The organism is Thiohalobacter sp. (genome assembly GCF_027000115.1).
Classification (GTDB): Bacteria; Pseudomonadota; Gammaproteobacteria; order Thiohalobacterales; family Thiohalobacteraceae; genus JALTON01.
In genome coordinates this window covers 1-56,606 of the sequence record NZ_JALTON010000017.1, presented here as the reverse complement: position 1 = coordinate 56,606, position 56,606 = coordinate 1, and the positions used below count along the sequence as shown (strand labels likewise).

At 64.2% G+C, this 56,606-nt stretch carries 55 protein-coding genes and 2 pseudogenes (1 of these 57 running past the window's edge); 17 read left to right on the top strand and 40 right to left on the bottom strand.

What is annotated here, in order from left to right; all coding sequences use genetic code 11:
• The 30 genes and pseudogenes from MVF76_RS02665 to mtnA form a co-directional block, all read right to left on the bottom strand.
• On the bottom strand, positions 1-759 hold the 5' portion of the coding sequence (locus tag MVF76_RS02665; RefSeq protein ID WP_297527239.1) for a hypothetical protein. Its footprint begins 468 nt before the window's first position; the window shows 759 of its 1,227 coding nt (coding positions 1-759); the start codon lies at positions 757-759; its stop codon lies off the left edge, out of view.
• Between the two features lie 58 nt (positions 760-817).
• Complete coding sequence (locus MVF76_RS02660; RefSeq protein ID WP_297527238.1) at positions 818-4,045, bottom strand: hypothetical protein; 3,228 nt, start codon at positions 4,043-4,045, stop codon at positions 818-820.
• Entirely contained in the window at positions 4,026-4,826 is an 801-nt protein-coding gene (locus MVF76_RS02655) for a glycosyltransferase family 2 protein (RefSeq protein ID WP_297527237.1), read from the bottom strand. Before MVF76_RS02655 ends, MVF76_RS02660 begins: the two co-directional genes overlap by 20 nt.
• A 20-nt stretch (positions 4,827-4,846) precedes the next feature.
• The gene (locus MVF76_RS02650) at positions 4,847-5,203 is read right to left on the bottom strand and encodes a hypothetical protein (protein WP_297527236.1); all 357 of its coding nucleotides are present in this window, start codon (positions 5,201-5,203) and stop codon (positions 4,847-4,849) included.
• 8 nt (positions 5,204-5,211) lie between these two features.
• Complete coding sequence (locus MVF76_RS02645) at positions 5,212-6,051, bottom strand: sugar phosphate isomerase/epimerase family protein (protein ID WP_297527235.1); 840 nt, start codon at positions 6,049-6,051, stop codon at positions 5,212-5,214.
• Between the two features lie 16 nt (positions 6,052-6,067).
• Entirely contained in the window at positions 6,068-6,835 is a 768-nt protein-coding gene (locus MVF76_RS02640; protein WP_297527234.1) for a hypothetical protein, read from the bottom strand.
• Between the two features lie 23 nt (positions 6,836-6,858).
• Positions 6,859-8,034: an FAD-dependent oxidoreductase gene (locus MVF76_RS02635; RefSeq protein ID WP_297527233.1), complete on the bottom strand. Its 1,176-nt coding sequence runs from the start codon at positions 8,032-8,034 to the stop codon at positions 6,859-6,861.
• Between the two features lie 53 nt (positions 8,035-8,087).
• Complete coding sequence (locus tag MVF76_RS02630; RefSeq protein WP_297527232.1) at positions 8,088-9,092, bottom strand: glycosyltransferase; 1,005 nt, start codon at positions 9,090-9,092, stop codon at positions 8,088-8,090.
• A 73-nt stretch (positions 9,093-9,165) separates the two neighbouring features.
• The gene (locus MVF76_RS02625; protein WP_297527231.1) at positions 9,166-9,543 is read right to left on the bottom strand and encodes a hypothetical protein; all 378 of its coding nucleotides are present in this window, start codon (positions 9,541-9,543) and stop codon (positions 9,166-9,168) included.
• Positions 9,544-9,558: 15 nt separating this feature from the next.
• Positions 9,559-9,783 (bottom strand): annotated as a pseudogene (gene cpsB, locus MVF76_RS02620) (mannose-1-phosphate guanylyltransferase/mannose-6-phosphate isomerase); the annotation flags it as partial.
• Positions 9,784-9,842: 59 nt separating this feature from the next.
• Positions 9,843-10,256: a type VII toxin-antitoxin system HepT family RNase toxin gene (gene hepT / locus MVF76_RS02615; RefSeq protein ID WP_297527230.1), complete on the bottom strand. Its 414-nt coding sequence runs from the start codon at positions 10,254-10,256 to the stop codon at positions 9,843-9,845.
• Positions 10,243-10,671: a type VII toxin-antitoxin system MntA family adenylyltransferase antitoxin gene (gene mntA, locus MVF76_RS02610; protein WP_297527229.1), complete on the bottom strand. Its 429-nt coding sequence runs from the start codon at positions 10,669-10,671 to the stop codon at positions 10,243-10,245. Before mntA ends, hepT begins: the two co-directional genes overlap by 14 nt.
• Positions 10,672-10,686: 15 nt before the next feature.
• Positions 10,687-12,108, bottom strand: a complete 1,422-nt coding sequence (locus MVF76_RS02605) for a mannose-1-phosphate guanylyltransferase/mannose-6-phosphate isomerase (RefSeq protein ID WP_297527228.1) — start codon at positions 12,106-12,108, stop codon at positions 10,687-10,689.
• A 370-nt stretch (positions 12,109-12,478) separates the two neighbouring features.
• A complete protein-coding gene (locus tag MVF76_RS02600) occupies positions 12,479-12,865 on the bottom strand; it encodes a nucleotidyltransferase domain-containing protein (RefSeq protein ID WP_297527227.1) in 387 nt (128 codons plus the stop codon).
• Entirely contained in the window at positions 12,822-13,205 is a 384-nt protein-coding gene (locus MVF76_RS02595; RefSeq protein WP_297527226.1) for a HEPN domain-containing protein, read from the bottom strand. Before MVF76_RS02595 ends, MVF76_RS02600 begins: the two co-directional genes overlap by 44 nt.
• 564 nt (positions 13,206-13,769) lie before the next feature.
• Entirely contained in the window at positions 13,770-14,048 is a 279-nt protein-coding gene (locus MVF76_RS02590; RefSeq protein WP_297527225.1) for a ComEA family DNA-binding protein, read from the bottom strand.
• Positions 14,049-14,127: 79 nt separating this feature from the next.
• Positions 14,128-14,856 (bottom strand): orotidine-5'-phosphate decarboxylase, encoded by a 729-nt coding sequence (pyrF, locus tag MVF76_RS02585; protein ID WP_317622920.1) that lies wholly within the window; start codon positions 14,854-14,856, stop codon positions 14,128-14,130.
• Positions 14,853-16,019, bottom strand: coding sequence for a lipopolysaccharide assembly protein LapB (gene lapB / locus MVF76_RS02580; RefSeq protein WP_297527223.1), 1,167 nt, complete (start codon positions 16,017-16,019; stop codon positions 14,853-14,855). Before lapB ends, pyrF begins: the two co-directional genes overlap by 4 nt.
• A 2-nt stretch (positions 16,020-16,021) precedes the next feature.
• Positions 16,022-16,315, bottom strand: coding sequence for a lipopolysaccharide assembly protein LapA domain-containing protein (locus MVF76_RS02575; RefSeq protein ID WP_297527222.1), 294 nt, complete (start codon positions 16,313-16,315; stop codon positions 16,022-16,024).
• Between the two features lie 186 nt (positions 16,316-16,501).
• Entirely contained in the window at positions 16,502-16,825 is a 324-nt protein-coding gene (locus tag MVF76_RS02570; protein WP_297527221.1) for an integration host factor subunit beta, read from the bottom strand.
• Positions 16,826-16,943: 118 nt separating this feature from the next.
• Positions 16,944-18,617, bottom strand: coding sequence for a 30S ribosomal protein S1 (gene rpsA, locus MVF76_RS02565; RefSeq protein WP_297527220.1), 1,674 nt, complete (start codon positions 18,615-18,617; stop codon positions 16,944-16,946).
• A 171-nt stretch (positions 18,618-18,788) separates the two neighbouring features.
• The gene (gene cmk, locus MVF76_RS02560) at positions 18,789-19,463 is read right to left on the bottom strand and encodes a (d)CMP kinase (protein ID WP_297527219.1); all 675 of its coding nucleotides are present in this window, start codon (positions 19,461-19,463) and stop codon (positions 18,789-18,791) included.
• A gap of 130 nt (positions 19,464-19,593) precedes the next feature.
• Positions 19,594-21,022, bottom strand: a pseudogene (gene aroA / locus MVF76_RS02555) (3-phosphoshikimate 1-carboxyvinyltransferase); the annotation flags it as partial.
• A 96-nt stretch (positions 21,023-21,118) separates the two neighbouring features.
• Complete coding sequence (locus MVF76_RS02550; protein ID WP_297527217.1) at positions 21,119-21,988, bottom strand: prephenate dehydrogenase/arogenate dehydrogenase family protein; 870 nt, start codon at positions 21,986-21,988, stop codon at positions 21,119-21,121.
• Complete coding sequence (hisC, locus tag MVF76_RS02545; protein WP_411293540.1) at positions 21,985-23,109, bottom strand: histidinol-phosphate transaminase; 1,125 nt, start codon at positions 23,107-23,109, stop codon at positions 21,985-21,987. Before hisC ends, MVF76_RS02550 begins: the two co-directional genes overlap by 4 nt.
• Before the next feature lie 11 nt (positions 23,110-23,120).
• A complete protein-coding gene (gene pheA, locus MVF76_RS02540) occupies positions 23,121-24,206 on the bottom strand; it encodes a prephenate dehydratase (RefSeq protein ID WP_297527215.1) in 1,086 nt (361 codons plus the stop codon).
• 88 nt (positions 24,207-24,294) lie between these two features.
• Entirely contained in the window at positions 24,295-25,458 is a 1,164-nt protein-coding gene (locus tag MVF76_RS02535) for a phosphoglycerate dehydrogenase (RefSeq protein WP_297527214.1), read from the bottom strand.
• Positions 25,459-25,579: 121 nt separating this feature from the next.
• Positions 25,580-26,662 (bottom strand): 3-phosphoserine/phosphohydroxythreonine transaminase, encoded by a 1,083-nt coding sequence (serC, locus tag MVF76_RS02530; RefSeq protein WP_297527213.1) that lies wholly within the window; start codon positions 26,660-26,662, stop codon positions 25,580-25,582.
• 141 nt (positions 26,663-26,803) lie between these two features.
• Positions 26,804-29,341 carry a DNA gyrase subunit A gene (gene gyrA, locus MVF76_RS02525; protein ID WP_297527212.1) on the bottom strand — a complete coding sequence of 846 codons (2,538 nt, stop codon included), beginning with the start codon at positions 29,339-29,341 and terminating at the stop codon, positions 26,804-26,806.
• A 176-nt stretch (positions 29,342-29,517) separates the two neighbouring features.
• Positions 29,518-30,567, bottom strand: a complete 1,050-nt coding sequence (mtnA, locus tag MVF76_RS02520; protein ID WP_297527211.1) for an S-methyl-5-thioribose-1-phosphate isomerase — start codon at positions 30,565-30,567, stop codon at positions 29,518-29,520.
• Between the two features lie 248 nt (positions 30,568-30,815).
• Here mtnA and MVF76_RS02515 point away from each other — a divergent pair, with 248 nt between their 5' ends.
• The 12 genes from MVF76_RS02515 to MVF76_RS02460 all read left to right on the top strand — a co-directional run bounded on the left by MVF76_RS02515 (position 30,816) and on the right by MVF76_RS02460 (position 43,266).
• Positions 30,816-31,469 (top strand): OmpA family protein, encoded by a 654-nt coding sequence (locus MVF76_RS02515; protein WP_297527210.1) that lies wholly within the window; start codon positions 30,816-30,818, stop codon positions 31,467-31,469.
• Between the two features lie 90 nt (positions 31,470-31,559).
• On the top strand, positions 31,560-32,384 hold the full coding sequence (locus MVF76_RS02510) for a mechanosensitive ion channel family protein (RefSeq protein WP_297527209.1): 825 nt from the start codon (positions 31,560-31,562) through the stop codon (positions 32,382-32,384).
• 74 nt (positions 32,385-32,458) lie between these two features.
• Positions 32,459-33,778 carry a TRZ/ATZ family hydrolase gene (locus MVF76_RS02505; RefSeq protein ID WP_297527208.1) on the top strand — a complete coding sequence of 440 codons (1,320 nt, stop codon included), beginning with the start codon at positions 32,459-32,461 and terminating at the stop codon, positions 33,776-33,778.
• 82 nt (positions 33,779-33,860) lie between these two features.
• On the top strand, positions 33,861-34,568 hold the full coding sequence (gene ubiG, locus MVF76_RS02500) for a bifunctional 2-polyprenyl-6-hydroxyphenol methylase/3-demethylubiquinol 3-O-methyltransferase UbiG (RefSeq protein ID WP_297527207.1): 708 nt from the start codon (positions 33,861-33,863) through the stop codon (positions 34,566-34,568).
• Positions 34,569-34,572: 4 nt separating this feature from the next.
• The gene (gene gph / locus MVF76_RS02495; protein ID WP_297527206.1) at positions 34,573-35,238 is read left to right on the top strand and encodes a phosphoglycolate phosphatase; all 666 of its coding nucleotides are present in this window, start codon (positions 34,573-34,575) and stop codon (positions 35,236-35,238) included.
• A 23-nt stretch (positions 35,239-35,261) separates the two neighbouring features.
• The gene (gene rmuC, locus MVF76_RS02490) at positions 35,262-36,566 is read left to right on the top strand and encodes a DNA recombination protein RmuC (RefSeq protein ID WP_297527205.1); all 1,305 of its coding nucleotides are present in this window, start codon (positions 35,262-35,264) and stop codon (positions 36,564-36,566) included.
• A complete protein-coding gene (hpnC, locus tag MVF76_RS02485; RefSeq protein WP_297527204.1) occupies positions 36,563-37,420 on the top strand; it encodes a squalene synthase HpnC in 858 nt (285 codons plus the stop codon). Before rmuC ends, hpnC begins: the two co-directional genes overlap by 4 nt.
• Before the next feature lie 49 nt (positions 37,421-37,469).
• A complete protein-coding gene (gene hpnD, locus MVF76_RS02480; protein WP_297527203.1) occupies positions 37,470-38,351 on the top strand; it encodes a presqualene diphosphate synthase HpnD in 882 nt (293 codons plus the stop codon).
• A gap of 22 nt (positions 38,352-38,373) precedes the next feature.
• A complete protein-coding gene (hpnE, locus tag MVF76_RS02475; RefSeq protein ID WP_297527202.1) occupies positions 38,374-39,687 on the top strand; it encodes a hydroxysqualene dehydroxylase HpnE in 1,314 nt (437 codons plus the stop codon).
• Positions 39,688-39,851: 164 nt separating this feature from the next.
• Positions 39,852-41,120, top strand: a complete 1,269-nt coding sequence (locus MVF76_RS02470) for an HD-GYP domain-containing protein (protein WP_297527201.1) — start codon at positions 39,852-39,854, stop codon at positions 41,118-41,120.
• Positions 41,117-42,427, top strand: a complete 1,311-nt coding sequence (locus tag MVF76_RS02465; RefSeq protein ID WP_297527200.1) for a putative bifunctional diguanylate cyclase/phosphodiesterase — start codon at positions 41,117-41,119, stop codon at positions 42,425-42,427. Before MVF76_RS02470 ends, MVF76_RS02465 begins: the two co-directional genes overlap by 4 nt.
• Positions 42,428-42,504: 77 nt before the next feature.
• A complete protein-coding gene (locus tag MVF76_RS02460) occupies positions 42,505-43,266 on the top strand; it encodes a YciK family oxidoreductase (RefSeq protein ID WP_297527199.1) in 762 nt (253 codons plus the stop codon).
• A gap of 209 nt (positions 43,267-43,475) precedes the next feature.
• Here the strand turns inward: MVF76_RS02460 and MVF76_RS02455 are convergent, their stop codons facing one another.
• Entirely contained in the window at positions 43,476-44,519 is a 1,044-nt protein-coding gene (locus MVF76_RS02455; protein ID WP_297527198.1) for a thioredoxin family protein, read from the bottom strand.
• Positions 44,520-44,825: 306 nt separating this feature from the next.
• Here MVF76_RS02455 and MVF76_RS02450 point away from each other — a divergent pair, with 306 nt between their 5' ends.
• Positions 44,826-45,731, top strand: coding sequence for a GGDEF domain-containing protein (locus MVF76_RS02450; protein ID WP_297527197.1), 906 nt, complete (start codon positions 44,826-44,828; stop codon positions 45,729-45,731).
• A gap of 30 nt (positions 45,732-45,761) precedes the next feature.
• Here the strand turns inward: MVF76_RS02450 and MVF76_RS02445 are convergent, their stop codons facing one another.
• The 8 genes from MVF76_RS02445 to MVF76_RS02410 form a co-directional block, all read right to left on the bottom strand.
• Positions 45,762-46,439, bottom strand: coding sequence for an endonuclease III domain-containing protein (locus MVF76_RS02445; RefSeq protein ID WP_411293539.1), 678 nt, complete (start codon positions 46,437-46,439; stop codon positions 45,762-45,764).
• Entirely contained in the window at positions 46,432-47,247 is an 816-nt protein-coding gene (gene rluB, locus MVF76_RS02440; RefSeq protein WP_297527196.1) for a 23S rRNA pseudouridine(2605) synthase RluB, read from the bottom strand. Before rluB ends, MVF76_RS02445 begins: the two co-directional genes overlap by 8 nt.
• A gap of 6 nt (positions 47,248-47,253) precedes the next feature.
• Positions 47,254-47,970 carry an SMC-Scp complex subunit ScpB gene (gene scpB, locus MVF76_RS02435; RefSeq protein WP_297527195.1) on the bottom strand — a complete coding sequence of 239 codons (717 nt, stop codon included), beginning with the start codon at positions 47,968-47,970 and terminating at the stop codon, positions 47,254-47,256.
• Between the two features lie 14 nt (positions 47,971-47,984).
• The gene (locus MVF76_RS02430; RefSeq protein WP_317622919.1) at positions 47,985-48,863 is read right to left on the bottom strand and encodes a segregation and condensation protein A; all 879 of its coding nucleotides are present in this window, start codon (positions 48,861-48,863) and stop codon (positions 47,985-47,987) included.
• 109 nt (positions 48,864-48,972) lie between these two features.
• Positions 48,973-50,190 carry a tryptophan--tRNA ligase gene (locus MVF76_RS02425; protein ID WP_297527194.1) on the bottom strand — a complete coding sequence of 406 codons (1,218 nt, stop codon included), beginning with the start codon at positions 50,188-50,190 and terminating at the stop codon, positions 48,973-48,975.
• A gap of 47 nt (positions 50,191-50,237) precedes the next feature.
• Positions 50,238-50,891 carry a site-2 protease family protein gene (locus MVF76_RS02420; protein WP_297527193.1) on the bottom strand — a complete coding sequence of 218 codons (654 nt, stop codon included), beginning with the start codon at positions 50,889-50,891 and terminating at the stop codon, positions 50,238-50,240.
• Between the two features lie 39 nt (positions 50,892-50,930).
• Positions 50,931-51,551 (bottom strand): L-threonylcarbamoyladenylate synthase, encoded by a 621-nt coding sequence (locus MVF76_RS02415; protein WP_297527192.1) that lies wholly within the window; start codon positions 51,549-51,551, stop codon positions 50,931-50,933.
• A gap of 13 nt (positions 51,552-51,564) precedes the next feature.
• A complete protein-coding gene (locus tag MVF76_RS02410) occupies positions 51,565-52,404 on the bottom strand; it encodes a PHP domain-containing protein (RefSeq protein WP_297527191.1) in 840 nt (279 codons plus the stop codon).
• Positions 52,405-52,517: 113 nt separating this feature from the next.
• Between MVF76_RS02410 and MVF76_RS02405 the strand changes: the two genes are divergently transcribed.
• Genes MVF76_RS02405 through MVF76_RS02390 form a run of 4 tightly spaced genes read left to right on the top strand, consistent with a single transcriptional unit; the run spans position 52,518 to position 54,504 of the window.
• Positions 52,518-53,075 carry a septation protein A gene (locus MVF76_RS02405; protein WP_297527190.1) on the top strand — a complete coding sequence of 186 codons (558 nt, stop codon included), beginning with the start codon at positions 52,518-52,520 and terminating at the stop codon, positions 53,073-53,075.
• Positions 53,076-53,077: 2 nt separating this feature from the next.
• Positions 53,078-53,380 (top strand): YciI family protein, encoded by a 303-nt coding sequence (locus MVF76_RS02400; protein WP_297527189.1) that lies wholly within the window; start codon positions 53,078-53,080, stop codon positions 53,378-53,380.
• Positions 53,381-53,397: 17 nt separating this feature from the next.
• Entirely contained in the window at positions 53,398-53,649 is a 252-nt protein-coding gene (locus tag MVF76_RS02395; protein ID WP_317622921.1) for a BolA family protein, read from the top strand.
• A 45-nt stretch (positions 53,650-53,694) separates the two neighbouring features.
• On the top strand, positions 53,695-54,504 hold the full coding sequence (locus MVF76_RS02390) for a peptidylprolyl isomerase (protein WP_297527187.1): 810 nt from the start codon (positions 53,695-53,697) through the stop codon (positions 54,502-54,504).
• Positions 54,505-54,540: 36 nt separating this feature from the next.
• Here the strand turns inward: MVF76_RS02390 and MVF76_RS02385 are convergent, their stop codons facing one another.
• The gene (locus tag MVF76_RS02385) at positions 54,541-56,349 is read right to left on the bottom strand and encodes a P-loop NTPase (protein WP_297527186.1); all 1,809 of its coding nucleotides are present in this window, start codon (positions 56,347-56,349) and stop codon (positions 54,541-54,543) included.
• Positions 56,350-56,606: the final 257 nt, after the last annotated feature.

The following is a 56,606-nucleotide window of genomic DNA, read 5'->3' as shown; positions in this document are numbered from 1 at the left end:
AAGCCCACTGAACACGGTATAAGCCAGCCCATACTGCCCAGCAGTCGCCTCCCCATGCCAATGCTCAAGTATTATCAAATCAATCCTGGAATATACCCACGTCCCTACTTCGATTAGCAACAGATACCCTACCGGGAAGCGACGCATCACCAAGGGGGCGTTGGAGACAAGGCCGCCCTTTGTAAGTGACCGCCAGATCAACGCCAAAACCAACGCCGCTGTTATAGCCATCGCAATGAAGTACGCACTCACCTCGCCAAGCGCAACAACTAGCGTTGATGCGAGCAGCGCCGCACCGATTCGCTGGACTGACGCAAAGGCGGCCTCTATATGGTGCAGCACAAGACCCCGAAGGCAGACCAAGAAAAACGAACAAAGGGATACGAGTAACGCTGCAATAAGAACAAGAAAGCGCAATCCCAAAGAAGCGTCGCCGTAGGCGATCGAGAAGACAATAAACATTGCTACTGTCGCGAATAGTGACCAGTATATTTTCACTGAAATCAGCACCCGAGGGATATGCTGCCTCGGGGTGACCAAATTGATAATTTGCGGCGCGAACCCAGCATCGTTCACTGTGAGCGCGAGCGAAAAGAAGACGATCGCGACCTGCAGACTGCCGAATTCCTCTGGTCCCACCTGGGATGCTATAAACAACAAAGCCCCCAGAAGCACAATACGGCCGACTAGTTGATGCCACCCCTGAAATGCCAGGAATATGGCATAACGCACGTAGGCCGGTTTGTAATTCGTGGACAAGGCGCGCCTTTTGCAAGAAAGTAGAAGGCGAGTCAGCCGCTAGCGCTAGCGCAACGGATCAACTGGATTTTGGAAGCAGGACATCCGAGAGAGCTTTTCCCCAGCTTGCAACTCGTGGGCGCCGCGAACGCTCGTCGCGCATAAAGAGCACATTCAGCTGAGCATAATGGCTAGTAATCGGCCTGACGGAGACTTTTCGTATATTGAACGAGGCGAACCCTTTCCCTAGCCCCATTACTTTGCCGACGAAATGTCCTTGGCCTTGCTCGCAGTTGAACGGGACAGGAAAGCTGAAAGATGTCTCATATGGCGGAACAGAGACAGGTACACCAAACACAGCACCTTCCATTGTCACAAGATAGCGCGGCAGTCGCCCAAGAACCGGAATATTCCTCAAGCGGTTTTCCGTGGTGTAGTCGACTGTAACATTAAGATAGCGGGTATCACCTCTCGCTCTACAACCCGCTATTTCCCGAGTGACAATCCCGCTGTCGAGTTCTCTTTCCAACCCAAAGGATACCGAACGAGGTTCGTCGCGGCGCTTCCAGTATACAGCATACTGAGTCGCGGCCGAGACATCATAGCTCGCTAACGCGTCGAGGATTAACGACCAGTTCATGTTGAGCAGCCAGCGATTATAAATAGGTGATGGCATCGATCGAAGAGTCACAAACCACTCAGGTCTTACCGCTCGAAATTCCTCGGGATATTTCCCACGGGCGGTTCCAAGCGCGTGGATTACATAATCAACTCCACTTGGATTTAGGCTCCCGACGATCGCATCTGGAATTCCCGAGTACAGTGACCAGACCGCCGGAACATCAAGGGACATCCCTGCTCCTTCCTTTTTGTCATAACGCCAGTCATTACTCGCGCCAACCCACTCGACCCAATAATTTAGCGGATAAAGCCAAGCATTCGTGGTAGCAGGATAATAGCCATCCAGCGCCACAATCCCTAGTGATGATTTGTTTTTGACCTTAGCCCACCGATTGGCAAACCGCGCCTTTATTGTTTCGCCCACGCCAATTCGGCGTGCATCCCCGGGACTCATCAACAGCAGCGTATTTACTGAGCGGACTGTAGCTTCAAAAAACGAGGCAGCCGGGTCCCTGGATGTATACTTCGGGCTCTTGCCGTTAATAGCAATAGGTTGAGGATAGCCATCCAAATAGGGGTCGAGATTTCCCGAATCCAACTCAACATAACCAGTCGAGTATACCGCCTTTACCTGCCGCTCACCGGAATAGGGAAAACGGAGGCTTTCGCCAGGCTGCGGCAAGTAACCCCGGGTCACCAATTGGCGCTTGCCTTCAACTTTCAATATAACGGCCGCCCGATCTCCATAGATGCCATTGAACTTGTGGGAGCCGGTTTCATTGAAGTCTGTGGTTACGACAAGGGCCTCTCGGCGCCTGAGCGCCGAATCCGAGACGAGGTGCGCAGTCAGTATCCGGTTCTGCTCCCGCGCGCGGATCAGGATGTTCGTTGCACCGCCATCTGCGAGTTCGACGCATATCTGTTTGGTGATATAGTCATATAGAAGAATGGAGAAATCATGGCGATATTCACCACTAAAAACTCGGAGAACATTTCCTGGGGCGATAGCGACTGCGGGCAGTTGGTTGGCAGTCAGGCAGGCAACATGCAACAGCCCATTCCGAAACGGCCCTTCAACGCCTGCAGCAGTTGGAGCAGAGAATGATCTCTGTGGCAGAACAACGCCCTTCCCCCGCAGTATGGCCCGCCCAACTACTGCATCGAGCCGTTCCGACCACCGCGAGTTCAAGGGGGCGCGATCGTCGGGAAGCTTTACCCCAAGAACGGGATCGACCGGAAGCCTTTGCGCATCCCGAAGCAGTTCTGCAAGCGCCCACGGTTTGGCAGTCCACATAACCGCTACGACCGACAAACCAGAAACAGACAGAAGAAGCGGTCTGGAATGGGACACCCAAAACCGAAGCACGGCGCTAAATGGCCTCACCACGCTTATTGTGCTACCAGCATCCAAACTGCGATATGTGAGAATGCAGACGGCGGTCGCAAGGATTAGGGCGCGCAGTAATGGATCGAAATAGTGAAGGCCGAAATACCCAGTAAGCGAGCCGAGCGCAAATATTCCGTACGATATGGCACCAATCAGCGCGCCGCCGCGTGCCGTTAGCCTGATAGATCCTGACAAGGCAATTGGCAACCATAGTATGATAATGGCAAACATCAAACGGGCAATAGCGCGCGGGAGCTTATATATACCTTCAGCCTCCGCCAAATCATCCAGCCCAGTCAGGAAAATGTTCGGAAATGTACCAAAGTACCAGACTTGGTCGCGCGCAACCTGTTTAAGCTGATAGAGTGGCCCCTGCCCGTCAGCCATCCACTCAGCAGCAGCCAAGCACAGACCAAAACTACCAATAATCGCCGCAAATATTACGAACGCCTCAGTCGCTCGCGCCGCACGGAGGACGCGAATTCCAACAACTACGAGCAGCGAAGCAAAAAGATAAATTCCTTGTTCATTAGTCACCAGGACCGCGAGGGCAGTGATTCCACCAAAAGCGAACGCGAGAAGCGCCTGACGAAACATCGACGCCCCGGAGAAGACCTCGGAGAACACGACATAGCCGGCGACCATAGCGAGAAATTGTGGTGCAGCGCGAGTAATCTGCGCATGAATGCTGAATAGCGGATTCTGTAAGTCCGTAAGGACAGTGTTGCTAATGATGATAAGGAGGTATCCGACGAAAAAGAGATGCCGCTCTTCCCTCACCGAAAACAGTAGTCGACCGCAAACCCACACCCCCGCACAGAAAACACCCAAATCGAGAATTTGTCGCGACATCTCTGATGCGTACAGGTTCGCACCGAGGAATTCAAAAATTGGCCACATAAGGACCGGAAGAAACGTCCCATGGAAATAATGAAAATCTATGTACGGAAGCTCACCCTGATGGAGCCTCCGTAATGGATTGAACGATTGGAACGGCCCATCATAGGGAAATCCATCAAAGACGAAGGAAAGCACATGTGCTTTGAATATTACTATCGCGATAAAGAGAGCATACAGGAACGCGATCGTGGCCAAGTCTCGCTGAGTATGCTGGTCCTCTTGGTCAGTGTCCCACCACCCCCTTCGATAACCTATTACGGCAAACAGGGATCCAAACAGCAGAAATGCGATCGCACTGACATATTTCCCAAGGGCGAAAGCCGCCATAGAAAATACAAGACCCCCTGCTGACACTGTTGCCGCAACAAAATAGGTCCGGTCATTCGCCGTCTTTAACATGATATTTGCCCGTGCATGCGTTCCATAGTGTGCGCAACAGCTTCAGGTTGGCTGATAGGCCATGGATCTTGGTCGGCACCTTTCCGGGCGGGTAACGCCTTGTTGTGGGAACTTCACAACATCTAAATCCTAGTCGGGGCGCAATGTATGAAAGGTGGAACAATAGCTCGTATTCTTGAAATACATCCCTGAATATCGCAACACTCTCGGACTCCAAAAGTTTCCTACTGTATGCCCGAAAGCCTTGTGTCGTGTCTGTCCATGGGAAGCCCGAAGCGATGCGCAATGCCGGCGCGTGAATACACCGTATTGCAACAGTCCTCGTCAGGGGCGTATTTATCGCCCGCCCCCCCGTGACGAAGCGAGATCCCTGCACGAAATCGACGCCTTGCTCTAGTGCAGACAGAAACAGGGGAACCGCAGACGGATCGTCCTTGTTGTTCCCGTCGATCGTGACCACCCCTGAATAACCGTTACGCAAGGTATAGGCATAGCCGCAACGCAGCTGAGCACCAAGCTTCCCGACGCCACGTTTTACGATCAGCGCATGGACGCCGGCACCGCGAAGTACGGATTCACTTGTGGAACCGTCAGTGCTTCCCCCATCAACAATGACAACATCGAGTTGATCCTGCAACCCCAGCTTGCCGATCTCAGATAGCAGCGCTACCAGCCTCTCCCCTTCGTTTATAACAGGGATTAACAGCATGTAGGCGGATCTGCAGGCCCTATACTGATAAATCGTGTGATCTGGAAGATCCCATTCGGGTGCTTTCGGCATCTCGCGCATACCTATCCGTGTTACTGCTTTGTGCCTATCGTAATCAGTATGACTCCGAGGGACACCAGCATGATTCCGATCAGAACTGGAAGGCTCACGAATTCGTTGAAAACGAAAACCGATGACGCGGCAACCACTGCAATAGCGCCGGCAGTCAAAACGGGATGAACCACGTGAAGCGGCAGATGAGCTAACGCCAAAGCATACGCTGCGAAAGTGATGCCGTAGAGAATCAGCCCCACCACCAAAGAGGGCGATAAGGCGATATCCAGCCATGAGATTCCAGGGGTCTCAATGCGACTCACGGCGATCTTTATCAAAATACTAGCGCCAGCGTTGGCGCCGATTCCGACCACCAAAACAACCCATTTGAGCATTGTGCCGGTTATACCTCTTGCGCAAGATATGCCTTAGCCGCGAGCAAGGCATTCGATACATCCGACAATTCCGTCGCGCTCTCCGATGAAAGCATCTCTATCGTAACGAAATCACCCCACCCTAAATATTCGAGGACTGAGAAGACTGCTTGGTGAAAGCTTGACCGTGAGCTTAGAACGCGCAGGTGTGGCTCACTAATGTGTATGTGCCCCACCAAATCAATGACTTCCTCAATCAACGAGGGACTCTCATTATTCATGCACATCGCCCCTATGTCGAGCTGCAACCGGAGGGCAGGATGATCTAGCAGACGCACAAACTCCGCAACCTCCCTTGTGTTTGTTAAAAAATTACATCCATACAACACCGGATTGGGCTCTAGACACAACGTTACTCCGTACGAGCGGGCGTCCTCAGCCATACCTAGGAAAGCCTCAGCGGCAATATCTAAAGCGGCGTCATCTGAAAGCCCACTCCGATCCCGGTTTTTCGGGGAGCCAAACGTGAGCCGCAGTGCGCCAAGTTCTGACGAGATCCGAAATACTCCCTTCATATGCTGGCGGAGGCGGCGCCGTGTCTGCATATCACCAAAAACATTGAGCCCACTGACCCCGAAAAGCAACGATTGCATTCCCACGATCTCAATGCCACGCGCATTCCACCAAGTCTTGACCCGACTGACCTCCTCTAGGTTGACATTGGGAAAATCAGTGAAATATTTGCCTGGCGCAATATCAATAGCATGGACATCCTCTCTGTTGAGGAGAAGAGCCACTTCACTGTCATTGGCCGGCGACCAAGCAATATTGGAAATAGACAACTTCATCTGTCTAGTAGCTTCTGTCAACAGAGCGACCTCCTGCTCATGCCTCACCACACTGAGCATAAGATCGAATCGCAAGAAGTTCTTCTTTCAAAGAATATTGATAGTTTCCCTGACCCCCAAAGAGCTTCGCGTGCATAGTCCGAAAGTCGTAGCGCGGCCCTGGCTGCGCCGGTGCCGGAAGGTTGATTGAGAATACGTCTTGCGCAAGGGCCCCGGTATGAACCGGCTCTGAAGTCAGATGAACCAGAGAAAGATTATGCCTTAATGCCACTCCAATGTCCGCCCAAAGGTTCACCATTGGGTAGTACTGAAATATACTGTCGGCATTTATTTTCGAGACCTGATTATTATTCTTGAGATCGTACAAAACATTCTTCCGTAGACCAGGCCCCACCAGCCCTGGCAACCGCACAACAAGGTGCTTTTCGAACTTATCGCGCACAAAGCGCTCAAGCTGCAGTCGATGGCGGCCATATGGATGAAGCGCGGCCGCATCCGGCTCATCATCTTCAGACACCGAGACAGGGTTTGCAAATACGTCGACCGTACTTATCAGTATAAAACAATCCGCTTCGATACCATCTATTGCCGAGATAAGGCGACGAATCGAACGCGAATCTTCCTCTGGTTCTCGATTCGCGATCCATTTTTGCGCCGGAGCCCCCGCACAAACCACCATCGAGAAGCGCCCACCTCTAATGCTCTCAATATTTGTGGAACGGTAGAGAGAATCAAAGCTGGTTTGGCGGCGTAAGGTTGTACCAACAAAACCGGAATACCCGATCAAGGCCGTCGCATCATGCATGTGGAAAGTTCTCCAGACAACATTCAATTACCGCAAAAAGCTCCGATATTAGAGACAGATCTGCCCGACTTCGGAATCGATAAACATTCCATGAAACATTTATCGATACGATCGAGAACATCATAGATGTTATCAATCTTGCCCCCCATTATCTCAAAGTAACCCGGGGCCTGCACATGCTGCTGAAAGAGGATCGGTCGGCCATCGTTGTTCTCGTTACTCATGAGAACGGTCTTGATTTCGAACAATGATTCTATATGGCGAGCATCTCTTAGTGCCGGAACAAAACGCGCCGCATCGCGAATCATCTTCCCGAAATTAGAACGATTACGATACTCCTCCAACAACGAATACGGATCCACGTCTTCGCGATCGACCCATGCAAAATGCGGCGTGTAGCGGACGTGCGAAAGGGAATGTAACCCGCTACTGGGAAAAGGCATAACAGAGAAGAAGGGGCCATCCATAACGGTTACGGATAGCCCTTCTAAGCTTCCAGGAAGCGCTATGAGGGCCATTTCGGTAATTTCATGTTTACGCGCAACTCTGCGGGAACTCGGCATGCTTCTGACTTGACTGATACCACTATATGCACAGTTAAAGACCCGCTTGCTGGAGTACTGCGATGTTGGCGATGCATCTTCGCTCGAAATGGTCACAACAAAAGTACCATCCCCGTCAATGGATACCCCCTCAACAGGCGCCTGACACTGTAAGGCCACACCAACTCGATGCATCTTTTCCCGAATTATCTCTCTGATTATAGCCGCGTCGAATGCGTATTCTGTAACCTGGAAAACATCATCTATCAATCGATCGTTGAATAAACTTTTAATATGGCTTGGCGGCGCAGCCAACTCCGCGCCAATCTTTTCGCAAAAAGCCGCAAACTGCTTCGATGATATGTACGAGCCAGAACGAGCTATCGCGTAGAGCTTCCTAAAATCCTTTTTTATTGCATCCTGCCAGTCGGCAACAAACTTGGGCATATTGGCCCGACTCCGAAAGGCCGTAGTAAAATCTCTGGGATAATGGTAGCCAGTATGAACCCGTGCCTGATTGACAAAAGACGCGCGCTTTAAAATATCGCTCTCTTTCTCGACAACGAGAACCCGATCGAACTTGTAGACATCAGCAAGATATAGCGCGATAGTGCACCCGTAGAACCCTCCACCAATAATCAACGCGTCCCATTCCATCGACACACCTCCTCCAACTACTCATTCCATTGCCCCAACAATTGAGGGCCTGATCAATCTGCCTTGATGTCCTTTATATTAAGTCGATCGAAGCGAGGGACGTTGGCGCTTGTAAACTGCTGATTCACTAGCGCGCTTGGTTTATCTTCTACTAAGGACACGATATAAAGCACATATTCGCTTAGAACCAAGAGGGCGACAGACAGGAGAAAGAACATGCCTGACTGCTGAAGAGATAAGGTAATCCAACCTGGCTCGACCTCTTCTTTTAGAATAGCGATCAAGAGCACGTACAGCACGTAAGCGAGATTGATGGTGGCGCCTATGCTCGTCAATCCAACGACAACTCGGAGAGGGGTTTTACTCGAAGCAGTTATCAGCTTCAGGGCGCGGTCTATAGCAGATCCGATTTTGTCTTCAAAAACTCCTTTGGCTGCCGAGTGGTATGACAAGTTCTTACGGACAAAACCGGCAGTTGCCGGGAGGTAGCGATACGCCGCTACTGGCTGCCGATGCTGCATGAGATACTGTGCAACACGGCGACTGATGAGGCGATATCGGGGCGCTTCTTTTTCAAGGTCGACCTTCGCGATCGCTCTAAATAATCGCCTGAACAAACCAGACGCGAGTCGGTACAGAAATGGGCGAGCCGGATGATTTCTGTTGTAGGCAAACACGACATCGGCGCCTTGCGTGGCCTCTTTCAGTAAAGCCGGAATAAAGCTGACTTCGTCCGCGCGAGAGTCAAGGACGGCAACATAGTCTCCGATCGACTGTTCAACACCTAACCAAGCAGCGGCATCAAAATCGATACGCTTTGCGATCCCCAATACTTGGATATTGGGCAGACTATCTAAATTGGCACGAATTGTATTTACGGTATGATCCTCTGAGGCGTTGTCTACTACCAGAATTTCATAGTCAGCCACCAAGCTGTCTAGCAATTGCACCGCCTCATGAAGAACCGTGGAAATGCCACACTCATGATTTCTCGTAACAAGAACCAGTGACAAGAAAAGCTCATCAGGGTTGGTCGATTGTGGTTTCGTATTCATCATGGGATTCACTCACTAAAGGCCACCAAGCAACCTAATGCTAACGCGGTCGAAGGTGGCACCACCCAAGACTGTCCTACCTGCGCTTGGGGTAAAAGGGTTTTCCAGGCTTATTATCACATCCCGCGATCATCGGCACCGCCGACCCACAAAACACCATCATTTTAGAAGCATAGTGGTCGTCACCATAAACTGGCCCGCTTCCGCCTCTTTTCGGAAAAACAGAATATCCTGATTTGAGCGCTTCGTGCTGACCACCCAGATAGGGCGCAGAATCGAAACACCTCTGCAACACAAGGATATCGTAGCCACCATGATCGAAGTCGGGACGCACGCGAATCGTGGTATGGGAGCCGAATAAAAACACCGCCTCGATGACAGGACGATCCTCAAACACCGGGCGGAGACACTGAGCAAGTGCCTCGACGTCGTTCAGTTGCGCATCAGACGACATGACCACCCTACCCAGCTATCCCGTCACCCGATCATAAACATCCTCAAACCACACAATATCATCCTCCCCCAGATAACTCCCCAACTGCACCTCGATGATCTCCAGCGGGATGGTGCCGGGGTTTTCCACCCGGTGTCTGGTGCCCAGCAGGATGTAGGCGGACTGGCTTTCGGAGAGGATGAACACCTCGTCGCCGCAGCTCAGTTGCGCGGCAACAGAGCCTACGATCCAGTGTTCGAACTGGTTGCCGAGTGCCTCGTGGGAGATGATGCGCCCCGCAGTTCCACCATCAAGAAAATTCACAGAAACCTCGCGAAGGCCCGTTGAACTGCCCGAAAGTCATCCAGGTGATTCTGGATGATCTCATGCACATGCCTCCGGTCCAGTTCCAGATAGGCGTGTACCAGAATGTTGCGGAAACTGATCATGCGGATCCAGCTTTCCTCGGTCTCGGGTTCGATCAAGCCGCGTTCCCTGAAGATGCGCGGAATGTCGCGGCTCTGGTTGACCGTGCCCAGTCCCTCTTCGGCAATGACGTGATTGCCCATGTCCAGCAGGGTCTCGATGGCCAGCTGAAGAAAGCGCTCGGCACTCCCGTAATGCTCGGGATCGGCGAGAAACTCCTCCAGCGAGTAGCGGCGCATACCTTCGAGAATTTTGAGATATCCATCGAGATTCTCCAGCCGCCGACGGATCACTTCAGGCCTGACCACCAGCCAACCTCCGCTTGAGGGCCTCGCGCTGGACTCGCAGATAGGGCTCGAAATCGAAATATTCCCGCAGCGCGAGCGAATAGTAGCTGCCGCGATCGAAGTCGGGGCGCGCATGGACCAGGCAGTTGGGTCGTACCGCCTCGAAGCGCAGGGCGGGATCGGCACCGTCGAGCAGGACCAGGTCAACGCGGTCGAAGCCGGCGCGCGCCAGGTCGGCGAGCAGGTCGAGCTTCTGTTTCTCCAGCCTGTCCCGGGGGCCAACCAGCGCCAGGTCCAGGTCGCTGTCGGGGCGGGCGCGGCCCTCGGCATGGGAACCGAACAGAAAGACCGCCTCGATGTCGGGACGATCCTCGAATACCGGCCGGAGACGCCGGGCGAGTGCTTCGACATGGCTCAGTTGCGCTTCGGATGACATGGCCTGCCCTTGCCGCTATTCGGGTACGCGATCATACACATCCTCAAACCGCACAATATCATCCTCCCCAAGATAGCTCCCCGACTGCACCTCGATGATCTCCAGCGGAATGGTGCCGGGGTTTTCCAGCCGGTGTTTGGTGCCCAGCGGGATGTAGGTGGACTGGTTTTCGGAGAGGATGAATACCTCGTCGCCACAGGTGACGCGGGCGGTGCCGGAGACGACGATCCAGTGCTCGGCGCGGTGGTGGTGCATCTGCAGCGACAGCGAGGCGCCGGGCTTCACGGTCAGGCGCTTGACCTGGTAGCGCTCGCCCATGTCGATGCCCTCGTAGTCGCCCCAGGGCCGGAACACGCGACGGTGGAACCGGTACTCGTCGCGGTCAGCCTCCTTGAGCTGGCCGACGATGGCCTTGACGTCCTGGGCGCGGTCGCGGGTGGTGACCAGGATGGCGTCCGGGGTCTCGACCACGATCATGTTGTCGATACCGATGGCGGCAACGCAGCGGTTCTGGGCCATGATCAGCGAGTTCTCGACCTCGTGGGTAAGCACGTCGCCGCTGGTGACGTTGCCGCGCTCGTCGCGGGGCAGGATGTCCCAGATGGCCGACCAGGCACCGACGTCGGACCACTCGGCGCTCATGGGCACGACCGCGGCGCGGTCGGTGCGTTCCATCACGGCGTAGTCGATGGAGTTGGCGGGCGAGTTCAGGAAGGCATCCTTCCCGACGCGGCAGAAGTCGGTATCGCGCTTGCCCGTGGCCACGGCCTCGCGGCAGGCGGCGAGCATGTCCGCTTCGAAGCGGCCGATCTCCTCCAGCCAGCGGTCGGCACGCATGACGAAGATGCCGGCGTTCCACAGGTATTCGCCGGACTCGACATAGGCGGCGGCGGTATCCAGATCGGGCTTCTCGACGAAGCGATCGACGGCGAAGCCGCCGCTGCCGTCGATGGCCTGGCCGCGGCGAATATAGCCGTAGCCGGTCTCGGCGCGGGTGGGTACCACGCCGAAGGTGACCAGGTGGCCGGCCTCGGCCAGCCGCGCACCCTCCTCCACCATGCCGCGGAAGCCGGCGGCGTCGGGGATGACGTGATCGGCGGGCATGACCACCATGACGGCATCGGGATCGCGCTCGGCGAGATAGAGGGCGGCAACGGTCAGTGCGGGGGCGGTGTTGCGGCCCTCGGGTTCGAGCAGGATACCGGTGGGCGTCTTGCCCAGTTCCTGCACCTGCTCGGCGACCAGGAAGCGGTGTTCCTCGTTGCACACGAACAGAGGTTCGGCAACATTGTCCAGGCCATCCAGGCGGCTGGCCGTCGCCTGCAGCAGCGTCTGGTCGCCGACCAGCGGCAGCAGCGGCTTGGGGAAGTGTTCACGGGATACGGGCCAGAGCCGGCTGCCGGCCCCGCCGGTGAGGATCACGGGATAGATTGTCATTGTAATGTCCCCTGCGAGCGGTACTGCATGCTCCCTGCTACCCGGCACGAGCGGGTCGTCATGTGGCGTTGGCCTCCAGCCCGGCTCCCAGGCTCTTTGATGGGCACGCTTCGCTTTGCCCATCCTACGCGACTACCCGGGGCGAGCGGGTCGTCATGTGGCGTCGCAGCGTTGGCCTGCGGCCCGGCTGTCCCGGGCTTTTGATGGGCACGCTTTGCTTTGCCCATCCTACGCAACGGCGAGGCCGAGGGCACCGCCAATGGGGTGCATTATACGCAATCCACCCGCGTTGCACACACGGGCAATTGGCTGATTTGTGAACCTTTCCCGCTTGTGCCGACCTCACGCCCGCAGCACATGGAGACGACCCTCAACGAGCGCGGCCAGCACCTTCGCGCTCGAACAGCCAGACCCCTTCGCTGGCCATGGTATCGGCGAAGCGGCCGCCCTGTGCCATCAGTCGCTGCCACTCGTCCTCGGTGTACACCAGCAGCTCGGCCGGCACGGGAAGCGAGGTCAGATCCCAGTCCCGGGCGCGCTCGGCAAAGGGCCGATCGGATTCGGCGACCACCGCAACCAGATCGAGGTCGCTGCCGACGCCCCAGTCCGTCCGGCGAGCGAAGGAGCCGAATACCCCTAGGCGCAGGAGTTCGGGACGCTGCGCCGCCTGCCGGCTGATCCACTCGTTCAGCGCCCGCTCGACCGCCCCGGCATCAGGCCATCTGAGTACGGACGAATGCAATGATCTCACGGGCATGATCGACAGCCTCTCCGCTTTGCAGCGGGCCATAGTGTTCGAAAGGGGCGCCTTCCGGATGGCCATCGGGGTAGCGGGTCGCCACGTAGAAGTTGTCCAGCACCCGGCCCTTCTCGACCAGCATCTCCGGCACGGGGAGCGGCAGTTCGGCCAGGAGCTTCGCCACCATGTGCCCCCAGGCCTCCTGGCCGCGCGCGAGATGCAGCGCCTTGACCGCCTTTTCCGCCGCCTGCTGCGCGGCGAAGCAGGCCCATTCATGCAGGCCATTGGCAGCCGACATCTCGGCCTGAGCCAGATCGCGCTCGGCCTGCGCCAGCCAGTCCGTCGCTCGGGAAGGCATGTGGGTCCGCTCCATCGCGTTGACCGGAAAACGTTATTGTGGCCGGGACTCGCTGTGGCAGCAAGCGATACGGGGCGTGGGGTAATCCGGATTACCGAGCCTTGCAAGAATACGTCACGACGATCCCGGAGCCTGGATGGAGGGCCGGAATCCGGACTCCCCCGGCGATCCGAGTCCTCGGATTACTGGCTCTGCTCGCCCTTCGGGCCGCCCTGCGGACGTTCAACGCGCCCAGTGCTTTTGTGCGCTACGCGCCATCCGGGCCACGCGAGCCGAATGCTCCCTGTTACCCGGCGCGAGCGGGTCGTCATACGGCGTTGCGGCGTTTGCCTGCGGGCCGGCTGTCCCGGGCTTTTGATGGGCACGCTTTGCTTTGCCCATCCTACCCGACTGCCTCAGGTTCTTTGATGGGCGCGCTTTGCTTTGCCCATCCTACGCAACGGCGAGGCCGAGGGCCCGCCAATGGGGGTGCATTATACGCGTTGCATACACTGGCAATTGGCTGATTTGTGAATCTTTCCCGCATAATTCGGGGCGGCGTCGAAACACCGCCCCGTGTGCTCGCTACTGCCCGCTGCCGGCGATCACGCGGTCGCGGTTGCGCTCGACCAGCGCCGGGCCGATGCCCTTGACCTCGGCGAGCTGGTCGATGCTGGTGAAGGGGCCGTGCTCGGCGCGCCAGGCGACGATGGCCTGGGCCTTGGTCAGCCCGACGCCGTAGAGGGCGTCGGCCAGTTGCTCGGCGCTGGCCTTGTTGAGATCCAGGGGCCCGGATTCGGCCTGGGCCGGGCCGGCGCCGAGGCCGAGCAGCCCGGCGAGCATGAGGGTGCGCAGAAGTTTCATGGAAGACCTCCTTGTCGGTCCAGTGATGGGTTGCAACGGGCGGCCTCCTGCCGCTCCGCGGGAGGGAGTCTAGCCGGCTTCAGCCCCGTCCGATGTCAGCCAGGATCGACGTCAGGGCAGCGATGGGGTCGTCCGCCTGTGTAATCGGACGACCAATCACCAGGTAGTCCGAACCCGCGGCCATGGCGTCTGCGGGGGTCATGATGCGGGTCTGGTCGCCCTGGGCGGCGCCGGCCGGGCGCACCCCGGGGGTGACCAGCCTGAAGTCGCGGCCGAGTGCCTGGCGCAGCGGGGCGGCCTCCAGCGGGGAACAAACCACGCCATCCAGGCCGCTGTCCCGGCCCAGCCGTGCCAGCCGCAGTACCTGTTCCTCCGGGGGCGTCGGAACACCGACCTCGGCCAGGTCCTCCGGGCCCATGCTGGTGAGCACGGTGACGCCGATCAGCAGCGGCCGGGCGCCCTGGGCGGCATCCAGTGCCTCGCGCGCCGCAGCCATCATCCGCCGGCCACCGCTGGCATGCACATTGACCATCCACACGCCGAGGTCGGCCGCGGCCCGGCAGGCGGCGGCGACCGTGTTGGGAATGTCGTGGTACTTGAGATCGAGAAAGACCTCGAAGCCCTGCGCCTGCAGCCGCTCGACCACGGCGGGGCCGCTGCGGGTGAACAGCTCCTTGCCGACCTTGACGCGACAGCGGGCCGGATCGAGGCGCGCGGCCAGGTCCAGGGCGGCCTCGGCGGTGGGGAAGTCGAGGGCGACGATGACGGGGGAATCGGGCATGGTCGTACGGTCCTCCAGCGGGTTCATTCGCCGATCACGCCCTGGATCGGCTTGACGGTGTTCCACTCCTTGCAGCCGGGGCACTGCCAGTGCAGGGACTTGCCCTCGAAGCCGCAGCGCCGGCACTGGTACACCGGGCGCCCTTCCAGCAGGCGGTCGACCAACTGGCCGAGCATCTCCAGGTCATCGCGGACCTTGCCGTCGGCGGTCCCCGCCTGCAGATCGATCAGCCGCGCCAGGCCCTGCACCGAGGGCTTCTGGCGCAGCTGCTCGGCAAGAAAGCGCACGGCCGCATCGTCACCTTCCTGTTCGCGCAGCAGATCCGCCTCCGCCAGTACCGGCGAGATGCCGGGATAGCGCTCGGCCAGGCCGTCAAGGTAGTCCCGCAGCGCGGTCAGGGTGCCCAGCGCCTCGTGGCACTGGCGCAGGGGCTCGAGGATCTCGGGAATGAAGTCGGGGTCCTGCTCCTCGACCCGGCGCAGGGTCTTGATCGCGGCCTTGTACTGGCGGCCACGCATCAGGATGCCGGCCTGCAACAGGGTGGCGCGCACACAGCGGCGGTCGTGGCCGAGCGCGCGCTTGATGAGGCCGGTGGCCGTGGCCAGGTCCCCGCGCCCCAGCGCCTCCTCGGCCTGCTCGCAGTGGAACTGGGCGATCACCGGCTTCATGCCGCGGCCGGTCTCGCTCTCCAGCCGCCGGGCGATGTCGATGGCCCGGTCCCATTCCTTTTCCTGCTGGTAGATGTCGAGCAGATGGCGCAGCGCGGGCCGGGTATGAAGGTTGTTGTCCAGCAGTTCCAGCAACAGGCTCTCGGCGCGGTCGAACAGGCCGGCGCGCATGTAGTCCTGGCTCAGTTCCAGCAGCGCCTGGGCGCGCTGCTCCCGGCTCAGGGTGGGGCGCGCGATCAGGTTCTGGTGGATGCGGATGGCCCGGTCGACCTCGCCGCGGCGGCGGAACAGGTTGCCCAGCGCGAGGTGGGTCTCGACGGTGTCGGAGTCCACCTCCAGCATCTGCACGAACACCTCGATGGCCTTGTCCGGCTGTTCGTTGAGCAGGAAGTTGAGGCCGCGGAAGTAGTCGCGGCTGAACTCGTTGCGGCCGGCCTGCTGATTGCGGCGCGCGCTGCGCCGGGCCGCGAACCAGCCGGAGGCTGCGGCAACGGGCAACAGCAGCCACAGCAGCTCGTACATGGTCAGGGGGTGTCTTTGATCGGCAGCTTGCGCAGGTTGGCCACTTCCTGCTCGGCCATCCGGGCCTTGCGACGCTCGCGGATGGCCTCGCGCTTGAGGCGCAGCACCACCCCGGCACTGAACAGCAGGCCCAGCAGGGCGCCGGCCGCCAGGGTCAGCACCAGGGTCAGCGCCAGCGGCACCTCGCGCTGGCCGAAGAAATAGTTGAACTCCACCGGCCGTGCATTGAGGACCGCAAACACCAGTCCCAGCGCCACCAGCAGGATCAGGGCCAGCAGGGAAAGCAGGCGTGACATGAAGGCTCCGTCTCAAGGTTGCGGGAGGGCCTAGTGTAGCCGGAAAACGGGATGGGTGTGAGGGGGATCAGGGATCCGATACAGGATGCAAGGTACGGGATACAAGTTCCGGACTTGCCAATGCCGGCGCCCGACGCCGGCCTGCGGCCTTCATCCAGCTCAGGGTGTCGAGGATCGGCGGGCGGATCACTCGCCGTTGTCGTTGTTGGCGGCCTTGATCTCGTTGTCGCGACCGGCATTGACGCGCTCGCGGAGTTCCTTGCCGGGCTTGAAGTGGGGGACGTACTTGGCGGCCAAGGCAACGGCCTCGCCGGTCTTGGGATTGCGGCCGATTCGGGGCGGCCGGTAATGCAGCGAGAAGCTGCCGAAACCACGGATCTCGATGCGCTGGCCCTGGGCCAGGGACTGGCTCATCTGTTCCAGCAGGCTCTTGACGGCGAGTTCCACGTCCTTGTAATTGAGGTGGCTGTTCTTGCTGGCAAGAATCTCAATCAGTTCAGACTTCGTCATTATTTTCCATCCTGTTGGGAGGCAGACGGCCGCCGGCAGAGCCCGCCCGGCGGCCGTCCCGAGCCTGTTTTCCAGTCCACTCGCCTGATTTATAACTCCAAATCAGGCATTTGGCAAATCAGTCCCGATTCTCCATCTGCTCCTTGAGGATGTCCCCGAGGGTGGTCTTGGCGGAATCGGACTGACGGCTGTAGTCCTGGATAGCTTCGGCCTCTTCATCGCTTTCCTTAGCCTTGATGGAGAGCATCAGGCTGCGGTTCTTGCGATCGACCCCCAGGAACTTGGCCTCGACCTCGTCGCCTTCCTTGAGCACGCTGCGGGCGTCCTCGACCCGGTCGCGGGCCAGCTCGGAGGCACGCAGCACGCCCTCGACGCCGTCGCCGAGGTCGATGATGGCCGCCTTGGCGTCCACTTCCTTGACCGTGCCCTTGACGATGCTGCCCTTGGCATGCTCGGCCACGAAGTTCGAGAAGGGATCCTTCTCGAGCTGCTTGATGCCCAGCGAGATGCGCTCGCGCTCGGGGTCCACCGCCAGCACCACGGCCTCGACCTCGTCGCCCTTCTTGAAGTTGCGCACGGCCTCTTCGCCGGGCAGGTTCCAGGAGATATCGGACAGGTGGACCAGGCCGTCGATGCCGCCCTCCAGGCCGACGAAGATGCCGAAGTCGGTAATGGACTTGATGGTGCCGGTGACCTTGTCGCCCTTGTTGTGGGTGGCGGCGAAGGCCTCCCAGGGATTGGCGTGGCACTGTTTCATGCCCAGCGAGATGCGGCGGCGCTCCTCGTCGATGTCCAGCACCATGACCTCGACTTCCTGGCCGACGTGGACCACCTTGGCGGGATTCACGTTCTTGTTGGTCCAGTCCATCTCGGAGACGTGCACCAGGCCCTCGACGCCCTCCTCGATCTCGACGAAGCAGCCGTAGTCGGCGACGTTGGTGACCTTGCCGAACAGGCGGGTGCCCTCGGGATAGCGGCGCGCCAGATCCGCCCAGGGATCCTGGCCCAGCTGCTTCAGGCCCAGCGACACGCGGTTGCGCTCGCGGTCGAACTTGAGCACCTTGACCTCGATCTCGTCACCGACATTGAGGATCTCGGAAGGATGCTTGACGCGCTTCCAGGCCATGTCGGTGATGTGCAGCAGGCCGTCGATGCCGCCCAGGTCCACGAAGGCGCCGTAGTCGGTGAGGTTCTTGACCACGCCCTTGATGACCATGCCTTCCTGCAGGTTCTTGAGCAGGGCCTCGCGCTCGGCGCTGTATTCCTGTTCCACCACCGCGCGACGGGAGACGACCACGTTGTTGCGCTTCTGGTCGAGCTTGATGACCTTGAATTCGAGTTCCTTGCCCTCGAGGTAGGTGGTGTCGCGCACCGGGCGCACATCGACCAGGGAGCCGGGCAGGAAGGCGCGGATGTCCTTGATGTCGACGGTGAAGCCACCCTTGACCTTGCCGCTGATCATGCCGGTCACGGTTTCGTTGTTCTCGAAGGCCTTCTCCAGTTCCTTCCAGGCGCGGGCGCGCTTGGCCTTCTCGCGGGACAGCCGGGTTTCGCCGAAGCCGTCCTCGACGGCATCCAGGGCCACATCGACCTCGTCGCCGACCTGTACCTCCAGCTCGCCCTGTTCGTTGTAGAACTGTTCGATGGGGATCACGCCCTCGGACTTGAGGCCGGCGTTGACCACGACCACGTCGGGGCGGATGTCGACCACGGTCCCGGTGACGATGGAACCGGGTTTCATCTGCTGGTTGGCAAGACTCTGTTCGAACAGTTCAGCAAAGCTTTCGCTCATGGGTCAGTCATTCCTTGAACCGCGTGCATGGCGGTTCCGGTTCGTGCCGCAGCGCGCTGGCCGCGGGTTGATTGCAAATACAAGGGCCGGATCGCAGAAATCCGGCCCCTCCCAAGAAATTCAGTATTATACGCCCGCCCCGGGGAGAGCACCACCCCACCGGAACGGGATTCAGACGTCCCCCAGGCGCTCGCGGATCAGGGCCTCCACGGCGGCCACCGTCGCCTCCGGATCCTGCCCCGTGCTGTCGAGCGCCCGCGCATCCGGGGCCGGCCGCAGGGGGGCCACCGGACGGTTGCGGTCACGTTCGTCGCGCTGACGGATGTCGGCCAGAATCGCATCGTAATCGGCGGGAATTCCCTTTTCTTCCAGTTGCTTGCAGCGCCTTTCTGCCCTTGTTTCTGCGCTGGCGTCCAGGAACACCTTGACCGGGGCATCGGGGAACACGACAGTGCCCATGTCGCGCCCGTCGGCCACCAGCCCCGGCGGCTGGCGGAAGCCGCGCTGCAGCGCCAGCAGGGCCTCGCGCACCTCGGGCAGCGCCGCCACCTTCGAGGCCGCCTCGCCGGCTGCCTCGCTGCGGATGTCGCGGCTGACGTCACGGCCATCGACGAGGATGGCATCGGAATCGCTGGGGAAGCCGATGCGCAAGGTCCCGGCAAGCCGGGCCAGGGCGTCGGCATCATCGAGCGGGACGCCCTGGCGCAGGGCCTCGTGGGCAAGGATGCGGTACAGTGCACCGCTGTCGAGGAAATGCCAGCCGTGGGCCGCCGCGATGCGCCGACCCACGGTGCCCTTGCCCGAGCCGCTGGGCCCGTCGATGGTGACAACCGGTATGTCGCTCATCGGCAAGGCCACCCCGGGATAACCCGCCGCCTTCCCGGATTGCGGCCTGCGGCCTTCATCCGGGCTACGCGCGAACCCATGGCCGTCCCGCGCACGATCCGGCAATCCGGGGCACCTCCTTCCGGTGCCATTACCCCCACTCCTCTATCTTCAGCCCCGCCTCGGCGGCGAGCCGCACAAAGCCCGGGAAGGAGGTGTTCACGTTGGCGCAGTCCTCGATGACGACGGGACCGGCCGCGCGCAACGCGGCCATGGCGAAGGACATGGCGATGCGGTGATCGCCGTGGCTGTGCACCCGGCCACTGCCGAGCCGCCCGCCCCGAATGCGAATGCCATCCGGCGTCGGCCGGGCATCGATGCCCAGCACCTGCAGACCGTCGGCCATGACCTGGATGCGGTCGCTCTCCTTGACCCGCAGCTCCTCGGCCCCGGTCAGCACCGTCTCGCCCTCGGCGCAGGCGGCAGCCACGAACAGCGCAGGGAATTCGTCGATCGCCAGCGGCACCAGCCCGGGGGGGATCTCGATGCCGTGCAGGGCGGCGCTGCGCACCCGCAGGTCGGCCACCGGCTCGCCCCCGACCTCGCGTTCGTTGCTGACCTCGATGTCCCCGCCCATGCGCCGCAGGATGTCGATGACGCCGGTCCGGGTCGGGTTCATGCCCACGTGTTCGAGGGTCAGCTCCGAACCCGGCGCGATGCTGGCGCCGACCAGGAAGAAGGCCGCCGAGGAGATGTCGGCCGGCACCTCGATGCGGGTGCCCTGCAGGCGGCCGCCGCCCTCGAGGCAGGCCGTGGCCCCCGCCACCGAGACGGCATAGCCCAGGCCCCGCAGCATGCGCTCGGTATGGTCGCGGGTCGGCGCCGGTTCGGTGGTGCAGGTGCGCCCTTCGGCATAGAGGCCGGCGAGCAGCACGCAGGACTTCACCTGGGCGCTGGCCATCGGCAGCCGGTAGTGGATGCCGTGCAGCCTGCGGCCGCCATGGATGTGCAGCGGTGCCGTACCCTGCTCTGTGGCCTCGATGTGCGCGCCCATCTCGGTCAGCGGGTCGATCACCCGCTGCATGGGGCGGCCGGACAGGGAGGCATCGCCGGTCAGCACTGTGTCGAAGGCCTGGCCGGCGAGCAGCCCCGCGAGCAGGCGCATGGAAGTGCCGGAGTTGCCCAGATACAGCGGGCCGTCAGGTGCCTTGAGGCCGTGCAGGCCGACGCCCTCGATCCGCACCGCGCCCGCATCCGGCCCCTCGATGGGCACGCCCATGGCGCGGAAGGCCGCCAGCGTGGCGAGGCTGTCCTCGCCCTCGAGGAAGCCTGTGATCTCGGTGACCCCGTCCGCCAGCGAACCGAGCATGATGGAACGGTGCGAGATGGACTTGTCGCCCGGCACGCGCACGCGGCCGCTCAGCCGGCCGCCGGGTGCCACCTGAAAACGCACCTCAGTCATTGGTTGTCCTCGATTGCTTCAAAACCGGGATGGTCCCAAGTCCATGAATGCAACCGTAGGATGGGCAAAGGCGCATCGCGCCGTGCCCATCGTGTCTGCTCCTCACTCCTCACTCCTCACTCCTCACTCCTCACTCCTCACTCCTCACTCCTCACTCCTCACTCCTCACTCCTCACTCCTCACTCCTCACTCCTCACTCCTCACTCCTCACTCCTCACTCCTCACGCCCAACCACATGCTCATCGCGCGCCTGTTTCGCGCGCTGGAAACACGCGAGCAGCGCCTGGCCATCACCGGCCTCGATGGCGGCGCGCATCTCCGCCAGGTCGGCCGTGAAGCGGTCCAGCATCTGGAGCACGGCATCACGGTTGGCCAGGCAGATATCACGCCACATCACCGGGTCGCTGGAGGCGATGCGGGTGAAGTCGCGAAAGCCACCGGCGGCGAAGCGGAACACCTCCCGGTGTTCCTGCAGCCGGGCGAGGCTGTCCACCAGACCGAACGCCAGCAGGTGCGGCAGATGACTGGTGGCCGCGAGCACCTCGTCGTGCAGGGCCACGCTCATCTCCACCACCTCGGCGCCGGTGCGGACCCACATGTCCCGAACCCGGCCCAGGGCCTCGGGCGCGGTTTCCGCCACCGGCGTCAGAATCACCCGTCGATGCTCGAACAGCTCGGGAAAGGAGGCCGCCACCCCGCTCTGCTCGGTGCCGGCGATAGGGTGGCCGGGCACGAAATTGGGCGGCATGGTACCAAAGACGGCACGCACGTCCGCCACCACCGAGCCCTTGGCGCTGCCCACGTCCGTGATCACCGCCTCTTCCGCCAGTCCCGGCCGCAGGGCCTCGAGCACCGGCCGCACCGCGCCCAGCGGCACCGCGACCACCACCATGTCGGCGCCCGCAACCGCGCTGGCGGGATCGGTGTCGAAGCGATCGATCACGCCCAGTCGCTGCGCCTCTTCGAGGTGCTCGACGCGTCGGCTGCAGCCGACGATCTCCTCCACGGCACCGGCCTTGCGCAGCGCGCGCGCCAGCGAGCCGCCGATCAGGCCCACGCCGAAGATGCACAGGCGCCGGATCATGACAGCACCCGCGACAGCGCCTCGGCGGCGCGCCGGTTTTCCTCCGGCAGGCCGATACTGATGCGCAGATGATCCGGCAGGCCGTAGTTGGCCACCGGGCGCACGATCACGCCCTCGCGCAACAGCGCCTCGTAGACCTCCGCGCCGGGACGGCCGACATCGATGGTGATGAAGTTGCCGACCGAGGGGATGTAGTCGAGCCCCGCCTCCCGACAGTACGCCTCCCAGAAGGCCATGCCCTCGCGGTTGACCTCGATGCTGCGGGCGAGATGTGCGGCATCCCCGAGCGCGGCCTCGGCGGCCGCCAGGGCCAGGCTGTTCACATTGAAGGGCTGGCGCACCCGGTTGAGCAGATCGGCGACCTGAGGATGCGACAGCGCATAGCCCACGCGCAGCCCGGCCAGGCCGTGGGCCTTGGAAAAGGTGCGGGTGATGACCAGGTTGGGATGACGCGCCAGCCAGGGCAGGCTGTCCGGATAGTCCGGGGCCTCGACGTATTCGACATAGGCCTCGTCGAGCACTACCAGCACCTCGGCCGGCACCCGCGCCAGCAGTGCCTGCAGGGCCTCGCCGTCGACGTGGGTGCCGGTGGGGTTGTTCGGGTTGGCGATGAACAGCACGCGGGTGTCCTCGCCCACCGCCTCGGCCATGGCCTCCAGGTCATGGCCGAAACGGGCCGCCCGCCGGCCGTCGCCCGCCGGCACCACGCGCGAACGCGCGCCAACCGCCTGGGTGACGATCGGATAGACGGCGAAAGCGTGTTCGGAAAAAACCGCCTCGGTCCCCGGACCGAGAAAGGCGCGCGCCACCAGTTCCAGCACGTCGTTGGAACCGTTGCCCAGGGTGATGCCACGCGGGTCCAGGTCCAGCCGTGCGGAGAGTGCCTGCTTCAGCGCGAAACCGTTGCCGTCGGGATAGCGCGACAGTTCCGGCAGCGCGGCCCGAACGGCCTCCTGCACCCGCTCGCCGGGACCCAGCGGATTCTCGTTGGAGGCGAGCTTGACCGCCTCGCGGATGCCGTACTCGCGTTCCAGCTCGCCCACCGGCTTGCCTGGCTTGTAGGGCGCGAGCGTGCGCACGCCGGGCTGGGCCCGGTGCAGAAAATCGGGGTCGCAGGACAGAGGCTCGGACATCAGAGCACGGCCTTCGGGTAGGAACCCAGCACCTTGACGGCAGAGGCCTCGGCTTCGAGGTCCTTCAGCGCCTGCGCCACCTCCGGGGTGTCGCGATGGCCTTCTATGTCGACGAAGAAGACATAGTCCCACAGCCCCTGGCGCGAGGGCCGGGATTCGATGCGGGTCATGCTGATGCCATGGCGTGCAAAGGGTTCGAGCAGTCGGAACAGCGCCCCGGGCTGGTTGCGTACCGAGACCAGCAGCGAGGTCTTGTCGGCCCCGCTGGCCGCCGGCTGCTGGCGGCCGATGACCAGAAAGCGGGTGGTGTTGCCCGGCTCGTCCTCGATGTTCTGGGCAAGAATGCCGAGTCCGTACAGCTCCGCGGCATTGGCACCGGCAACGGCCGCCGCATCGTCGCGCCCGGCGACCCTGCGCGCTGCCTCGGCGTTGCTGGACACCGCCACCCGCTCGGCATGGGGCAGCCGGGCATCCAGCCATTCCCGGCACTGAGCCAGGGCCTGCTGGTGGGCGAAGACCTGCCTTATCCGCGACAGGTCATCGACCTTGCCCATCAGGTGCAACTCCACCCGGAGCTGGACCTCGCCGCAGATGTTGAGCGGCGATCGCAGGAACATGTCCAGGGTGTGGTTGACCACCCCCTCGGTCGAGTTCTCCACCGGCACTACGCCGTAGTGGGCGTTGCCCGACTCGACCTCGCGGAACACCTCGTCGATGGCGCCCAGCGGCGCGGTACGCACCGAATGCCCGAAATGCTTCAGGGCCGCGGCCTCGGTGAAGGTCCCGGCGGGTCCCAGGTAGCCGATGGTCAGGGGCTGCTCCAGCGCCAGACAGGCCGACATGATCTCGCGGAACAGGCGCGCGATCTCCTCACCGGACAGCGGCCCGGGATTGCGCGCCTGGATGCGGCCCAGGATCTGTGCCTCGCGTTCCGGGCGATAGAAGCCGGCCGGGTCCGCCTCGCCCTGCTTGATCTCGGCGACTTCCTGGGCGCAACGGGCACGTTCCGAGATCAGCTCAAGGAGGCGATCATCGATCTCGTCGATCCGCGCCCTGATCCCCGCCAGTTTCTCGTCTTCGTTCATAGGATATTTATAGCCACGGAACACACGGAAAGCACGGAAAATATCTTATGTTTCACGGCGCCGCGCGAAGCGCGTGCACCGCACCCGTTCACAGTGCGCGAACGGAAAGCACACCCTCGATACCGCGCAGGCGATCCAGGGTGGCCTCCGCGATCGGCTTCTCGACATCGACAAGCGTATAGGCCAGGTCCCCACGTGACTTGTTGAGCATGTCCACGATGTTGTGGCCGGCATCACCCAGCTCGGTGGAGATCTGGCCCAGCATGTTGGGGACATTGGCATTGACCACGGCCAGCCTGTATTCGGTGGTTCGCGGCATTTCCGTCTCCGGGAAATTCACGGAATTGCGGACGTTGCCATTTTCCAGGTAGTCGCGAACCTGCTCGGCAACCATGATGGCACAGTTTTCCTCGGCTTCCCGGGTCGAGGCACCCAGATGCGGAAAGGTCACCACCTTCGGGTGATTCTTGAGCAGCTTGTTCGGGAAGTCACAGACGTAGCCACCCACCTTGCCGGCATCGATGGCCTCGACCACCGCGGCATCGTCGATGATGCCGTCGCGGGCGAAATTGAGCAGCACCACGCCCTCGCGCATGTTGCGCAGACGCTGGGCGTTGATCATGTTGCGGGTGCCTTCCACCAGTGGCACATGGAAGCTCACGAAGTCGGAACGCGACAGCAGATCATCCACGCTCGATGCCTGCTGTACCGCCGAAGACAGTTGCCAGGCACGTTGCACAGTGATGTCCGGATCGTAACCCACCACATTCATGCCCAGCGCCACGGCGGCGTTGCACACCTTGACACCGATGGCGCCGAGGCCGATCACGCCAAGGGTGCGCCCCGGCAGTTCGAAGCCGACGAACTGCTTCTTGCCCGCCTCCGTCTGGCGATGGATTTCGGCGTCGTCACCCTCGAGATTGCGGGCGTAGTCCCAGGCCGGACACAGGTTACGCGCGGCGATCAGCATGCCGGCCAGAACCAGCTCCTTCACCGCATTGGCATTTGCTCCCGGGGCATTGAACACGCAGATGCCGCGCCGGCTCATCTCTTCCACGGGGATGTTGTTCACGCCGGCACCGGCACGCCCCACCGCCTTCAGCGACGCGGGGATCTCCATGTCGTGCATCTTGTGCGACCGCACCAGGATGGCATCCGGGTGCTGGATCTCGGAGGCGATCTCGTAACGGTCTCGCGGCAGCCGCTCCAGGCCCGCGACGGAGATGTTGTTCAGCGTCAGGATCTTGTACATGCAGGTACCTCTTTCTCAACGCAAAGACGCCAAGTCGCAAAGGCCACAAAGAAGGGAAATGTCTTTTCGAAACGCATTTCTTTGCGCTCTTTGCGTCTCCGCGCCTTTGCGTTGGATCTTGTCAGCCGTGGCGTCTTTCGAAGTCGGCCATGAACTCGATCAGGGCGTCGACGCCGGCCTCGGGCATGGCGTTGTAGATGCTGGCGCGCATGCCGCCGACGGAGCGATGGCCCTTGAGGGTGGTCAGACCGCGCGCCTCGGCCTCCTGGAGGAAACTGGCGTCGAGCCCGGGGTTGGCAAGCACGAAGGGCACGTTCATCCAGGAACGGCAGGCCGGATCGACCGGATTGCTGTAGAAATCGGAACCGTCGATGGCGGCGTAGAGCTTTTCAGCCTTGCGCCGGTTCACCTCGGCCATCGCCGCCAGGCCGCCGTTGCGCTTCAGCCACTGGAACACCAGCCCGGCGAGGTACCAGGCATAGGTCGGTGGCGTGTTGTACATGGAGCCGTTGTCGGCATGCACCTTGTAGTCGAGCATGGTGGGCGTGCCGCCGCGCGCCTTGCCGATGAGATCATCGCGCACGATGACCAGCGTCAGACCCGCGGGACCGATGTTCTTCTGGGCGCCGGCATAGATGACACCGAAGCGTTCCACCTCGACGGGCCGGGAAAGGATGGTCGAGGACATGTCCGCCACCAGCGGCACCTCGCCGGTGTCGGGGACATAGGGGAACTCGACACCGCCGATGGTCTCGTTCGGCGTGTAGTGGACATAGGCCGCGTCCGTGCTGAGCTGGAGGCTGTCCTGCGCCGGGACGGTGGTGAAGTTCTGCGCCTCGCTGCTGCCGGCGATGTTGACGTTGCAGAAGCGCTTCGCCTCGGCGATGGCCTTCTTGGACCAGGCGCCGGTATTGATGTAATCGACCGTGGCACCGCCCGCGGTCAGGTTCAGCGGCACCATGGCGAACTGGGTGCTGGCGCCCCCCTGCAGGAACAGCACCCGATAGCTGTCGGGAATGCCCATCAGCTCGCGAAGGTCGGCCTCGGCCTGCTCGGCGATGGACATGAAGGCCTTGCCGCGATGGCTCATCTCCATCACCGACATGCCCGTGCCCTGCCAGTCCAGCATCTCGTCCCGGGCCTGTTCGAGCACGGCCTCCGGCAGCATCGCCGGCCCGGCACTGAAATTGTAAACGCGTGTCATCGGTTTCCTCTTCGATCGAAAATCGCCACGGAATCCACTGAACCCACTGAATACTTTCAATGCTCCAGGGTATCGCCCCTGGCCTGAAACGGGATAGAGCGTTGTTCTCCCGTGGATACCGTGAGATTCGGTGGCTATTTCCTATTCCTCTTCTTCCTCGCCTTCGACGATTGCATCGATGCCCACGAGCTTCTCGCCCTCGCCGAGGCGGATCAGACGAACGCCCTGGGTGTTGCGGCCCATGCGCGAGATTTCGGCGACCCGGGTGCGGACCAGGGTGCCGGCATTGGTGATGAGCATGACCTCATCGCCCTCGCGCACCAGGGTGGCGCCGACCACCCGGCCGTTGCGCTCGCTGGCCTGGATGGAAATGACGCCCTGCCCGCCGCGCTTGTGGATGGGGTATTCGTCGACGGGCGTGCGCTTGCCGTAACCGTTTTCGGTCGCGGTCAGCACGTCGCCCTCGTCGGCGATGATGAGGGCGATCAGGCGCTGTTCGGGCTGCAGACGGATGCCGCGCACACCGGCCGCGGTGCGGCCCATGGGACGCACGTCGGACTCGTGGAAGCGGATGGCCTTGCCGGCGTCGCTGAACAGCATCACGTCGCGCTCGCCGTCCGTCAGCGCGACATCGACCAGCCGGTCGCCCTCGCGCAGTTCCAGGGCAATGATGCCGCTGCTGCGTGGGCGGGAGAAGGCGGACAGCGGTGTCTTCTTCACCGTGCCGCTGGCGGTGGCCATGAAGATGTACTGGTCGTCGGCATACTCGCGTACCGGCAGCACGGCGTTGATGCGCTCGTCCTCTTCCAGCGGCAGCAGGTTGACGATGGGCTTGCCGCGCGCGGCTCGCCCGGCCTGGGGCAACTGGTAGACCTTGAGCCAGTAGGCCTTGCCGCGGCTGGAAAAACACAGGATGGTGTCGTGGGTGCTGGCGATGAACAGCTTGTCGACAAAGTCCTCTTCCTTGACCGCCGTTGCGCTCTTGCCGCGTCCGCCGCGGCGCTGGGCACTGTACTCGGACAGCGGCTGGGCCTTGGCGTAGCCGGCATGGGACAGGGTGACCACCACGTCTTCCTCGGTGATCAGGTCCTCCAGCGACAGGTCGGCCTCGTCTTCGCTGATCTCCGTGCGGCGGGCATCCGAAAACTGTTCGCGCACCTCGGTGAGTTCGTCGCGGATGACCTGCATCAGACGGTCGGGGTTGGAAAGAATCTCCAGCAGGTCGCCGATGCGATCCAGCAGTTGCTGGTACTCGTCGGTGATCTTGTCCTGTTCCAGGCTGGTGAGCTGGTGCAGGCGCAGATCCAGGATGGCCTGGGCCTGGGCCTCGGACAGCCGGTAGCCGTCCCCGGTCAGCCCCAGCCCCGGCTCCAGATTGTCCGGCCGGGAAGCGGTGCTGCCCGTGCGCTCCAGCATGGCCGTGACCAGGCCCGGATCCCATGTCCTCGCCATGAGCTCGGCCCGCGCCTCGGTGCGGCCCGGTGAGGCCTTGATCAGCGCAATCACTTCGTCGATGTTGGCCAGGGCGACGGCAAGGCCTTCGAGTATGTGCGCGCGCTCACGGGCCTTGCGCAGCTCGAACACGGTGCGGCGGGTAACCACCTCGCGCCGGTGGCGGATGAAGGCCTCCAGCATCTCCTTGAGATTGAGCAGCCGCGGCTGACCGTCGACCAGCGCCACCATGTTGATGCCGAATACCGTCTGCAGCTGGGTGTGCGCGTAGAGGTTGTTGAGTACCACTTCGGCGACCTCGCCGCGCTTGAGCTCGATCACCATGCGCATGCCCTCCTTGTCGGATTCGTCGCGCAGGTTGGCGATGCCCTCGATCTTGCGGTCCTTGACCAACTCGGCGATCTTTTCCAGCAGCCGGGCCTTGTTGACCTGGTAGGGCAGCTCGGTGACCACGATGGTCTGGCGGCCCTTGTCGTCGCTCTCGATCTCGGTCCGCGCCCGCACCCGGACCCGGCCACGCCCGGTGAGGTAGGCCTCCTGGATGCCGCGCACGCCACGGATGATGGCGCCGGTGGGGAAATCCGGCCCCGGCACATGGGCCATCAGGCCGCGGATGTCGATGGCCGGGTCGTCGATCAGGGCGATGCAGGCGTCGACCACCTCGCCGAGGTTGTGCGGCGGGATGTTGGTCGCCATGCCCACGGCAATGCCGGCGGAGCCGTTGACCAGCAGGTTGGGTATGCGGGTGGGGAAAACCGCGGGCTCGCGTTCGGACTCGTCGTAGTTGGGGACGAAGTCGACCGTTTCCTTGTCCAGGTCGGCGAGCAGCTCGTGGGCGATGCGGCTCATGCGCACTTCGGTGTAGCGCATGGCGGCCGGAGCATCGCCGTCCACCGAGCCGAAGTTGCCCTGACCGTCGATCAGCATGTAGCGCAGCGAGAAGGGCTGCGCCATGCGCACGATGGTGTCGTAGACGGCGGTGTCGCCGTGGGGGTGGTACTTGCCGATGACGTCGCCGACCACGCGGGCCGACTTCTTGTAGGGCTTGTTCCAGTCGTTGCCCAGCTCGCTCATGGCATAGAGCACGCGCCGGTGCACCGGCTTGAGCCCGTCGCGCACGTCGGGCAGCGCCCGGCCGACGATGACGCTCATGGCATAGTCCAGATAGGACTGCCGCATTTCGTCTTCGAGATTGACCGGGAGAACTTCTTTGGCGAACTCAGCCATGGGTGGGGTTGGACCCTTCTATGACATTTCCTCCGACGACCGCCCGTGCCGCGACACCGACGCACAGGCGCCAAATTCGGCTTATCTTAGCATAGCGGGGGAACCACTTCACGGCCGCGATCGCGGCTCTGGCGGGCTCTCAGGCGCTCTCCGGGAAATCCCGCCGCCGGCCTAGGTCATCGCCCCATGAGGGCGGCCATGGCCTCCGGGGTCGGCGACTCGACGATGCCGCGCTCGGTGACGATGGCGTCCACCAGCTCCGCCGGGGTGACGTCGAAGGCGGGGTTCCAGGCAGCCGCGCCCTCGGCCGCGATGCGCCGGCCGCCGCAGCCCAGCACCTCATCCGGATCACGGGTCTCGATAGGGATGTCGGCACCGGTCGGGGTGTCCATGTCGATGGTGCTGGTGGGGGCGACGACCATGAAGCGCACGCCGTGGTGACGCGCCATCACCGCCAGACCGTAGGTGCCTATCTTGTTGGCGACATCGCCGTTGGCGGCAATGCGGTCGGAGCCGACGATCACCCACTGGATGTGGCCGCCGCGCATGAGGTGGGCGGCGGCGCCCTCGGCGATGAGGGTGACGGGGATACGGTCGCGCACCAGCTCCCAGGCGGTGAGCCGGGCCCCTTGCAGCCAGGGCCGGGTCTCGTCGGCATAGACATGGGCAATGCGGCCGCTGGCCCAGCCGGCGCGGATCACGCCCAGCGCCGTGCCATAGCCGCCGGTGGCCAGCGAGCCGGTATTGCAGTGGGTGAGCACGGCACGCTGGTCGTTGAGCAGCGAGGCGCCGAGTTCGCCCATGCGCCGGTTGGCGGCGATGTCGTCCTCGTGGATGGCGCGCGCAGTCGCCAGCAGCCGTTCCTCGACCTGATCGTCGGGCACGCCCCCGGCCGCCTCGCGCATCCGCGCCAGCGCCCAGAACAGGTTGACCGCGGTCGGCCGGGCCTCGGCCAGGGTATCGAGCGCCTGCGCCCAGCAGTCGCGCCAGTCGTGGGGCCGGCTGGCGCGACAGGCCCGTGCCGCCAGCACGGCGCCATAGGCGGCGGTGATGCCGATGGCCGGCGCGCCGCGCACCACCATGTCGCGGATGGCCCCGGCCACCGCGTCGGCATCCGCGTACTCGAGCACGATTTCCTCATCCGGCAACCGGCGCTGGTCCAGCAGTTGCAAGCGGTCCTCGTGCCAGGCAACCGCCCGGACGCTGTCGTGAAGATCCCTGTTCATGGCTTTCGGCAGTTGTCGATGAGACCGGTCTGCTCCGGGCATCCCGCTTGGCTGACGCAGGTGACCGGCGACATGGGTGTTGATATCGCCCCGGACACCCCTCGCAAGGCAGAAGCTGTCATATTGGCTCGCGATTCTTGCACAGGGACCACTGGTTTCAAAGACGCCCGGGCTCTACACTGGCAAGTGAACGTAACGATGACGCCAACAACCCGCCTGGCAGGACAGGACTCAAAGGAGCCCGCAACATGCATGACAATAATCGACAGTTCAGTCTGGCAGCCCTGGTCGCCGCCCTTCTCGCGGCACCGGTGCTCGCCACCGCCGCATCCGAGTACAGCTGCGGCTACGCGTATGATTCCACGGGCAACGTCGTCCGCGACAGCGCGGGCAACTGTGTCCGCAGCGGTTCCTGGAGCCCGGCCAAGGCCATCGCCGAGTGCGATCCAGATCTGGTCAAGAAGCCCGAGCCGGTGGCCAAGCCCGCCCCGGCACCGGCACCCAAGCCCGCCGCCAGGCCCGCGCCCAAGTTCAAGACGGTAACCCTCGGCGCCGGCGCCCTGTTCGACGTCGACAGCGACGTGATCAAGCCGGAAGGTCGCGCCGAACTCGATGCTCTGGTGGCGCATGTGAAGAAGCTCGCCAACATCGAGCGCATCGAGATCGCGGGGCACACCGACAGTACCGGCAGCGCCGAATACAACAAGACCCTGTCCATGCGCCGGGCCAACGCCGTGAAGAACTATCTTATCGAGCAGGGCATCGATCCACGCATCATGACCACCATCGGCTACGGCGAGGAAAAGCCCATCGCCAGCAACGCCACCCGCGAGGGCCGCGCGAAGAACCGCCGCGTGGAAATTACCCTGCGTGGTGCCGAGATGGTGCCCGAGGCCCAGTAAGCGCATCACAAAGCCTGTTGAAATCGCCCGCCTCGCGCGGGCGATTTCCTGATGGGCACCCGAACATCCAGCACCAAGGGAGGACTCGACATGGAACCCCTCACCGAACTCGCCCAGCCGGGCTTTCTCGACCTCTACGTGATCCCCTGGGCACTGCGCATCCTGATCGCGGCGGCCATTTTCTTCATCGGCAAGTGGCTGGCGGCACGCCTCACCCGGCTGGTTCGCAACATGATGGACCGCGGCGGCATGGACACCATGTTGTCCGAGTTTCTCGGCAACATCCTGTATGCACTGCTGCTGGCCGTGGTGGCCATCGCGGCACTCGATCACCTCGGCGTCCAGACCACTTCGCTGCTTGCCGTTCTCGGCGCCGCCGGCCTGGCCGTCGGCCTCGCGCTCAAGGACTCGCTGGCCAATTTCTCGTCCGGCGTGATGCTCATCGTCTTTCGCCCCTTCAATGTCGGTGACTTCATCGAGGCCGCCGGCGTGTCCGGCGTGGTGGAGAAGGTCAGCATCTTCAATACGGTCCTGCGCACGGGCGACAACCGCGAGATCATCGTGCCCAACGGACAGATCTATGGCGGCACCATCGTCAACGTATCCGCGCGCGATACCCGGCGCATCGACCTGGTCATCGGCATCGGCTACGACGACGACATCCGCAAGGCCAAGGGCCTGCTGGAGGAAATCCTCGGCGCCGACGAGCGCATCCTCAAGGACCCCGCCCCCGCCGTCTCGGTCGGCGAACTGGCCGACAGCAGCGTCAACCTGAACGTCCGTCCCTGGGTGGCCAGCGGCGACTACTGGGACGTTCGCTCCGATCTGCTGGAAACCATCAAGACCCGCTTCGATGCCGAGGGCATTTCCATCCCCTTCCCGCAGCGGGAGGTGCATCTCCACCAGGCCGGCTGAGGTGTCCACGCCTGGCCGCCCTTCCCCGCTTTCCCTATACTGCCCGCGGTTGCGGACAACATCCGGGCACCCGAATGGATACCGTCGATACCCTGATTCATGCCGGCTGGATCATCCCGGTCGAGCCAGCCGGACTGGTGCTGGAACAGCACAGCATTGCCGTCCATGACGGCCGTATCCGGGCCATCCTGCCCGGTGATCAGGCCCGGCGCAGCTATCGCGGCAAAACCGAGCTGGACCTGCCCGGACATGTGCTGATCCCCGGACTGGTGAATGCCCACACCCATGCCGCCATGACCCTGATGCGCGGCCTGGCCGACGACCTGCCGCTGATGGAATGGCTGCAAGGCCACATCTGGCCGGCCGAACAGCGCTGGGTGAGTCCGGAATTCGCGCAGGCCGGCTCCGAGCTGGCCGTGATCGAGATGCTGCGCGGCGGCATCACCTGCTTCAATGACATGTACTTCTTCCCGGAGGTCACCGCGCGCGTGGCCGCCGCGGCCGGCATGCGCTGCGTGGTCGGGTTGATCGTCATCGATTTTCCCACCGCCTATGCCGCGGACGCCGACGAATACCTGCACAAGGGACTGGCCCTGCACGACGAGTACCGCAACGATCCGCTGATCCGCACCGCCTTTGCCCCGCACGCACCCTACACCGTCTCCGACGGCCCGCTGGAGCGCATCCGGGTACTGGCCGACGAGCTGGACATCCCCATCCACATGCATGTGCACGAAACCGCCGACGAAGTGCAGCAGTCGGTAGAGGGCTGCGGCCAGCGCCCGCTGGCACGGCTGCAGGCGCTGGGGCTGGTCTCCCCCTCCCTGCTCGCCGTGCACATGACCCAGCTCGAGGACGAGGAGCTGGCGGCCTTTGCCGACTCCGGCGCCCACGTGGTGCATTGCCCCGAATCGAACCTCAAGCTGGCCTCCGGTTTCTGCCCCCTGCAGAAGCTGCTGGATGCCGGCGTCAACGTGGCCCTCGGCACCGATGGCGCGGCCAGCAACAACGACCTCGACCTGTTCGGCGAAATGCGCACCGCCGCGCTGCTCGCCAAGGGTGTTGCCGGCGATGCCCGGGCCGCCGATGCCGCCACCGTGTTGCGCATGGCCACCCTCAACGGCGCCCAGGCCCTTGGCCTGGGCGATGAAACCGGCTCTCTGGAGATCGGCAAGTCGGCCGATATCTGCGCGCTCGCCGTCGACGAGCCGGAAACCCGCCCGCTCTATCACCCCGTCTCGCAAGTGGTCTATGCCGCCTCCCGCCACCAGGTCACCGATGTCTGGGTCGGCGGCGAGCATGTGGTCAAGGACCGCGCCCTGACCCGGCTGGACGAGGAGGCCGTGCTGCATCGTGCCGGTCTGTGGGAACAGCGACTCAAGGCCTGGGGGTGACACCGGCGGCCGTTCGCACGCCTCACGCCTCACTCCTGACCCCCCTACCGCCTCCCGCCCATCCCCGCTATCCTGTTCCCCCATGACCGAAGCCGCGCACAACGTTGATCCCGGCGAGATCCGCAAGTTCGAGGCCCTGGCCGCGCGCTGGTGGGATCCGGAAAGTGAATTCAAGCCGCTGCATGACATCAATCCGCTGCGGCTCGACTACATCGAGCAGCGCGCGGGACTGGCGGGCAAGCGGGTCATCGATGTCGGCTGCGGCGGTGGCCTGCTGGCCGAGGGCATGGCGGCGCGCGGCGCGCAGGTCACCGGCATCGACATGGGCGAGGCGCCGCTGTCGGTGGCGCGCCTGCATCTGCTGGAATCGGGCCTGGAAGTCGACTACCGCCAGGCCACCGCCGAGGCCATGGCCCGGGAGGCACCGGCGGCCTTCGACGTCGTCACCTGCCTGGAAATGCTGGAGCACGTGCCCGACCCGGCCTCGGTCGTCCGCGCCTGCGCGACCCTGGTGAAGCCGGGCGGACAGGTGTTCTTCTCCACCATCAACCGCAATCCCAAGTCCTACCTGTTCGCCATCGTCGGCGCCGAGTATGTGCTGAAACTGCTGCCGCGCGGCACCCATGACTACCGCAAGTTCATCCGTCCCGCGGAACTGGCGCGCTGGGCGCGCGATACCGGTCTGGAGGTCGCCGACATCACCGGCATGAGCTACAACCCCTTCACGCGCGTCTACAGCCTGGGACGGGACACCGACGTCAACTATCTGATGGCCTGCAGCCGGGATTGAACCCATGCCCCGTCCCGTTCGCGGCGTGCTGTTCGATCTGGACGGCACCCTGCTCGACACCGCCCCCGATCTTGCCGCCGCCCTCAATGCCACCCTGGTCCATCATGGCCGCCCCCCCCTGCCCTTCGAGGTCATTCGCCCGCATGTATCGCATGGCGGACGGGCACTGATCCGCCTGGGTTTCGGCCTGGAACCGGACGATGCCGGTTTTGCCGAGGTGCGTGATTTCTTTCTCGATCACTACCTGGCCCACATCGCCGATGCCACTCGCCCCTTCGAAGGCATGGAAGGCGTGATGGACGCCCTGGAACGGCATGGCCTCCCCTGGGGCGTGGTCACCAACAAGCCGGGCTGGCTGACCGAGCCCCTGATGCGGGCCCTTGGGCTGGACCAGCGTGCGGCGGCGCTGGTCAGTGGCGATACCCTGCCACAGCGCAAGCCGGACCCCGAACCCCTGCTGCATGCCTGCCGGCAACTGGGCCGGGCAGCGGAAAGCTGTGTCTATGTCGGCGATGCCCTGCGTGACATCGAGGCGGCGCGCGCGGCCGGCATGCCCGCCCTTGCCGCCCGCTTCGGCTACGTCGGCGCCGACGAGCGGCCCGAGAACTGGGGCGCGGACGCACTCGTCGATCATCCCCGCGACATTCTGGCCTTCCTCGGCCTGCCCTGAATGGTCGATGGTATGATGCCGGCATGACCGATCTCTCGTCACTGGCCCAGCAGCCCACGCTGCTCGCTGCCCTGTCGGCCGCCGGCGGCTTCCTGCTCGGAATGGCGGCCTTGTGGTTGATCGTCTCGCCGCGCCTGCGCCAGGCGCGCGAAGCCGCGCGGCAGGCCCGGAGCGAACTCGAGGCCAACCAGCGCCTGATGGCAGTGGAACGGGAGACGCGCCAGGCGGCAGAGGCGCAGTTGCGGGATGCCTTCGGCGCGCTGGCGGCGGACGCCCTCAAGCGCAACAGCAGCGAGTTTCTCAAGCTCGCCGAGGAAAACCTCAAGCGGTTCCAGGCCGAAGCGAGGAGCGAACTGGGCGAGCGCGAAAAGGCCGTGGCTTCCCTGGTCAAGCCCATCCGCGAGGCGCTGGAGCGCACCGAGCGCGAGGTGCGGCGGATGGAAAACGAGCGCCGCGAGGCCTTCGGCTCGCTGCACAAGCATCTCGAGACCATGGCCCAGTCGCATCGCCTGCTGCACAGCGAGACCCGAAACCTGGTCCAGGCCCTGCGCCGGCCCGAGGTCCGCGGCCAGTGGGGCGAGCTAACGCTCAAGCGTCTCGCCGAACTGGCCGGCATGGTCGAACACTGCGACTTCGTGGAACAGGCGCAGGTGAAGGGTGACACTGGCGCGATGCGTCCGGACATGGTGGTGCGCATGCCCGACCAGCGCGAGATCATCGTCGACGCCAAGACCTCGCTGGATGCCTATCTGGCGGCAGTCGAGGCCGGCGACGACAACGAACGCGAGACGCAGCTCGCGCGCCATGCGCGGAAGGTACGTGAGCGGGTGAAGGAGCTCTCGGCCAAGGCCTACTGGCAGCAGTTTTCGCGCTCGCCCGACTTCGTGGTGCTGTTCATTCCCGGCGACCAGTTTCTGTCCGCCGCGCTCGACAAGGACCGCACCCTGATCGAGGATGCCCTCGCCAACCGGGTGGTGATCGCCACGCCGACCAGCCTGGTCGCACTGCTCCGTGCCATCGCCTATGGCTGGCGGCAGGCGGCACTGGCCGAGAACGCCGAACGCATCCGCGAGGCCGGCGAAGATCTCTATGGTCGCCTGCAGGTGTTCGCAGAGCACCTGGCGAAACTCGGCCGCAGCCTGGACAGCAGCGTGACTGCGTACAACAAGGCGGTGGGATCCTTCGACGCTCGCCTGCTCCCCGCTGCGCGCCGCTTCACCGAGCTCGGCATCACCGCGCACAAGGAAGCCAGGAGCCCTGAACAGATAGAGCGCGCGCCACGCCAGGTGGAGAACCGCAGCCAGGCGGAAGACGCGGAAGATTCATGAACGCAGCGCAGATGCCGGCTGCACTGACCGAATGCGCTTCGCTGGCACGCACCCACTACGAGAACTTTCCCGTGGCCTCCCGGCTGCTGCCGCGCCGGTTGCGCCGCCCGCTCGCGGTCATCTACGCCTTTGCGCGCAGTGCCGACGACCTGGCCGATGAAGGCGAGCGCTCGCCGGAACAGCGGCTCGCCGCCCTCGATGCCATGGACGCGCAGCTCGACGCCATCGCCCGTGGCGACTTCCCTTCCGACGGCCTGTTCCGCCTGCTGGCGGAGGTCATCGACCGCCACAACCTGCCGGTCGCACCCTTCGCCGACCTGCTCAGTGCCTTCCGGCAGGACGTGACCCGCAGGCGTTATGCCAGCTTCGGCGAACTGATGGACTACTGCCGGCGCTCGGCCAATCCCGTCGGCCGGCTGGTGCTGGCGCTCGCAGCACGCGAGGATGACCGTTCGCTGGGCGAATCGGATGCCATCTGCAGTGCCCTGCAGCTCATCAATTTCCTGCAGGACCTCGGACAGGACTGGCACGAGCACGGGCGGATCTACATTCCGCAGGACGAGATGGCGCGCTTCGGCGTGACCGAGGCACATTTCGAGCAGCGCATCTCGGACCCCGCCATGCGCAAGCTGCTGGATTTCCAGATCGCACGAACCCGCCGCCTGCTGCGCGCGGGGGCACCGCTGGGCCGTCGCCTGGGGGGTCGGCTGGGGCTGGAGATTCGTGCCATCGTGCTGAGCGGCGAACGGGTGCTGGAACGCCTTGCCGCGCCACGCGCGGACCTGTTCGACCGACCCCGCCTCGATCGCCGCGACCGCCTGCGCATCCTGTGGCGGGCGCTGGCCGCCGCCTGAGGCCGCCGGATCCGCTATGCTTGCCTCCGGTTCCCCATCCGGCGATGCCATGGACCCCGACACCTATTGCCAACAACGCGCCGCCGCCAGCGGCTCCAGCTTCTACTACAGCTTTCGCCTGCTGCCGCCACGCCAGCGCCGCGCCATTACTGCGCTGTACGCCTTCTGCCGCGAGGTGGACGACGTGGTGGACGAATGCAGCGATGCCGGCGTGGCGCGCCGCAAGCTGGACTGGTGGCGCGACGAGCTGCTGCGGCTGGAGGCCGGCACGCCCCAGCACCCGGTGACCCGCGCCCTGCTGCCGCTGCGCGCCCACTACAACCTGCCGCTGGAATACCTCCAGGAGATCATCGACGGCATGGCCATGGACCTGAACGGCACCCGTTACGAAACCTTCAGCGACCTGGCCCTGTACTGCCATCGCGCGGCGGGCGTGGTCGGGCTGCTGTCATGCGAGATCTTCGGCTATTCCGACCGTCGCACACTCGACTATGCCGAGCGACTCGGGACCGCACTGCAACTGGTCAACATCATACGGGACGTACGCGAGGATGCGCTGCGCGGGCGCATCTATATCCCGGCCGAGGACCTGGCGCGGTTCGACGTCGATGTCCGGGACCTGCTGGCCCTGCGCGACACCCCCGAGCTGAAGCGGCTGCTGGCCTTCGAGGCGGGCCGCGCGCGCGAGCACCAGGACCAGGCCCTGGCGCGACTGCCCGAAGTGGATCGCTACCGGCAGCGCAGCGGACTGGTGATGGCCGCCATCTATCGCGCCCTGCTGGACGAGATCGAGCGCGACGGCTTCCAGGTCATGCATCACCGGGTTGCGCTCACGCCCCTGCGCAAGCTGTGGATTGCCTGGCGCACGGCGCGGGCCGAGAGACGCCGGGCACGCCGTGCCGGCCTGCCCACGGTCCTGGCCGATGACTGAGCCGGATTCGCAATCGTTGCCAGTGGCTGTGATTGGCGGCGGCTGGGCCGGCCTCTCCGCCGCCGTCACGCTTGCCCACGCCCAGGTTCCGGTCACCCTGTTCGAGGCGGGCCGCCAGCTCGGCGGCCGCGCACGCTGCGTGCCCTTCGACGACCTCCGCGTGGACAACGGCCAGCACCTGATGATCGGTGCCTACCGCGCGCTGCTGGCGCTGCTGGAAACCATCGGCGTGGATCCCGCGGAAGCCCTCGAACGCCAGCCCCTTACGCTCTTCCTCCGCCGCGGCCGCCGCCGACTGCTGGACCTGCAGGCCCGCCGCCTGCCGGCGCCGCTGCATCTGGGCGCCGGCATCCTCGCCGCACGCGGCCTGACCCCCGTGGACCGGCTGCGGCTGCTGCGTTTCGCCCTGCGCCTGCAACGGGGGCAGATCCGGCTCACCCGTGACATCACGGCACAGGCCCTGCTGATCGCCGAACGGCAGAGCGGCCGTCTGCTCGCCCGGCTGTGGGCCCCGCTGTGCCTGGCAGCCATGAACACCCCGCTCAACCGGGCCTCCGCCCGCCTGTTCCTGGCCGTGCTCCAGCGCAGTCTCGCCGGTGATCGGGAAGCCGCGGACTTCCTGATTCCCCGTACCGACCTGTGCAGCCTGCTGCCGACACCGGCCTACGACTACATTGGCGCTCACGGTGGCCAGGTGCAGCTCTCCCAACGCCTGTTGCGACTCGAACCGGCCGGCGACGAGGGTTTCCGATTGCACTTCCGCAACACCGAGGTAAAGGCCCAGCGGGTGATCCTGGCCGTCAATCCCACCCTGACCCGCCGCCTGCTGGCGCCGCTGGGCCTCCCGGAACTCGCCGGCCTGGACCGGCTCACGGAGGCGCCCATCTGCACCCTTTATCTGCGCTATCCCGAAGCGGTCCGTCAGGCGAGGCCGGTGGAAGGCTGGCTGGACGGGCTCTGCCAGTGGAGTTTCGACCGCGGAGTGTGCGGTCAGCCGGGCCTGCTGGCCGTGGTGATCAGCGGCCGGGGTCCGCACCTCGAACTGGACAACGAGGCGCTGGCCGCGGCTGTCACCCGCGAACTGGCCGAGGCCCATCCGGACTGGCCGCCGCCGCAGGCGATCCGGGTGGTGCGGGAAAAACGCGCGACCTTCGAGGCTCTGCCGGGGGTCGATACCCTGCGCCCACCCAACGGGCGGGTGGCACCCGGGCTGTACCTGGCCGGTGACTTCACCCGCACCGGTTTGCCCGCCACGCTCGAGGGCGCCGTGGTCTCGGGACGCGAGGCGGCCCGGCAGGTGCTGCAGGCGACGCAGGGGCACTCGCAGGTTACCTGATCCCGCTTGTCCAGAGGCGCTTGCAGGCTGGCGCGCGACGGAATCGTCGTTACTTATATTCTTTATAACTCTGATAGTTATAATATATTCCTCACGAATGACCTCTGTCATTCCGGCCGCCCGGGTTCGCTCAAGTCCCGTGCCGACGCGCCGCTATCCACGGCATGCCCCGTGCCGAAGTCGATACCGAACGTACCGTCCGGACCCTGGTCCAGTACAAGGTCGCGGTCGAGGATCTGAAACCCGGCATGTATGTCGCCAGCCTCGATCGCCCCTGGCTGGAGTCCTCCTTCTTGTTCCAGGGCTTCACCATTCGCGACAAGTCGGACCTGGAGGCCCTGCGCGCGGAGTGCGAGTACGTCTATATCGATGTCGAGAAGGGCATCCCCGCGACCCGCTACCTGCCCGAAACCGACACGGGGCCCGCTCATGACGAGCATGCCGAGATCTTCCGCATGCCCTCGGGCCATATCAGGTACCCGGAGCAGACCCGCTTCGAGGAGGAACTGGGGCCGGCGCGCGCCGCCTACCACCACACCCTGGACGAGATCAGCAATGTGCTGGACGACCTCCGCGCCGGCCGTAAGCTGAGCGTGCCTGCGGTACGCCAATCGGTCTCCGGCATGATCGACAGCGTGATCCGCAACCCGGATGCCTTCCTCTGGCTGACCCGCCTCAAGGACAAGGACAACTACACCTATGCGCACTGTGTCGACGCCTGCAGCCTCGCCGTGGCCTTCGGCCGTCATCTCGGTTTCAATCGCCTGGAGCTGGAGAACCTGGCGGTCGGGACCCTGCTGATCGATGTCGGCAAGATGAAACTGCCCGACGAGCTGCTGCACAAGCCGGGCCGGCTCAATTCAGCCGAGGCCGCACTGTTTCGCCGTCATGTCGCCTACGGGGTGGAGATCGTCTCGGGCATGAAGGGCAGCAATACGCTGATCATCGACACCATCCTGCACCACCACGAACGTCACAACGGCAAGGGCTACCCCAACTCAGTGCCCGGCCACCAGATTCCGGTGTTCGGGCGCATTGCTGCCGTGGTCGACTGCTACGACGCCATCACGTCCGACCGGCCTTATGCCCGGGCGATCTCCTCCTACGCTGCGATCCAGAAGCTGTACGAATGGCGGGACAAGGACTTCCAGACCGACATGGTCGAACAGTTCATCCAGTGCCTGGGGGTTTTCCCGGTGGGCACCGTGGTGGAGCTGAATACCGGCGAGGTGGGCATCGTCATTGCCCAGAACCGGGTGCGGCGGCTGCGGCCCAAGGTGATGCTGGTCCTGGACAGGGACAAGGCCGCGCTGGAATCCAATCCCGTTCTGGACCTGATGCAGAACCCCACCGAAGACGGTCGCCCTGTCGAAATACGCACGGCGCTGGAACCGGGAACCTATGGCGTCGAACCGAAGGACTTCTACCTGTGAGTGTGCCGCAACCCAGACTCGCAGGTGACGCCTTCCCACCGGGAAGGGATGCACTGCTGACGGCGCTGGCGGAGTGGCTGGGCGAACCGGCGCCCACGCCCGGTGCTCTCGGTCTGGTCAACATCGAGGGCTTCCGTGCCATCAACATCGAGTTCGGCCACGAAACCGGCGACCGGGTACTGGCGGCGGTGGTGGATGCCATCCACGGCATGCTGCGGCCGAACGATCGCCTGTTTCGCATCGGGGCCGATGAATTCGCCGTCCTGCTGCGGGACGTGCGCAATCCGCGAGTTGCCGAGCTGGCGCTGGAACGCCTCGCGGCCTGCACCCGCATGAATCTCGCAGAGGACGATGGCTACGTACCGGTCCGCAGTCGGGCAGGCATGGCCCTGTTTCCGGAGCATGGCTGCAATGCGGCAGCGCTGTTGCGCCACGCCGATGCGGCACTCCACTGTGCCGTGGAGCAAACCCGGCCCTGGTGCCTCTACGACCCGCAGCGCCAGGCCGAGCAAGCGGCCTGGCTGGGCCTCAAGGGCGATCTCGAAACCGCCATCCGTGATGGTGCCCTGGCCATGCACTACCAGCCGCAGATCGACCTGCGTACCGGTCGGCTGGCCGGTGGCGAGGCGCTGACCCGCTGGCACCATCCCGACCGCGGCTTCGTGCCACCGGACATCTTCGTGCCCCTGGCCGAGCAGTGCGGGCTGATCGATGCCCTGACCTACTGGTCGCTCAACGCCGCCCTGCGCCAGTGCGGCATGTGCCGCCAGCACCTGGGCTGCGTGACCGTGGCGGTGAATCTCTCCGCGCGCATCCTGCATGCCGAGGACGTGGTACCACTGGTCAAACGCGCCATGACCATCTGGAACACCCAGCCCGGAACGCTGACACTGGAAGTCACGGAAAGCGCCATGATGGAAGATCCCGCTGCGGCCCTGAAGACCCTGCAGGAACTGACCGACATCGGCGTCACCATCGCCATCGACGACTTCGGCACCGGGCATTCCTCGCTGGCCTATCTTCGCGATCTGCCGGTGCACAAGCTCAAGATCGACAAGTCCTTCGTGCTGGACATGGCCAACAACCGGCATGACCAGTTGCTGGTGCGGTCGATCATCGATCTGGCGCACAACTTCGGTATCCGGGTCGTGGCCGAGGGCGTGGAGAACGACGCCACGCTCGCCCTCCTCCGCGAGATGGGCTGCGACTATGCCCAGGGCTACCACATCGCGCGCGCCATGCCGGCGGACGATATGCTGGCCTGGATCGGTGCCAGTCCCTGGGCCGCGGCCCGCGATCTGCCTTGACCCGTCGCCCCTGCGTCCGCATGCACGCCGGGCACGGTCGCGTATAATCCGGCTTCCACTCGCACGCGGAAGTCACCATGACCACAGCCAATGGCACCCCCGACCCCACCACCCAGCCTCTTCGTGACCGGGTGATCCTGGTCACCGGCGCCGGCGATGGCATCGGTCGCGCCACCGCACTGGCCTGTGCCCGTGCCGGGGCGACCCTGGTCCTGCTGGGCAAGACCATCCCCAAACTGGAGGCCGTCTACGACGAGATCGAATCCTGCGGCGCGCCACAGCCGGCCATCTATCCCATGAATCTGGAAGGTGCCTCGGTCAGGGACCACGAGGATCTGGCCGCAACCCTGGAGCGCGAGTTCGGCCGCCTCGACGGCCTGGTTCACAATGCCGCCATGCTGGGCCCGCTGTCGCCCATCGCCCACTACGACGTGGAAAGCTGGTTCCGGGTGCTGCAGGTAAACCTGAATGCCCCCTTCCTGCTGACCCGTGCCCTGCTCGGCCTGCTCAATGCCTCGCAGGATGCCTCGGTGGTGTTCCTGTCGGACCGTGTGGGACGCAGGGGCCGCGCCTACTGGGGCGCCTATGGCGTTTCCAAGGCCGGCATCGAGGCCCTGATGCAGATCCTGGCCGACGAACTCGAGGAAAACACCCCCATTCGCGTCAATTCCTACGCGCCCGGAGCGGTGCGCACCGGGCTGCGACGGAACGCCTATCCCGCAGAGGATCCGGACCGCAACCCCGAACCCGAAGCCGTCGTCGGACCGCTGCTGTACCTGTTGGGACCCGAGAGCCGCGGCATCACCGGCCGCCAGTTCGACATCTCCGATTTCGACTAGGCTGCCTGTCGGCTGCACGGACGCGGCGGACCTGAAACACGAAGAACGCCACGGAAGACACGGAAACCACGAAAATGGAAAGGACAGCAACCACCCCGCGCGAGCTAGCTTCCGTGGATACGGTGGATTCCGTGGCCATCCCCGCCCCCGACTGAAGGGCGAGCCAGGCACGGAATGCGATGCGCGGCTCGCGGCCGCCCCGCCAGGGCCTACTGCATCAGGTCGATGTGCACGCCCTGGGCCTCGAGCCGGTCGGCACGGGCCTGGATGAAGCGCTGGAAGCTGGGCTGCTCCCGGTAGGCGCCGGAGGCCACATAATCCATCGCGGACTGGATGTGGAAGGCCTTGAGATAGGCCTCGGCACGAAACACCTCCCGACCCGATCCGTCGAAGAACACCATTGTGGGCGCATACTGCACGCCAAGCTGGCGCGCCCATTCGCTACTGGTCGTCGGCTCGCCGGCGGGTGTCACCAGCGGTTCCTTGCCCCACATGTCCAGCACCGCGACATCGAAGCGCTCCAGCAAGGCGCGGCTCTCGGGCCGCTTCAGGATATCCATGTGCAGCTCATCGCAGGGCGAGCACTCGCGCTGCTCGAACAGCACCAGCAGGGGACGGTCTCCGTTGCGCCGGTCGAAACGATAGGGCGGCGAGAGGAAACCCGGCTCCCGGTGCAGGCGGCCGCTGGCCGCCGGCGGCGCCCGCTTCTCGAAGAAGGCCCGCAACGGTTCGTCCTTCTCGTGCCGGCCCGCGACATAGTCCAGCACCGTTTCGAACTGGTGGGGCGGATAGTAACCGTTGAGCCGCACAACGACATCGCCCTGCTCGTCTAGGAACAGCAGGGTCGGAGTGAACATGACCCGCATCTTCTCCGCAAACCGCTTTTCCGTCATGAGCTCGCCGTCGAGGTCGGTCACCTCGCGATCGCCCCACATGTTGATGGCGACGACATCGAAGTTGCCGCGGGTCTTGTCCACGATGTCACGCTGGGAAAAGTTGGTCTCCAGCAGCTTCTTGCAGTAGGGACAACCGTCCTGATAGAAGTACAGCACCAGCCGGCGTCCGGCCTCGCTCGCCTCGGCGATGTCCTCGCGCAGATCGAGGAAGGACTGCTTGAACCACTCCGGCTGCTCGTGGTAGCCGGGATTGACCATGCCGGGCTCCAGCCCATCCTCGGCCGCCGGCGGCGTCTCTGCGGACAGCGGCAGGGCGATGGAAAACAGGGCGAGCCAAAGGGGAAGCATCGACTTCATGGCCGGTCTCCGGAATCAGGCAGGCTGCTTGGGTTCATCCTCCCACGCCCTTCGTTCCCCGTAAACACCCGCCGGAACAGGGGTATCGGTGTACAGGCAGCGAAACGCCAATTTTCTGCCGGGGAACCGGAAAGGAAAAATACGCAAGTGCCCGTGACTGGCGTCGGATTTCCGTCATTATCCTGGCGCCCTGCGAGTTATGTGCCCATATCATATTGATTCCTAGCTGTATTCCCGGGTACCGGGGTGCGCTGGCATGGCGATTGCATCATGCCGACCGTGACACCGCAATCCGGGGATGCCCCCATGAGCCAGACCGCTGACAGCCTTCACAGTAACCTTCGGGAACCGGCACCACTGCCGCACGCCGACGACGCCGCCCTGCCCCAGGCGCGGCTGATGTGGCTGACCCAGGCACTGCAGACCACGCTGAACATCCCCCAACTACTGGAGCTGTTCGTGGAAGGAGCCAGTCCGCTGGTGCCGCTCGACGGCGTGGAGTTCACCGCCGCCGATGGCGAACAGGTGTTCCGCACCGGCGACCGGGCACGCCATACCTGCAGTTATACCCTGCGTCTGGAACAGGAAACCCTGGGACGCCTGTGCTTCCGTCGCCGCCGCCGGTTCAGCGAGGACGAGGCACATCTGCTCGAAAACATGATGTGCGCCCTGCTCTATCCGTTGCGCAATGCCTGCCTGTACCGGGCCGCGGTGGCCCAGGCCTCGCGGGACCCCCTGACCGGCATCGGCAACCGCGCGGCGCTGAACGATGCCCTGGCCCACGAGATCAGCATCAGCCGGCGCCATCGCACGGCGCTGTCGATGGTGGTGTTCGACATCGACCATTTCAAGCGTATCAATGACACCCATGGCCATGCTCGTGGCGACTGCGCAATCCGCGAGGTAGTCGCCGCCGCCCGCAGTTGTGCGCGGGGCTGCGACTGCCTGTTCCGTTATGGCGGCGAGGAGTTCGTGCTGCTGCTGCGCAACACCGATGCCGCCGGCGCCGCGGTGGTCGCGGAACGCGTCCGGCGCAAGGTCGAGCGACTGAAATGCGACTGCGACGGCGAGACGCTGCGACTGACGGTCAGCGCCGGTGTCGCGGAACTGAACCCGGCCGAGGAGGCCGACAAGCTGTTCGAACGCGCCGATCAGGCACTTCTGTCCGCCAAGCAGGCGGGACGCAACCGGGTCGAGGTCGCGCAGGACTGAACCCCTGCACCGGAATCCGACGACGCCGTTCTACCCTGCCAGCACCCTGTCCGCGTAACTGCAGCCGCTGCCCACCGGGCAGGCTGCACAATCGGGCCGGGGCCGGCAATGCGCCTTGGCGTGAGCCACGATCAGGGCATGGAATTCGTTGTACAGCGCCACGTCCTCGCCCAGCGCCTGCTCGCAGGCCCGCCTCAGCACCTCGTAGCCCTCGTCTCCCGAGATCAGGCCCTGGCGCGCAAACAGGCGGCGGGTATAGGCATCGATCACGAACACCGGCCGCTCGAAGGCATAGAGCAGCATGTCATCGGCAGTCTCCGGGCCGACCCCGTGCACGGCCAGCAGGGCCGCACGCAGCGCCTGTGTATCCCGTTCCCGCAACGCATCCCAGCCGCCGGCGTCCAGATACCAGGCACAGAAATGCTTCAGCCGACGGGCCTTGATGTTGAAATAGCCCGACGGCCGCAGCAGCTCGGCCAGCCGCTCGCTCGGCAGTTGCAGAATGCGTGCAGGATCCAGCGCCCCGGCACGGCGCAGGTTGTCGATGGCGCGCTCGACATGGGTCCAGGCGGTGTTCTGGGTCAGCACAGCACCGACCATGATCTCGAAGGCCGAGTCGCCTGGCCACCAGTGCTGCGGACCGTAGCGGGCGAGCAGCCGGTCATGCAGGCCGCGCAGCCGCTTCGCCGGCAGTCGCAGCTCAGTCACGGCGCCGGCCGCGCCCCCGTTGCGGCCGCCGGGGTCGGCGGGCCGGCTCGGCACGGGCCTCGCCGGCCTCGGCTGGCATGCCCACCGCATCCAGCAGGCGGGCGATACCGGTTGCATCGAGATCGCGCCATTCACCGGGGCGGAGATCGCGTGGCAGGGTGACCGGACCGTAGCGCACCCGGATCAGCCGGCTGACCCGGACCCCGATCGCCTCCCACAGCCGTCGCACCTCGCGGTTGCGGCCCTCGGCGAGCACGACATGGTACCAGTGATTGCTGCCCTGGCCGCCGGCATCGCGAATGTCGAGAAAGCGTGCCGGACCGTCCTCGAGCTCGATCCCCTCGCGCAGCTCGCGCAGTTGTTCCGGCGTGACCTCGCCATGCACCCGCACGGCGTACTCGCGCTCGATCTCCGTGGAGGGGTGCATGAGCCGGTTGGCCAGTTCCCCGTCGGTGGTGAGCAGCAACAGGCCGGCCGTATTCAGGTCCAGACGGCCCACGGTGACCCAGCGCCCGCTACGCAACCTGGGCAGGTTGGTGAAAATGGTGGGACGGCCCTCGGGATCGCGGCGGGTGCAGACTTCGCCGACCGGCTTGTGATAGAGGATGACCCGGCGCCGGCCCGTGAACCGGCGCGGCGCGCGCAGCGGCTTGTCGTCCAGCTGCACCCGGTCGCCCTCGGCCAGGGTCTGGCCCAGCTCCGCGACACGGCCGTTGACCTTCAGCCGCCCTGCCCGGATCCAGTCCTCGATTTCGCGACGGGAACCCAGGCCCCAGCGGGCCAGCACCTTCTGCAGCCTTTCGGCCATCGGGACTCAGTGCAGGACTTCGCCGCCGGCGGCATCGGCCACGGACGGTTCGCTGCGGTCTGCGGCGGTGGTCATTCCGGCGTCCACCGCAACATCGCTGTCGTCGGGCGCGGCAACGAAGTCGAGGTCGTCCGCCATGCCGATGCGCGCCACCCTCGGCTCGCCCGGCTCGAGGTCCAGCTCGGCGTTGATGCTGTCGATGTCGCGCAACGCCTGCAGCGTGGGCAGCTCGTCCAGCGACCTGAGATTGAAATAATCGAGAAATTCGCGGGTGGTGCCATACATGGCGGGCCGCCCGGGCACGTCCCGGTGACCAACCACCCGCACCCACTCCCGCTCCTGCAGGGTCTTCATGATCGAGGAGCTGACGCTGACGCCACGGATGTCCTCTATCTCCCCGCGGGTGATCGGCTGGCGATAGGCGATCAGGGCCAGCGTCTCCAGCAGGGCGCGGGAATACCGGGGCGCCTTTTCCTCCCACAACCGGGAAATCCAGGGCTCCAGTTCCGCACGCACCTGAATGCGCCAGCCGCTTGCAACCTCCTTCACCTCGATGCCGCGCGCGGCATAGTCCTCGCCCAGCGCCGCCAGCGCCTCGCGCAGCTCGCCCTTGTCCGGTGCCGCAGCCTCGGGAAACAGGGCCTGCATCTGGTCCAGGGTCAGCGGCCGGCCCGCTGCCAGCAGGGCAGCCTCGATGATGGTCTTGATGGAATGCTCACTCATGGCGCTTTTTCTGCTCAGGCCTCGGCGGCCTCGGGAGGCTCGGCATCATCACCCGGCGCGATGGTCGCCGAACCGCCGGCTGCCTTGACATGGATGGGTGCAAAGGGTTTGGCCTGGATCAGCTCCAGCAACGATTCCTTGATGAGTTCGAGAATGGCCAGGAAGGTCACCACCACGCCCATGCGCCCTTCCTCGATTCGGAACAGGCTGGTGAACTCGGTGAACTGCTCCTGACTCACTGCAGACAGTACCGCGGACATGCGTTCGCGCACCGACAAGGGCTCCATCTGGATATGGTGATGGGAAAACATCTCCGCCCGCTTCATCACTTCGCGGAAGGCCAGCAACAGCTCCTTGAGTTCGATGTCCGGCTGCTGTCGCGACTGCTGACGCTCGGGCGCCTTGGCGGTAGCGGGAAACAGGTCGCGCTGTACCCGCGGCAGGGCGTCCAGATCCTCGGCGGCCTGCTTGTAACGCTCGTATTCCTGCAGCCGCCGCACCAGTTCGGCACGCGGATCCTCTTCCTCGCCCTCGCCCTCGGTCGGTCGCGGCAGCAGCATGCGCGACTTGATCTCGGCGAGCATGGCGGCCATCACCAGATACTCGGCCGCGACCTCCAGCCGCAGCTCCTTCATCAGGGTGATGTATTCCATGTACTGCCGGGTGATCTCCGCCACCGGGATGTCGAGCACGTCGAGGTTCTGGCGGCGGATGAGATAGAGCAGCAGGTCCAGCGGCCCCTCGAAGGCCTCGAGGAAGACTTCCAGCGCGTCCGGCGGAATGTAGAGGTCCCGGGGCAGCTCGGTGACAGCCTCGCCCTGAACCATGGCGAAGGGCATCTCGACCTGTTCGGGACGCGCTGACTCGGGGGTCGGGGATGTCTCGTCGGTCATCGAACTGCTGCAGCCGAAAGCGGGTGTTGCAGCGATTGTACCCGAATCGCGGCGACATCGGGCGGCATTCCGGGGCCGGGCTCTGCGGCATCAGGATCCAAATGTAAAATCACTTGTAACTCAGACCCATTACGGCACGAACTTCCTGCAAGGTCTCACGCGCCACATCGCGTGCCTCCTCGCAACCCTCCTCGATGATGGTGCGCACCAGCGCCGGATTGTCCACATACTCCCGCGCACGCTCGCGGATGGGCTTCAGCTCCGCCTGCACGGCCTCGATGATGGGCTGCTTGCAGTCCAGGCAACCGATGCCCGCGGAGGTGCAGCCCTCGCGTACCCAGGCCTGACGCGCCTCGTCGGAGTAGACCTGGTGCAGTTGCCACACCGGGCACTTGTCGGGGTCGCCCGGATCGCTGCGTCGCACGCGCGCCGGATCGGTGGGCATGGTGCGCAGCTTCTGCGCCACCGAGTCGGGTTCCTCGCGCAGCGAGATGGTGTTACCATAGGACTTGGACATCTTCTGTCCGTCCAGCCCCGGCATCTTCGAGGCCGGGGTCAGCAGGGCCTGGGGCTCGGGCAGGATGATGCGCCCGCTGCCCTCAAGGTAACCGAACAGGCGCTCCCGGTCGCCGAGCGACAGGTTCTGCTGGTCCTCCAGCAGGGCGCGCGCGACGGCCAGCGCCTCATGGTCACCCTTCTCCTGATATTTTCGACGCAATTCATTGTAAAGACGAGCATTCTTCTTGCCCATCTTGCGGATGGCCTGCTCGGCCTTTTCCTCGAATCCGGGCTCCCGCCCATAAAGATGGTTGAAGCGGCGGGCGACCTCCCGGGTCAGTTCGACGTGGGCAACCTGGTCCTCCCCGACCGGAACGCCGGTCGCACGGTAGATGAGGATGTCGGCGCTTTGCAGCAACGGGTAACCAAGGAAGCCGTAGGTAGCGAGATCGCGTTCCTTGAGCTGCTCCTGCTGATCCTTGTAGGTGGGTACCCGCTCCAGCCAGCCCAGGGGAGTAATCATGGACAGCAACAGATGCAGTTCCGCGTGTTCGGGCACGCGGGACTGGATGAACAGCTTGGCCGCACCCGGGTTGACGCCCGCCGCCAGCCAGTCGATCACCATGTCCCAGGTATGGGCAACGATGTCGCGGGAATCCTCGTAATGGGTGGTCAGCGCATGCCAGTCGGCGACGAAGAAGAAACAGTCGTATTCGTGCTGCAACCGCAGCCAGTTCTTGAGGACCCCATGATAGTGCCCCAGATGCAGTTGCCCCGTCGGCCGCATGCCCGACAGGACGCGGCCGTTGGTCGGCACCGTACTGTTCAACGTGTTTCTCCTCCCCTGTTCGTCGTATGGCAGGGCATTCTACCGCATCAAAGCCCCATCAGCCCGTAGATGATCCGTTCCAGAAGATGGATCGGCGGCCCGATCAGCATGCCGAGCACGCCGGTGACCAGCAGGCCGAGCAGAATGAAGAAGCCGTAGGGCTCTATCCGGTTGACCTGAGCCGCGAGCGGGTTGGGCAGCAGTCCGGCAAGCACCCGGCCGCCGTCCAGGGGTGGCAAGGGCAACAGGTTGAGCACCATCAGGATCAGATTCAGGAACACCCCGATCTTGCCCATCAGCACCATGGGCACCGAGGCCCAGGGAAAGCTGTCGACCAGCAGCAGGCCGATCTTGGCCACGATGGCCCAGCCCAGCGCCATGGCGAGATTCGCCAGCGGTCCGGCCAGCGCCACGACGGCCATGTCGCGCTTGGGATTGCGCAGGTTGCGCCAGTCCACCGGCACCGGCTTGGCCCAGCCGAAGATGAAGCCGCCCATCATCATCAGCAGAACGGGGATGACGATGGTGCCCAGCGGATCGATGTGCTTCACCGGGTTGAGCGTCAGCCTTCCCAGCATCTGGGCGGTGCGGTCGCCGAAGCGCAGCGCCATCCAGCCGTGGGCAACCTCGTGCACGGTAATGGCGAACAGCAGCGGCAATGCCGCCACGGCGATGTACTGGATGGTGGAGAGTTCCTGCATGGGCGTCAGTATATCGGTTCCGGTCGGTGGCTTGGGGATTCAGTCGATGCCTTCGATATGACCGCGGCCCTGACGCAGAATGCGTGGCGTGCCCTCGGTCATGTCGACCACCGTGGTCGGCTCCGGGCTGCAGGCACCGCCGGCGATCACCGCGCCCAGCTCGTGCTCCAGCTTGTCGCGGATCTCCCAGGGATCGGTCTCGGGCAGGTCCTCGCCCGGCAGGATCAGGGTGCTGCTCATGAGCGGTTCGCGCAGCATCTCCAGCAGCGCCCGGGCAATGCGATGGTCGGGTATACGAATGCCGATGGTCTTGCGCTTCGGATGCTGCAGCCGCCGCGGCACCTCGTGGGTGGCCTTGAAGATGAAGGTGAAGGGCCCGGGCGTATAGGCCTTGAGCAACCGGAACGCGCTGTTGTCGATGCGCGCGTAGTTGGCGATCTCGGACAGGTCGCGGCACACCAGGGTGAAGTTGTGGCGATCGTCGAGCTGGCGGATGCGACGGATGCGCTCCATCCCTGCCTTGTTGCCCAGCGTGCAGCCGAGCGCGTAGCTGGAATCGGTGGGATAGGCGATCACCTCGCCCGCGCGCAGCAGGTCGACGGCACGCCCGATCAGCCGCGGCTGGGGATTGTCGGGATGGATCTCGAAGAACTGGCTCATGACCGATGCCCGATCAGGCCGCGGCCCAGGCGGTCCAGACCGGCGTGCAGTCCTCCGGCAGGGACGCCAGCCGGCCGAGTTCGACCCAAGGGTGCTCGGGGCCGTGGTAGTCCGACCCGCAGGACGCCAGCAGGCCTTCGCGGCGCGCGACGCCGGCCATGTGGCTCACCTCTGCAGGCGAGTGGCTGCCGGACACCACCTCCAGCCCCTCGCCGCCGCATTCGCGGAATTCGCCGATCAGGCGGCGCAGGCGGGTGGCCGTCAGCCGGTAACGCGCCGGATGGGCGATCACCGCCACCCCGCCTGCCTCGCGGATCCAGCCCACGGCCGTCTCCATCTCGGCCCAGCGGCCGGGCACATGGCCGGGACGGCCCTGTACCAGATAGCGCTTGAACACCTGGCGCAGGTCGCGGGCATGCCCCGCCTCGACCAGGAAGTGGGCAAAGTGGGTGCGGCTGACGATGCGGCCCTGCGCCCGCGCCCGTGCCGCCTCGAAGGCGCCGTCGATGCCGGCCCTGCCCAGCCGGCGACCGATCTCCTCGGCACGCCAGTCGCGAAAGGCCAGCAGCCCGGCCAGTCCCTGGCGCAGCGCCGGCGTGCCCGGATCGACGCCCAGGCCGAGCACGTGGATGGTGTGCCCCTGCCAGCTCACCGAGATCTCCACCCCGGGGACCAGCTCGATGCCGGCCGCGTCTGCGGCGACCTGGGCCTCGGGAACTCCATCCAGGGTGTCGTGGTCAGTCAGGGCGAGGACCTCGACGCCGGCCGCTGCCGCACGCCGGACCAGTTCGGCAGGCGCCAGGCTGCCGTCCGACGCCGTGGAATGGGTATGCAGATCGTGAGTTCGAGGCATCCGGCCATTGTAACCCACTCGCCTGCCCCGATGTCCCTGCTCGCCGCAGGGGCAGGCCCGGCCGGGATCGGGTAAACTTCCGGTTCCGGAACCAACACTGTCAACAGGACCGTATGCGTCTCTTTTTCGACTTTCTGCCCATACTGCTGTTCTTCATCGTCTACAAGCTGTATGGCATCTACCCGGCGACCGCCACCGCCATCGTCGCTACCGCCGTGCTGATCGCCGGTTTCTGGCTGCGCTTCCGGCGCGTGGAAAAGGCCCATCTGCTGACCCTGGCCATCATCGTGCTGTTCGGTGGCGCCACCCTGCTGTTACATGATCCGACCTTCATCAAGTGGAAGCCCACCGTGGCCTACTGGCTGTTCGGATTGGGCTTTCTGGGCAGCCAGTTCATCGGCCGCGCCAATTTCACCGAGCGCATGATGGGGCAGGCACTGGCCGCGCCTACGGCCGTCTGGACGCGGCTCAACTACGCCTGGTCACTGTTCTTCATCGCCATGGGCGCCCTCAACCTCTATGTCGCCTACAGCTTCTCCGAGAATACCTGGGTCAACTTCAAGCTGTTCGGCAGTCTGGGACTGACCCTGCTGTTCATCCTGGCGCAGGGCTTGTATCTGGCGCGCGTTGCCGAGCAGAAGGCGACGGCCGCACCCGAGGAAGAAGCCTGAACATGCTCTACGCCATCATCTCGCGTGACCGGCCGGACAGCCTGGACCGACGCCTGGAGGCCCGGCCCGCACATCTGGCACGGCTGGAGGCCCTGCAGGCAGAGGGACGCCTGCTGCTGGCCGGCCCTCACCCGGCCATCGACGCCGAAGATCCGGGCCCGGCCGGATTCACCGGCAGCCTGGTGGTAGCGGAATTCGATTCCCTGGAGGCGGCGCGCGTCTGGGCCGATGCCGACCCTTACCGGGCCGCGGGCGTCTACCAGTCCACCGAAGTCAAACCCTTCCGCAAGGTATTTCCGAAGTGAGCGAAACACGCGTCAACATGATCCGGGAACGGCTGCAGGCCGCGCTGGCCCCGGAATCCATCGACATTCAGGACGACACCGCCAAACATGCGGGCCATGCCGGCGCGCGCGGTGGCGGCGGCCATTTCATCGTGCGCATCGTCAGCACGGCCTTTGCCGGCAAGACGCCCGTTCAGCGCCACCGCATGGTGTTCGAGGCACTGGGAGATGCCATGCAGACCGAAATCCATGCCCTGAGCATCGACGCCCGTACCCCCGACGAAACCTGAGGCCGGAGGCACGGTTCCCAATCCTTACCGAAACAAGGAAGATCCATGAAAGCACCCCTATATCTGGCCGCCACCCTGGCCCTGGTATTCACCACGGCCCTCGCCACCCCCCTGCATGCCGCCGAGGGCGACAAGGTCCGTGCCCTGGTGAACGGCAAGCCCATCACCCAGGAAATGCTGGACGTCTACCGTGCCCAGCGTGCGCGGCGCAGCCACCAGGGTCACGGACATGAAATCGACGAGCAGACCGCGCTCCAGGAACTCATCAACGTGGAACTGATGCTGCAGGACGCCGAGCGCAAGAAGCTCGACCAGCGACCCGAGGTCAAGCGCGAGCTGGACTGGCACCGGCGCGGCGTGCTGGTGAGCCTGGGCATGCGCGAATACCTCGAACAGAACCCGGTGACCGAGGCCGATCTCAAGGCCGCCTACGAAAAACGCAAGGCTGCCCACCCGGGCAAGGAATACAAGGCCCGCCACATCCTGGTGAAGAGCGAGGAGGAAGCAAAGGCCATCATCGCCGAGCTGGAGAAGGGTGCCGACTTCGCGGAACTGGCGAAGCGCAAATCCACCGGCCCCACTGGCAAGAACGGTGGCGATCTCGGCTGGTTCAGTCCCGATCAGATGGTGCCGGAATTCGGTACCGCGGTGCAGAAGCTGAAGAAGGGTGAATTCAGCCGCGCACCGGTGAAGACGCAGTTTGGCTGGCACGTCATCCTGCTCGAGGACATGCGCGAGGTGCCGCCGCCCGACTTCGAGTCCCTGAAGCCGGAGCTGCAGGCGCGCCTGCAGAATGCGCGCATCGATGCCTTTCTCAAGGGGTTGCGTGACAAGGCGAAGATCGAAATCAAGTGATGTACAGGCGGGCCTGGCGGCCGCCGGGCCCGCGCATCAGGGCCGGGACTGGCGTCCCGGCGCTGCGGTTGCTTCGCGGCTGACGGCAAACAGCACCGGCGGCCCTTCCCGGCGCAGGCGGTAGAAATCGACCCCGTCACCGGCCGACGCCTTCTCCAGACGTTCCGCCAGCCGCTCGCGGAGGCTTTGCGGCCTCTTGACGGCCAGCGGGACCTCGACCCGTTCCGAATCGTTTGCGTCCGGCAATGCCGCCGCATCCTGCCCCATCGGCAGGTAGACATGCAGGCGGGTTTCTCCGCCGGCCGGCGTTTCCAGCAGAATCCCGCCGTCGCGCGCCGCGGTGAGCCAGTAGCGCGCATCCCCACCCAGCGCATGCACCTTGCAGCCGGTGATGTCACACGCCTCGAAGACCTCTTCGACAAAGGTATCCGGCGCCGGATGCCCATCCAGGTGCAGGCTGATGCGGGAATAGCGCCCCGGAAGCAACCGGCAGCGATTGCCATCGGCGACCCTCTCGGTGCCGGAATCGACCCGCAATGGCCGGTCGGTCCTGCCCTCTGCCACCGCGCGGGTCAGCAAACGCCCCAGCACCCGCCGCAACTGGACGCTGTCGATGGGCGTGGCGCGGCGGTCACCGCGCACGGCACGCGAATGTCCCGGACCCCACGAGCCACCGGCACGGCGTTCGACCGGTGGCGGCAGGGCATCGTCCAGGCTCGCTGCTTCGGCTGTATGCCCGGAACCGGGACTGGCGGCCGTGTCAGTTGACAGGGCAGGCTCCACAAGGGGCTCGGCTTCGGGCGCGGGCTCCGTGTCCGTGGCACGGTCCTGTCGAAGCGCCGCCACTTCCGCGCGCAGGGCTTCGACGGCCGCGGCAATGGTATCCAGCCGCGCATGCACGGCATCCACGACCGGCCCGGCCTCGGGTCCCGCTTGGTTCTCGGATCCCGCTTCGGCCTCGGGCCCCGCTTCGGCGTGAACAGGCCTTCGCGCGTTCGCAGCCGCTTTCGCCGGTCGGCCATCGACGGCCGGCCCGGCATCCAGCACGGGCACCGGCACATTGGTGTAACGCCAGAAGAACTCGGCCATGTCGGTACCGGGGATCTCGTCGGCACGGGCCTCCAGGGCCTCGGCCAGCCCCTGCATCGCCCGGCTCGCCGGCCCCTCCGGTTCGCTTTCCACCACTGCACGCCGCGCCCGGATGGCCTCCGGGACCCGCTTGTCATGGGGCACGGTGCCCAGCAGCTCCAGCTCCATCTGCAGGTAGACCCGCGCGACTTCCCGGAACTTGTCGAAGGTATGCCGCCCCAGCGCACGGGTACGCGCCATGTTCACCACCACGTCCAACCGGCCCCGGTGGCGGTGCTGGCGCAACAGCTTGACCAGCGCGTAGGCGTCGGTCAGCGAAGTCGGCTCCGGGGACAGGGCCACAAGCACCTCCGGTGAGGCCAGCACCAGCTGCATCACGCCGTGGCCGATGCCGGAGGCGGTGTCGAAGATCACGTAGTCGTAGTCGTCCAGCGCGGCGAACTGGGCCTGCAGGTCGGCCAGCAGCAGAGGTTCGAGATTCGCCAGCGCTTCCACCCCGGAGGCCCCCGGCACCACGTCCAGGCCCTGACGCGCGGGGAGGATGATATCGGCCAGCCGGCATGCCCCCTCAAGCACCTGCTCCAGCGTCTGCTCGGGCTTCAGGTCCAGCAGGATGTTGGCGTTGGCCAGTCCGAGATCGGCGTCGAACAGGCACACCCGCCTGCCGCGGGCGGCCAGCGCCAGCGCCAGATTGACGCTGAGCGTGGTCTTGCCTACACCGCCCTTGCCGCTGGTGATGCTCAGAATCCGGGGCATGCGCTTGTTCTCTATGATTCCCCGTGGTTTTTCGTTTCAAGCGCCGGAAAACCGGCACTCCTCCAAGGGAATGGTAGCAGGGTCGCCCGGCACTGCAAAGCGGCCGTAAACTCCTGGTGCAATATGCGGGCTAGCTGTGATCTTCCAGTAGGTTGTTCACTCGGGGTTTACCCGGAGAATTGGAGGTGCGACCCAAACCAATGCTTCGAGGACCCCGAATGAACAGCCATAAAAATGCCCGATTAACCGTCCACGGT

What these genes read in the sequence shown, in the direction of transcription:
- MVF76_RS02660 (WP_297527238.1), bottom strand. Translation starts at nt 4,045, where the DNA reads ATGTTAAAGACGGCGAATGACCGGACCTATTTTGTTGCGGCAACAGTG.
- MVF76_RS02655 (WP_297527237.1), bottom strand. Translation starts at nt 4,826, where the DNA reads ATGCCGAAAGCACCCGAATGGGATCTTCCAGATCACACGATTTATCAG.
- MVF76_RS02650 (WP_297527236.1), bottom strand. Translation starts at nt 5,203, where the DNA reads ATGCTCAAATGGGTTGTTTTGGTGGTCGGAATCGGCGCCAACGCTGGC.
- MVF76_RS02640 (WP_297527234.1), bottom strand. Translation starts at nt 6,835, where the DNA reads ATGCATGATGCGACGGCCTTGATCGGGTATTCCGGTTTTGTTGGTACA.
- MVF76_RS02635 (WP_297527233.1), bottom strand. Translation starts at nt 8,034, where the DNA reads ATGGAATGGGACGCGTTGATTATTGGTGGAGGGTTCTACGGGTGCACT.
- MVF76_RS02630 (WP_297527232.1), bottom strand. Translation starts at nt 9,092, where the DNA reads ATGATGAATACGAAACCACAATCGACCAACCCTGATGAGCTTTTCTTG.
- MVF76_RS02625 (WP_297527231.1), bottom strand. Translation starts at nt 9,543, where the DNA reads ATGTCGTCTGATGCGCAACTGAACGACGTCGAGGCACTTGCTCAGTGT.
- mntA (WP_297527229.1), bottom strand. Translation starts at nt 10,671, where the DNA reads ATGTCATCCGAAGCGCAACTGAGCCATGTCGAAGCACTCGCCCGGCGT.
- MVF76_RS02605 (WP_297527228.1), bottom strand. Translation starts at nt 12,108, where the DNA reads ATGACAATCTATCCCGTGATCCTCACCGGCGGGGCCGGCAGCCGGCTC.
- MVF76_RS02600 (WP_297527227.1), bottom strand. Translation starts at nt 12,865, where the DNA reads ATGCCCGTGAGATCATTGCATTCGTCCGTACTCAGATGGCCTGATGCC.
- MVF76_RS02595 (WP_297527226.1), bottom strand. Translation starts at nt 13,205, where the DNA reads ATGCCTTCCCGAGCGACGGACTGGCTGGCGCAGGCCGAGCGCGATCTG.
- MVF76_RS02590 (WP_297527225.1), bottom strand. Translation starts at nt 14,048, where the DNA reads ATGAAACTTCTGCGCACCCTCATGCTCGCCGGGCTGCTCGGCCTCGGC.
- pyrF (WP_317622920.1), bottom strand. Translation starts at nt 14,856, where the DNA reads ATGAACCCGCTGGAGGACCGTACGACCATGCCCGATTCCCCCGTCATC.
- lapB (WP_297527223.1), bottom strand. Translation starts at nt 16,019, where the DNA reads ATGTACGAGCTGCTGTGGCTGCTGTTGCCCGTTGCCGCAGCCTCCGGC.
- MVF76_RS02575 (WP_297527222.1), bottom strand. Translation starts at nt 16,315, where the DNA reads ATGTCACGCCTGCTTTCCCTGCTGGCCCTGATCCTGCTGGTGGCGCTG.
- MVF76_RS02570 (WP_297527221.1), bottom strand. Translation starts at nt 16,825, where the DNA reads ATGACGAAGTCTGAACTGATTGAGATTCTTGCCAGCAAGAACAGCCAC.
- rpsA (WP_297527220.1), bottom strand. Translation starts at nt 18,617, where the DNA reads ATGAGCGAAAGCTTTGCTGAACTGTTCGAACAGAGTCTTGCCAACCAG.
- cmk (WP_297527219.1), bottom strand. Translation starts at nt 19,463, where the DNA reads ATGAGCGACATACCGGTTGTCACCATCGACGGGCCCAGCGGCTCGGGC.
- MVF76_RS02550 (WP_297527217.1), bottom strand. Translation starts at nt 21,988, where the DNA reads ATGATCCGGCGCCTGTGCATCTTCGGCGTGGGCCTGATCGGCGGCTCG.
- pheA (WP_297527215.1), bottom strand. Translation starts at nt 24,206, where the DNA reads ATGAACGAAGACGAGAAACTGGCGGGGATCAGGGCGCGGATCGACGAG.
- MVF76_RS02535 (WP_297527214.1), bottom strand. Translation starts at nt 25,458, where the DNA reads ATGTACAAGATCCTGACGCTGAACAACATCTCCGTCGCGGGCCTGGAG.
- serC (WP_297527213.1), bottom strand. Translation starts at nt 26,662, where the DNA reads ATGACACGCGTTTACAATTTCAGTGCCGGGCCGGCGATGCTGCCGGAG.
- gyrA (WP_297527212.1), bottom strand. Translation starts at nt 29,341, where the DNA reads ATGGCTGAGTTCGCCAAAGAAGTTCTCCCGGTCAATCTCGAAGACGAA.
- mtnA (WP_297527211.1), bottom strand. Translation starts at nt 30,567, where the DNA reads ATGAACAGGGATCTTCACGACAGCGTCCGGGCGGTTGCCTGGCACGAG.
- MVF76_RS02515 (WP_297527210.1), top strand. Translation starts at nt 30,816, where the DNA reads ATGCATGACAATAATCGACAGTTCAGTCTGGCAGCCCTGGTCGCCGCC.
- MVF76_RS02510 (WP_297527209.1), top strand. Translation starts at nt 31,560, where the DNA reads ATGGAACCCCTCACCGAACTCGCCCAGCCGGGCTTTCTCGACCTCTAC.
- MVF76_RS02505 (WP_297527208.1), top strand. Translation starts at nt 32,459, where the DNA reads ATGGATACCGTCGATACCCTGATTCATGCCGGCTGGATCATCCCGGTC.
- ubiG (WP_297527207.1), top strand. Translation starts at nt 33,861, where the DNA reads ATGACCGAAGCCGCGCACAACGTTGATCCCGGCGAGATCCGCAAGTTC.
- gph (WP_297527206.1), top strand. Translation starts at nt 34,573, where the DNA reads ATGCCCCGTCCCGTTCGCGGCGTGCTGTTCGATCTGGACGGCACCCTG.
- rmuC (WP_297527205.1), top strand. Translation starts at nt 35,262, where the DNA reads ATGACCGATCTCTCGTCACTGGCCCAGCAGCCCACGCTGCTCGCTGCC.
- hpnC (WP_297527204.1), top strand. Translation starts at nt 36,563, where the DNA reads ATGAACGCAGCGCAGATGCCGGCTGCACTGACCGAATGCGCTTCGCTG.
- hpnD (WP_297527203.1), top strand. Translation starts at nt 37,470, where the DNA reads ATGGACCCCGACACCTATTGCCAACAACGCGCCGCCGCCAGCGGCTCC.
- MVF76_RS02470 (WP_297527201.1), top strand. Translation starts at nt 39,852, where the DNA reads ATGCCCCGTGCCGAAGTCGATACCGAACGTACCGTCCGGACCCTGGTC.
- MVF76_RS02460 (WP_297527199.1), top strand. Translation starts at nt 42,505, where the DNA reads ATGACCACAGCCAATGGCACCCCCGACCCCACCACCCAGCCTCTTCGT.
- MVF76_RS02455 (WP_297527198.1), bottom strand. Translation starts at nt 44,519, where the DNA reads ATGAAGTCGATGCTTCCCCTTTGGCTCGCCCTGTTTTCCATCGCCCTG.
- MVF76_RS02450 (WP_297527197.1), top strand. Translation starts at nt 44,826, where the DNA reads ATGAGCCAGACCGCTGACAGCCTTCACAGTAACCTTCGGGAACCGGCA.
- rluB (WP_297527196.1), bottom strand. Translation starts at nt 47,247, where the DNA reads ATGGCCGAAAGGCTGCAGAAGGTGCTGGCCCGCTGGGGCCTGGGTTCC.
- scpB (WP_297527195.1), bottom strand. Translation starts at nt 47,970, where the DNA reads ATGAGTGAGCATTCCATCAAGACCATCATCGAGGCTGCCCTGCTGGCA.
- MVF76_RS02430 (WP_317622919.1), bottom strand. Translation starts at nt 48,863, where the DNA reads ATGACCGACGAGACATCCCCGACCCCCGAGTCAGCGCGTCCCGAACAG.
- MVF76_RS02420 (WP_297527193.1), bottom strand. Translation starts at nt 50,891, where the DNA reads ATGCAGGAACTCTCCACCATCCAGTACATCGCCGTGGCGGCATTGCCG.
- MVF76_RS02415 (WP_297527192.1), bottom strand. Translation starts at nt 51,551, where the DNA reads ATGAGCCAGTTCTTCGAGATCCATCCCGACAATCCCCAGCCGCGGCTG.
- MVF76_RS02410 (WP_297527191.1), bottom strand. Translation starts at nt 52,404, where the DNA reads ATGCCTCGAACTCACGATCTGCATACCCATTCCACGGCGTCGGACGGC.
- MVF76_RS02405 (WP_297527190.1), top strand. Translation starts at nt 52,518, where the DNA reads ATGCGTCTCTTTTTCGACTTTCTGCCCATACTGCTGTTCTTCATCGTC.
- MVF76_RS02400 (WP_297527189.1), top strand. Translation starts at nt 53,078, where the DNA reads ATGCTCTACGCCATCATCTCGCGTGACCGGCCGGACAGCCTGGACCGA.
- MVF76_RS02395 (WP_317622921.1), top strand. Translation starts at nt 53,398, where the DNA reads ATGATCCGGGAACGGCTGCAGGCCGCGCTGGCCCCGGAATCCATCGAC.
- MVF76_RS02390 (WP_297527187.1), top strand. Translation starts at nt 53,695, where the DNA reads ATGAAAGCACCCCTATATCTGGCCGCCACCCTGGCCCTGGTATTCACC.
- MVF76_RS02385 (WP_297527186.1), bottom strand. Translation starts at nt 56,349, where the DNA reads ATGCCCCGGATTCTGAGCATCACCAGCGGCAAGGGCGGTGTAGGCAAG.